General features: G+C 70.7%; 55 protein-coding genes and 3 pseudogenes (2 of these 58 only partly in view). 34 read left to right on the forward strand and 24 right to left on the reverse strand.

The annotated features are described in order from the left end of the window. Positions 1-294, forward strand: the 3' portion of a protein-coding gene (locus tag NLX86_RS12465; RefSeq protein ID WP_254371719.1) for a glutathionylspermidine synthase family protein. It extends 888 nt beyond the left edge of the window; 294 of the gene's 1,182 nt are visible here — the last part of the coding sequence; its start codon lies off the left edge, out of view; its stop codon occupies positions 292-294. Between the two features lie 45 nt (positions 295-339). Here the strand turns inward: NLX86_RS12465 and rocD are convergent, their stop codons facing one another. Beyond that, entirely contained in the window at positions 340-1,542 is a 1,203-nt protein-coding gene (rocD, locus tag NLX86_RS12470; RefSeq protein ID WP_254371720.1) for an ornithine--oxo-acid transaminase, read from the reverse strand. A gap of 277 nt (positions 1,543-1,819) precedes the next feature. Here rocD and glyA point away from each other — a divergent pair, with 277 nt between their 5' ends. Continuing rightward, positions 1,820-3,088: a serine hydroxymethyltransferase gene (glyA, locus tag NLX86_RS12475; protein WP_254371721.1), complete on the forward strand. Its 1,269-nt coding sequence runs from the start codon at positions 1,820-1,822 to the stop codon at positions 3,086-3,088. 40 nt (positions 3,089-3,128) lie between these two features. Here glyA and NLX86_RS12480 read toward each other — a convergent pair whose 3' ends face one another. Together NLX86_RS12480 and NLX86_RS12485 are read right to left on the reverse strand one after the other, a co-directional pair. After that, positions 3,129-3,299 carry a hypothetical protein gene (locus tag NLX86_RS12480; RefSeq protein ID WP_254371722.1) on the reverse strand — a complete coding sequence of 57 codons (171 nt, stop codon included), beginning with the start codon at positions 3,297-3,299 and terminating at the stop codon, positions 3,129-3,131. 41 nt (positions 3,300-3,340) lie between these two features. Further along, positions 3,341-3,754, reverse strand: a pseudogene (locus NLX86_RS12485) (RNA polymerase sigma factor); the annotation flags it as partial. Between the two features lie 45 nt (positions 3,755-3,799). Here NLX86_RS12485 and trpS point away from each other — a divergent pair. After that, entirely contained in the window at positions 3,800-4,813 is a 1,014-nt protein-coding gene (gene trpS / locus NLX86_RS12490; RefSeq protein WP_254371723.1) for a tryptophan--tRNA ligase, read from the forward strand. A 153-nt stretch (positions 4,814-4,966) separates the two neighbouring features. Further along, complete coding sequence (locus NLX86_RS12495) at positions 4,967-5,548, forward strand: 2'-5' RNA ligase family protein (protein ID WP_254371724.1); 582 nt, start codon at positions 4,967-4,969, stop codon at positions 5,546-5,548. Between the two features lie 42 nt (positions 5,549-5,590). On the opposite strand, the gene NLX86_RS12500 is transcribed toward NLX86_RS12495, so the two are convergent. Next, positions 5,591-6,346: a decaprenylphospho-beta-D-erythro-pentofuranosid-2-ulose 2-reductase gene (locus NLX86_RS12500; RefSeq protein WP_254371725.1), complete on the reverse strand. Its 756-nt coding sequence runs from the start codon at positions 6,344-6,346 to the stop codon at positions 5,591-5,593. 39 nt (positions 6,347-6,385) lie between these two features. Continuing rightward, positions 6,386-7,774, reverse strand: coding sequence for an FAD-binding protein (locus NLX86_RS12505; protein ID WP_254371726.1), 1,389 nt, complete (start codon positions 7,772-7,774; stop codon positions 6,386-6,388). A 102-nt stretch (positions 7,775-7,876) separates the two neighbouring features. On the opposite strand from NLX86_RS12505, the gene NLX86_RS12510 reads away from it, so the two are divergent. From NLX86_RS12510 to NLX86_RS12520, 3 genes are all read left to right on the forward strand, one after another. Continuing rightward, a complete protein-coding gene (locus NLX86_RS12510) occupies positions 7,877-8,422 on the forward strand; it encodes a phosphatase PAP2 family protein (RefSeq protein WP_254371727.1) in 546 nt (181 codons plus the stop codon). Beyond that, entirely contained in the window at positions 8,415-9,416 is a 1,002-nt protein-coding gene (locus tag NLX86_RS12515; RefSeq protein WP_254371728.1) for a decaprenyl-phosphate phosphoribosyltransferase, read from the forward strand. Before NLX86_RS12510 ends, NLX86_RS12515 begins: the two co-directional genes overlap by 8 nt. A 436-nt stretch (positions 9,417-9,852) precedes the next feature. Continuing rightward, complete coding sequence (locus NLX86_RS12520; RefSeq protein ID WP_254371729.1) at positions 9,853-10,827, forward strand: YihY/virulence factor BrkB family protein; 975 nt, start codon at positions 9,853-9,855, stop codon at positions 10,825-10,827. On the opposite strand, the gene NLX86_RS12525 is transcribed toward NLX86_RS12520, so the two are convergent. Next, on the reverse strand, positions 10,745-11,980 hold the full coding sequence (locus NLX86_RS12525) for a D-alanyl-D-alanine carboxypeptidase (protein WP_254371730.1): 1,236 nt from the start codon (positions 11,978-11,980) through the stop codon (positions 10,745-10,747). The two genes, NLX86_RS12520 and NLX86_RS12525, sit on opposite strands and share 83 nt — an antisense overlap. Before the next feature lie 121 nt (positions 11,981-12,101). Between NLX86_RS12525 and NLX86_RS12530 the strand changes: the two genes are divergently transcribed. The 3 genes from NLX86_RS12530 (at position 12,102) to NLX86_RS12540 (ending at position 15,518) form a co-directional block, all read left to right on the forward strand. Then, positions 12,102-12,353, forward strand: a complete 252-nt coding sequence (locus NLX86_RS12530; protein WP_254371731.1) for an SCO4848 family membrane protein — start codon at positions 12,102-12,104, stop codon at positions 12,351-12,353. Further along, positions 12,353-13,786, forward strand: coding sequence for a metallophosphoesterase (locus NLX86_RS12535; RefSeq protein ID WP_254371732.1), 1,434 nt, complete (start codon positions 12,353-12,355; stop codon positions 13,784-13,786). The genes NLX86_RS12530 and NLX86_RS12535 overlap by 1 nt, the downstream gene beginning before the upstream one ends. Positions 13,787-13,961: 175 nt before the next feature. Continuing rightward, positions 13,962-15,518, forward strand: a complete 1,557-nt coding sequence (locus NLX86_RS12540; RefSeq protein WP_254371733.1) for an ABC transporter substrate-binding protein — start codon at positions 13,962-13,964, stop codon at positions 15,516-15,518. 21 nt (positions 15,519-15,539) lie between these two features. On the opposite strand, the gene NLX86_RS12545 is transcribed toward NLX86_RS12540, so the two are convergent. From NLX86_RS12545 to NLX86_RS12560, 4 genes are read right to left on the reverse strand one after another with little or no spacing between them, the layout of a single operon-like run. Beyond that, the gene (locus tag NLX86_RS12545; protein ID WP_254371734.1) at positions 15,540-16,244 is read right to left on the reverse strand and encodes a TetR family transcriptional regulator; all 705 of its coding nucleotides are present in this window, start codon (positions 16,242-16,244) and stop codon (positions 15,540-15,542) included. Positions 16,245-16,255: 11 nt separating this feature from the next. After that, a complete protein-coding gene (locus NLX86_RS12550) occupies positions 16,256-16,663 on the reverse strand; it encodes a thiol-disulfide oxidoreductase DCC family protein (protein ID WP_254371735.1) in 408 nt (135 codons plus the stop codon). Between the two features lie 5 nt (positions 16,664-16,668). Beyond that, on the reverse strand, positions 16,669-17,112 hold the full coding sequence (locus tag NLX86_RS12555) for a hypothetical protein (protein ID WP_254371736.1): 444 nt from the start codon (positions 17,110-17,112) through the stop codon (positions 16,669-16,671). Between the two features lie 46 nt (positions 17,113-17,158). Further along, positions 17,159-18,397 carry an MFS transporter gene (locus NLX86_RS12560; RefSeq protein ID WP_254371737.1) on the reverse strand — a complete coding sequence of 413 codons (1,239 nt, stop codon included), beginning with the start codon at positions 18,395-18,397 and terminating at the stop codon, positions 17,159-17,161. An 88-nt stretch (positions 18,398-18,485) separates the two neighbouring features. Here NLX86_RS12560 and NLX86_RS12565 point away from each other — a divergent pair, with 88 nt between their 5' ends. After that, positions 18,486-18,992: a MarR family winged helix-turn-helix transcriptional regulator gene (locus NLX86_RS12565; protein ID WP_254371738.1), complete on the forward strand. Its 507-nt coding sequence runs from the start codon at positions 18,486-18,488 to the stop codon at positions 18,990-18,992. 26 nt (positions 18,993-19,018) lie between these two features. Here NLX86_RS12565 and NLX86_RS12570 read toward each other — a convergent pair whose 3' ends face one another. After that, complete coding sequence (locus NLX86_RS12570; RefSeq protein ID WP_254371739.1) at positions 19,019-19,951, reverse strand: SMP-30/gluconolactonase/LRE family protein; 933 nt, start codon at positions 19,949-19,951, stop codon at positions 19,019-19,021. A gap of 77 nt (positions 19,952-20,028) precedes the next feature. Here NLX86_RS12570 and NLX86_RS12575 point away from each other — a divergent pair, with 77 nt between their 5' ends. Further along, the gene (locus NLX86_RS12575; RefSeq protein ID WP_254371740.1) at positions 20,029-20,514 is read left to right on the forward strand and encodes an Lrp/AsnC family transcriptional regulator; all 486 of its coding nucleotides are present in this window, start codon (positions 20,029-20,031) and stop codon (positions 20,512-20,514) included. On the opposite strand, the gene NLX86_RS12580 is transcribed toward NLX86_RS12575, so the two are convergent. Together NLX86_RS12580 and NLX86_RS12585 are read right to left on the reverse strand one after the other, a co-directional pair. Next, positions 20,486-20,986 carry a hypothetical protein gene (locus tag NLX86_RS12580; RefSeq protein ID WP_254371741.1) on the reverse strand — a complete coding sequence of 167 codons (501 nt, stop codon included), beginning with the start codon at positions 20,984-20,986 and terminating at the stop codon, positions 20,486-20,488. The two genes, NLX86_RS12575 and NLX86_RS12580, sit on opposite strands and share 29 nt — an antisense overlap. 55 nt (positions 20,987-21,041) lie before the next feature. After that, complete coding sequence (locus NLX86_RS12585; RefSeq protein ID WP_254371742.1) at positions 21,042-21,455, reverse strand: hypothetical protein; 414 nt, start codon at positions 21,453-21,455, stop codon at positions 21,042-21,044. A 103-nt stretch (positions 21,456-21,558) separates the two neighbouring features. On the opposite strand from NLX86_RS12585, the gene NLX86_RS12590 reads away from it, so the two are divergent. Then, positions 21,559-22,386 (forward strand): helix-turn-helix transcriptional regulator, encoded by an 828-nt coding sequence (locus NLX86_RS12590; RefSeq protein ID WP_302061276.1) that lies wholly within the window; start codon positions 21,559-21,561, stop codon positions 22,384-22,386. Then, on the forward strand, positions 22,383-22,640 hold the full coding sequence (locus NLX86_RS12595) for a DUF397 domain-containing protein (RefSeq protein WP_254371744.1): 258 nt from the start codon (positions 22,383-22,385) through the stop codon (positions 22,638-22,640). The genes NLX86_RS12590 and NLX86_RS12595 overlap by 4 nt, the downstream gene beginning before the upstream one ends. Before the next feature lie 362 nt (positions 22,641-23,002). Here the strand turns inward: NLX86_RS12595 and NLX86_RS35020 are convergent, their stop codons facing one another. Together NLX86_RS35020 and NLX86_RS35025 are read right to left on the reverse strand one after the other, a co-directional pair. Next, positions 23,003-23,359 carry a transposase family protein gene (locus NLX86_RS35020; protein ID WP_374213876.1) on the reverse strand — a complete coding sequence of 119 codons (357 nt, stop codon included), beginning with the start codon at positions 23,357-23,359 and terminating at the stop codon, positions 23,003-23,005. A gap of 53 nt (positions 23,360-23,412) precedes the next feature. Beyond that, a pseudogene (locus tag NLX86_RS35025) lies at positions 23,413-23,529 on the reverse strand (transposase family protein); the annotation flags it as partial. Positions 23,530-23,891: 362 nt separating this feature from the next. Between NLX86_RS35025 and NLX86_RS12605 the strand changes: the two are divergent. Both NLX86_RS12605 and NLX86_RS12610 read left to right on the forward strand, forming a co-directional pair. Then, the gene (locus NLX86_RS12605) at positions 23,892-25,541 is read left to right on the forward strand and encodes a helix-turn-helix transcriptional regulator (protein ID WP_308409584.1); all 1,650 of its coding nucleotides are present in this window, start codon (positions 23,892-23,894) and stop codon (positions 25,539-25,541) included. Between the two features lie 134 nt (positions 25,542-25,675). Next, positions 25,676-27,076, forward strand: coding sequence for an FAD-binding oxidoreductase (locus NLX86_RS12610; protein WP_254371746.1), 1,401 nt, complete (start codon positions 25,676-25,678; stop codon positions 27,074-27,076). An 83-nt stretch (positions 27,077-27,159) separates the two neighbouring features. On the opposite strand, the gene NLX86_RS12615 is transcribed toward NLX86_RS12610, so the two are convergent. The 5 genes from NLX86_RS12615 to NLX86_RS12635 form a co-directional block, all read right to left on the reverse strand. After that, entirely contained in the window at positions 27,160-27,918 is a 759-nt protein-coding gene (locus NLX86_RS12615) for a succinate dehydrogenase iron-sulfur subunit (protein WP_254371747.1), read from the reverse strand. Further along, positions 27,918-29,672 (reverse strand): succinate dehydrogenase flavoprotein subunit, encoded by a 1,755-nt coding sequence (sdhA, locus tag NLX86_RS12620; protein ID WP_254371748.1) that lies wholly within the window; start codon positions 29,670-29,672, stop codon positions 27,918-27,920. Before sdhA ends, NLX86_RS12615 begins: the two co-directional genes overlap by 1 nt. 23 nt (positions 29,673-29,695) lie before the next feature. Beyond that, a complete protein-coding gene (locus NLX86_RS12625; RefSeq protein ID WP_254371749.1) occupies positions 29,696-30,178 on the reverse strand; it encodes a succinate dehydrogenase hydrophobic membrane anchor subunit in 483 nt (160 codons plus the stop codon). A gap of 5 nt (positions 30,179-30,183) precedes the next feature. Next, positions 30,184-30,564, reverse strand: a complete 381-nt coding sequence (gene sdhC, locus NLX86_RS12630; protein WP_308409585.1) for a succinate dehydrogenase, cytochrome b556 subunit — start codon at positions 30,562-30,564, stop codon at positions 30,184-30,186. A gap of 193 nt (positions 30,565-30,757) precedes the next feature. Continuing rightward, the gene (locus tag NLX86_RS12635; protein WP_302061292.1) at positions 30,758-31,282 is read right to left on the reverse strand and encodes a 2-oxo-4-hydroxy-4-carboxy-5-ureidoimidazoline decarboxylase; all 525 of its coding nucleotides are present in this window, start codon (positions 31,280-31,282) and stop codon (positions 30,758-30,760) included. Between the two features lie 170 nt (positions 31,283-31,452). Here NLX86_RS12635 and NLX86_RS12640 point away from each other — a divergent pair, with 170 nt between their 5' ends. The 5 genes from NLX86_RS12640 (at position 31,453) to NLX86_RS12660 (ending at position 36,342) form a co-directional block, all read left to right on the forward strand. Beyond that, on the forward strand, positions 31,453-33,075 hold the full coding sequence (locus tag NLX86_RS12640) for a glycoside hydrolase family 20 protein (protein ID WP_254371750.1): 1,623 nt from the start codon (positions 31,453-31,455) through the stop codon (positions 33,073-33,075). A gap of 115 nt (positions 33,076-33,190) precedes the next feature. Next, positions 33,191-33,691: a hypothetical protein gene (locus NLX86_RS12645; protein WP_254371751.1), complete on the forward strand. Its 501-nt coding sequence runs from the start codon at positions 33,191-33,193 to the stop codon at positions 33,689-33,691. A gap of 73 nt (positions 33,692-33,764) precedes the next feature. Further along, positions 33,765-34,328 carry a hypothetical protein gene (locus NLX86_RS12650; protein WP_254371752.1) on the forward strand — a complete coding sequence of 188 codons (564 nt, stop codon included), beginning with the start codon at positions 33,765-33,767 and terminating at the stop codon, positions 34,326-34,328. A gap of 311 nt (positions 34,329-34,639) precedes the next feature. Beyond that, on the forward strand, positions 34,640-35,326 hold the full coding sequence (locus tag NLX86_RS12655; protein WP_254371753.1) for an RNA polymerase sigma factor: 687 nt from the start codon (positions 34,640-34,642) through the stop codon (positions 35,324-35,326). Continuing rightward, entirely contained in the window at positions 35,326-36,342 is a 1,017-nt protein-coding gene (locus tag NLX86_RS12660; protein WP_254371754.1) for a hypothetical protein, read from the forward strand. The genes NLX86_RS12655 and NLX86_RS12660 overlap by 1 nt, the downstream gene beginning before the upstream one ends. Before the next feature lie 141 nt (positions 36,343-36,483). Here NLX86_RS12660 and NLX86_RS12665 read toward each other — a convergent pair whose 3' ends face one another. Next, positions 36,484-37,332: a L,D-transpeptidase family protein gene (locus NLX86_RS12665; protein WP_254371755.1), complete on the reverse strand. Its 849-nt coding sequence runs from the start codon at positions 37,330-37,332 to the stop codon at positions 36,484-36,486. 199 nt (positions 37,333-37,531) lie between these two features. Here NLX86_RS12665 and NLX86_RS12670 point away from each other — a divergent pair, with 199 nt between their 5' ends. Together NLX86_RS12670 and leuE are read left to right on the forward strand one after the other, a co-directional pair. Beyond that, positions 37,532-39,127 (forward strand): methylmalonyl-CoA mutase, encoded by a 1,596-nt coding sequence (locus tag NLX86_RS12670; protein ID WP_254371881.1) that lies wholly within the window; start codon positions 37,532-37,534, stop codon positions 39,125-39,127. A 92-nt stretch (positions 39,128-39,219) separates the two neighbouring features. Then, positions 39,220-39,876 (forward strand): leucine efflux protein LeuE, encoded by a 657-nt coding sequence (gene leuE / locus NLX86_RS12675; protein WP_254371756.1) that lies wholly within the window; start codon positions 39,220-39,222, stop codon positions 39,874-39,876. Here leuE and NLX86_RS12680 read toward each other — a convergent pair. The 3 genes from NLX86_RS12680 to NLX86_RS12690 are packed head-to-tail and all read right to left on the reverse strand — an operon-like array spanning position 39,863 to position 43,346. Then, on the reverse strand, positions 39,863-40,999 hold the full coding sequence (locus tag NLX86_RS12680; protein WP_254371757.1) for an acyltransferase: 1,137 nt from the start codon (positions 40,997-40,999) through the stop codon (positions 39,863-39,865). The two genes, leuE and NLX86_RS12680, sit on opposite strands and share 14 nt — an antisense overlap. Further along, on the reverse strand, positions 40,996-42,369 hold the full coding sequence (locus tag NLX86_RS12685) for an alpha-2,8-polysialyltransferase family protein (RefSeq protein ID WP_254371758.1): 1,374 nt from the start codon (positions 42,367-42,369) through the stop codon (positions 40,996-40,998). Before NLX86_RS12685 ends, NLX86_RS12680 begins: the two co-directional genes overlap by 4 nt. Further along, positions 42,369-43,346, reverse strand: a complete 978-nt coding sequence (locus tag NLX86_RS12690; protein WP_254371759.1) for a glycosyltransferase family 2 protein — start codon at positions 43,344-43,346, stop codon at positions 42,369-42,371. Before NLX86_RS12690 ends, NLX86_RS12685 begins: the two co-directional genes overlap by 1 nt. Positions 43,347-43,533: 187 nt before the next feature. On the opposite strand from NLX86_RS12690, the gene NLX86_RS12695 reads away from it, so the two are divergent. From NLX86_RS12695 to NLX86_RS12745, 11 genes and pseudogenes are all read left to right on the forward strand, one after another. Next, a complete protein-coding gene (locus tag NLX86_RS12695) occupies positions 43,534-44,865 on the forward strand; it encodes a DUF6716 putative glycosyltransferase (RefSeq protein ID WP_254371760.1) in 1,332 nt (443 codons plus the stop codon). Positions 44,866-44,900: 35 nt separating this feature from the next. Further along, positions 44,901-45,281 (forward strand): annotated as a pseudogene (locus NLX86_RS12700) (cytidylyltransferase domain-containing protein); the annotation flags it as partial. A gap of 633 nt (positions 45,282-45,914) precedes the next feature. Beyond that, positions 45,915-46,841 (forward strand): N-acetylneuraminate synthase family protein, encoded by a 927-nt coding sequence (locus NLX86_RS12705; RefSeq protein WP_254371882.1) that lies wholly within the window; start codon positions 45,915-45,917, stop codon positions 46,839-46,841. A gap of 598 nt (positions 46,842-47,439) precedes the next feature. After that, positions 47,440-48,369 carry a hypothetical protein gene (locus tag NLX86_RS12710; protein ID WP_254371883.1) on the forward strand — a complete coding sequence of 310 codons (930 nt, stop codon included), beginning with the start codon at positions 47,440-47,442 and terminating at the stop codon, positions 48,367-48,369. A gap of 168 nt (positions 48,370-48,537) precedes the next feature. Continuing rightward, positions 48,538-49,761, forward strand: a complete 1,224-nt coding sequence (locus NLX86_RS12715; protein ID WP_254371884.1) for an amidohydrolase — start codon at positions 48,538-48,540, stop codon at positions 49,759-49,761. A 150-nt stretch (positions 49,762-49,911) separates the two neighbouring features. Then, entirely contained in the window at positions 49,912-50,955 is a 1,044-nt protein-coding gene (locus tag NLX86_RS12720; protein WP_254371761.1) for a BMP family ABC transporter substrate-binding protein, read from the forward strand. Positions 50,956-51,063: 108 nt separating this feature from the next. Beyond that, positions 51,064-52,725: an ABC transporter ATP-binding protein gene (locus tag NLX86_RS12725; RefSeq protein ID WP_254371762.1), complete on the forward strand. Its 1,662-nt coding sequence runs from the start codon at positions 51,064-51,066 to the stop codon at positions 52,723-52,725. After that, complete coding sequence (locus tag NLX86_RS12730) at positions 52,722-53,834, forward strand: ABC transporter permease (RefSeq protein WP_254371763.1); 1,113 nt, start codon at positions 52,722-52,724, stop codon at positions 53,832-53,834. Before NLX86_RS12725 ends, NLX86_RS12730 begins: the two co-directional genes overlap by 4 nt. Continuing rightward, positions 53,831-55,120 (forward strand): ABC transporter permease, encoded by a 1,290-nt coding sequence (locus NLX86_RS12735; RefSeq protein WP_254371764.1) that lies wholly within the window; start codon positions 53,831-53,833, stop codon positions 55,118-55,120. The genes NLX86_RS12730 and NLX86_RS12735 overlap by 4 nt, the downstream gene beginning before the upstream one ends. Beyond that, positions 55,117-55,515 (forward strand): cytidine deaminase, encoded by a 399-nt coding sequence (locus NLX86_RS12740; RefSeq protein ID WP_308409586.1) that lies wholly within the window; start codon positions 55,117-55,119, stop codon positions 55,513-55,515. Before NLX86_RS12735 ends, NLX86_RS12740 begins: the two co-directional genes overlap by 4 nt. A gap of 80 nt (positions 55,516-55,595) precedes the next feature. Further along, positions 55,596-55,694: the beginning of a thymidine phosphorylase gene (locus tag NLX86_RS12745; RefSeq protein WP_254371765.1), read on the forward strand. 1,179 nt of this gene lie beyond the right edge of the window; the window shows 99 of its 1,278 coding nt (coding positions 1-99); its start codon is at positions 55,596-55,598; its stop codon lies beyond the right edge, outside the window.

Here is a 55,694-nt window from a genome sequence, read left to right on the forward strand (position 1 = left end):
CCCGCGTATCTGGACGGCCCGCGCGAACTCGCCCGCTCCCGGGGCTATGTGGCCAAGCCGCTGCTGGGCCGCGAGGGCGCGGGCGTCACCGTGCACGAGCCGGGCGCCGAGCCGGTGCTGCGTGACGAGCCGTGCTGCTACCAGGAGCTGGCCCCGCTGCCCGACTTCGACGGCAACCGCGTGGTGCTCGGTGCGTGGGTCGTCGAGGACGAGGCGGCGGGGCTGGGCATCCGGGAGTCGTCGGGCCTGATCACGGACGAGTACGCGCGCTTCCTCCCGCACGTGATCCTTTAGCCGCCCATCCAACTACTCGTCCACTACTCGTCCACTACTCGTCCACTACTCGTCCAGCACCGCCCGGAGCTGGTCGAGGCCCCAGTCCAGGTCCTCCTTGCTGATCACCAGCGGCGGGGCGATCCGGATCGTGGCTCCGTGGGTGTCCTTCACCAGCACCCCCCGGTCCATCAGCTTCTCGGAGATCTCCCGGCCCGTGCCGTGGCCGGGCGCGATGTCCACCCCGGCCCACAGCCCGCGCCCGCGTACCGCCTCCACCGGGCCGCCCACCAGCAGGCCCAGCTCGCGGTGGAGGTGGTCGCCGAGCTCCGCGGCGCGCCGCTGGTACTCGCCGGTGCGCAGCATCGCGATGACCTCCAGCGCGACGGCGCAGGCGAGCGGGTTGCCGCCGAACGTCGAGCCGTGTTCGCCGGGCCGGAACACGCCCAGGATGTCGGCCGAGGACACCACGGCCGACACCGGAACGACCCCGCCGCCGAGCGCCTTGCCCAGCACATACATGTCGGGTACGACCGCCTCGTGCTCGCACGCGAACGTCTTCCCGGTCCGGCCCAGACCGGACTGGACCTCGTCCGCGATGAACAGCACATTCCGCCTGCGGGTCAACTCCCGTACCCGCTCCAGGTATCCGGCGGGCGGCACCAGCACGCCGGCCTCGCCCTGGATCGGTTCCAGCAGCACGGCGACCGTGTTCTCGGTCATCGCCGCTTCGAGCGCGGTCAGGTCGCCGTACGGAACGATCTCGAAGCCCGGGGTGTACGGACCGTAGTCCGCCCGCGCCTCGTGATCCGTGGAGAAGCTGACGATGGTGGTCGTGCGGCCGTGGAAGTTGTTCCCGGCGACAATGATCTTCGCCCGCCCGTCCATCACGCCCTTGACCCGGTACCCCCACTTGCGGGCCGTCTTCACCGCGGTCTCCACCGCCTCCGCCCCGGTGTTCATCGGCAGCACCATCTCCATGCCGCACAACTCGGCGAGCTGCGTGCAGAAGTCCGCGAACCGGTCGTGGTGGAAGGCACGCGAGGTGAGCGTGACCCGCTCCAGCTGGGCCTTGGCCGCGTCGATGAGACGCCGGTTGCAGTGGCCGAAATTGAGTGCCGAGTAGCCGGCGAGCATGTCGAGAAAGCGCCGTCCCTCGACATCGGTCATCCAGACACCCTCCGCCGACGCGACGACGACGGGCAGCGGGTGGTAGTTGTGCGCGCTGTGCGCCTCGGCGGAGGCGATGGCAGATGCCGTAGTCGACACGGGTTCTCCGATCGTCGGGACAGACCATCCGGTGTGGGGGCGGGGATCGCGCCCCTTTCTATCGTCGCTCTTCCGACCTGGAAAGAAACCTTCGGTGTACGGCGCGCCCGGTAAGGTGAACAGTGCACACGGCGACTGGCGCACGGGGAAACGACCCCGAGGAAGCCGTGTGCGGCAACCATCACGAGGTGCCGCCCTCCCCCGTAGCCTTCGGCACGGGAGGGACCCCCAGGCACCCCGGGACCCGACCGGAATCCCGATCGCCCCGGAGGACGCCATGACCAAGAACAGCCACCCCTCTCTCGCTGCCACGGACCCGGAACTCGCCGCTCTCGTCGGCGCCGAGGAACGACTTCAGGCCGAAACCCTGCGGCTCATCCCCAGTGAGAACTACGTCTCCCAGGCCGTGCTGGAGGCCGCCGGTACCGTCCTGCAGAACAAGTACAGCGAGGGCTACCCGGGCCGCCGCTACTACGAGGGCCAGCAGAACATCGACCAGGTGGAACTCCTCGCCATCGCCCGCGCGAAGGCGCTCTTCGGCGTCGAGCACGCCAATGTCCAGCCGTACTCGGGCTCGCCCGCGAACCTCGCCGTCTATCTCGCCTTCGCCGAGCCCGGCGACACCGTCATGGGCATGGCCCTCCCCATGGGCGGCCACCTCACCCACGGCTGGGGCGTCTCCGCGACCGGCAAGTGGTTCCGCGGCGTCCAGTACGGCGTACGCCAGGACACCGGCCTGATCGACTTCGACGAGGTACGCGAACTCGCCCTCAAGGAACGCCCGAAGCTGATCTTCTGCGGTGGCACCGCCCTCCCGCGCACCATCGACTTCGCCGCCTTCGCGGAGATCGCCCGCGAGGCCGGTGCCGTCCTGGTCGCCGATGTCGCCCATATCGCCGGACTGATCGCGGGCGGCGCCCACCCGTCCCCGGTCCCGCACGCGGACGTCATCTCGACCACCACGCACAAGACCCTGCGCGGCCCGCGCGGCGCGATGCTCATGTGCCGCGAGGAGCACGCCAAGGCGATCGACAAGGCCGTCTTCCCCGGACTCCAGGGCGGTCCGCACAACCAGACCACGGCCGCCATGGCGGTGGCCCTCCTCGAGGCCTCCCAGCCCTCCTTCCGTACCTATGCGCACGCGGTGGTCGCCAACGCCCAGGCGCTCGCCGAAGCACTGCTGGCGCGCGGCTTCGACCTGGTCTCGGGCGGTACCGACAACCATTTGATCCTGATGGACCTGACTCCCAAGGACGTCCCGGGCAAGATCGCGGCCAAGGCGCTCGACCGGGCAGGGATCGTCGTCAACTACAACACCGTCCCCTACGACCCCAGGAAGCCGTTCGACCCGTCCGGCATCCGCATCGGCACCCCCTCCCTGACCTCGCGCGGGCTCGGCGTGGAACACATGCCGGCCGTCGCCGACTGGATCGACCGGGGCGTCACCGCCGCCGGCACCGGCGACGAGGACGCCCTGGCCAGGATCCGCGCCGAGGTCGCCGCGCTGATGGCCGACTTCCCGGCGCCGGGCCTGCCCACCGACTGACCGGGCAGAGCGCCCGGCAGTCATCCGGCGGTCGGCCGGCTCACGCGTCCAGCAGCTGCTGCCGCGGTCCCGACGGGAGAACATCCCGCCGGGCCGCCCAGCGGCGGACCAGTACGGAGCCGCCCCCGCCGATGGCGAGTCCGAGCGCGAGCCCCGGTATCCCCCACCACCTGTCGGCGGACTCGTCCCGAGAGGCCCGCACAGGTGCCACTGCCGCGGTCTCCACCTCGCGCACGGGCCCGCCCGCAGCACCCGTCGCTCCTCCTCCAGCGCCGCCACCGCCGGGTCCGACGACTCCGGTATCAGCGGCTCGGCCTCGGACAGCGCCGCCTCCCGTCCGACCGCCGTCCGCAGCCGCACCACCGAGCGCACTGTGTTCCTCGTCTCATTCACGACGATCCGCAGTAGCCAGGGGCGGAACGCCGCACCCTCCCTGAAGCGCCCCAGCGACTGGTACGCCTTGAAGAAGGCGGCCTGCACCACGTCCTCCGCTTCCGCACCGGCTCCGAACGCCACGGCCGCCCGGAGCGCTGTGCCCGTGTAGGCGCGCACCAATTCCGCATACGCCTCGGGCTCCCCCGAGCGCACGCGTGCGATCACCGCGGCGTCATCCGTACCGATGAGGCCCCCCTCCCGCGTCCCCTCCCGCGTCCTCACACCTTTCATACACCGGAGGCCGGAGATCGGTTCCGCACCTGAGAGAATGAGTTCATGGCCTCTGATCGTCCTCGCGCGCTCTCCGGTATCCAGCCCACCGCAGGTTCGTTCCACCTCGGGAACTACCTCGGTGCGATCCGCCAGTACGTGGCGTTGCAAGAGACCCACGACGCGTTCTACATGGTCGTCGACCTGCACGCGATCACCGTTCCGCAGGACCCGGCGGAGCTGCGCGCCAACACCCGGCTCGCCGTCGCCCAGCTGCTCGCGGCCGGCCTCGACCCCGAGCGCTGCACCCTCTTCATCCAGAGCCATGTCCCCGAGCACGCCCAGCTCGGCTGGATCATGAACTGCCTCACCGGTTTCGGCGAGGCCTCCCGTATGACCCAGTTCAAGGACAAGTCCGCCAAGCAGGGCGCCGACCGCGCCACCGTCGGCCTCTTCACGTATCCGATCCTCCAGGTCGCGGACATCCTGCTGTACCAGGCCGACTCCGTCCCGGTCGGCGAGGACCAGCGCCAGCACATCGAGCTCACCCGCGACCTCGCGGAGCGCTTCAACAGCCGCTTCGGCGACACCTTCACCATCCCGGCGCCGCACATCGTCAGGGAGGTGGCGAAGATCTACGACCTCCAGGACCCGGCGATCAAGATGAGCAAGTCGGCGTCCACCCCCAAGGGCCTGATCAACCTGCTCGACGAGCCGAAGGCGACCGCCAAGAAGGTCAAGAGCGCGGTCACGGACACCGGCACCGAGATCCGCTTCGACCCCGCGGAGAAGGCGGGCGTCAGCAACCTGCTCACCATCTACTCCACGCTCACCGGCACCACAATCGCGGATCTGGAGCAGAAGTACGAGGGCAAGGGCTACGGTGCGCTGAAGACCGACCTCGCCGAGGTGATGGTCGAGTTCGTCACACCGTTCAAGACCCGCACCCAGGAGTACCTGGACGACCCGGAGACGCTGGACTCGATCCTGGCCAAGGGAGCGGAGAAGGCCCGCGCGGTCGCCGCGGAAACCCTGGCCCAGGCATACGACCGGATCGGGTTCCTCCCCGCGAAGCACTGAACGGGACCGTCGGCAACGGCGCAGGAATCGAGACCTGAATCACGCCCCAAAACGTACCGAATCAAGCACTGACCGAGGACCCTGGCCGTACGGGCGGTGCAACCGCCACACTGGCGGCACTGCACCACACACCACACGACTGAGGAGAAGCAAGTGGGGACCGTAACGCTTGGCGTTTCGATCGCGGTCCCGGAGCCGTACGGCAGCCTGCTCCAGGAGCTGCGCGAGGGCTTCGGGGACCCTGCCGCGCACGGCATCCCCACCCACGTCACCCTTCTCCCGCCGACCGAGGTGGACGAGTCCGCGCTCCCGGAGATCCGCACGCACCTCGCGCAGGTCGCGGTCGTCGGCCGCGCCTTCCCGATGCGGCTCTCCGGGACGGGCACCTTCCGCCCGCTGTCGCCGGTGGTCTTCATCCAGGTCGTCGAGGGCACGTCGTCCTGCTCCTGGCTGCAGGAGCGGATCCGCGACACGTCCGGCCCGGTGCCGCGCGAGCTGCAGTTCCCGTACCACCCGCATGTGACCGTCGCGCACGGCATCGCCGAGGAGGCGATGGACCGGGCGTACGCGGAACTCGCGGACTACGAGGCGTCCTGGACGTCGATCGGTTTCGCGCTGTACGAGCAGGGCGCCGACGGGATCTGGCGCAAGCTGCGCGACTACCCCTTCGGAACCGGCCCGTCCGGGGTGCCGGCGCAGTTCGCGCACGTGGACGAGCCGACCCTCCAGCCGTAGCCGCCCCCAGCCGTAGCCGCCCCCAGCCGCAGCCCGGGCAACTCATACCGGCAGCCTCCGGAACACCTGCCGCGGCATATGCCGCAGCGCCGACATCACCAGCCGCATCGCGCCCGGTACCCACACCGTCTCCGAGCGCCACCGCAGCCCCTGCTCGATCGCCTCCGCCACCGCCTCCGGCGTCGTGGCGAGCGGCGCCTCGGCGAGGCCCGCCGTCATCTTCGACCGTACGAACCCGGGCCGTACGACCATCACCTGCACGCCCGTGCCGTGCAGCGCGTCCCCGAGTCCCTGCGCGAACGCGTCCAGGCCCGCCTTGCTCGACCCGTAGATGAAGTTCGCGCGCCGCGCCCGCTCACCGGCCACCGACGAGAGCACCACCAGCGAGCCGTGCCCCTGCCGGCGCAGGGCCGCGGCGCAGACCAGCCCCGCCGACACCGCGCCGGTGTAGTTCGTCTGCGCGACCGCGACGGCCGAGAGGGGCTCGTTCTCGTCCCGCGCCTGGTCGCCGAGGATACCGAAGGCCAGCAGCACCACGTCGATGTCGCCGTCGGCGAACACCTTGCCGAGCAGGGCCTCGTGCCCGGCGGGGTCCAGTGCGTCGAACGCGACGGTACGGACCTTCGCGCCCAGCTCGCGCAGTTCACCCGCGGCCGCCTCCAGGCCGGCGGAGGGGCGGCCGGCCAGCCACACGGTCCTGGTCCGGCGGGCCACCAGCCGGCGTGCGGTGGCGAGTCCGATGTCGGACGTGCCGCCGAGGACGAGCAGGGACTGCGGGGCGCCGAAGGCGTCCTTCATGGGAACTCTCCTGGAGATCGAGCCGTTCTGAGAATCGGGCTAGAGATCGAGCCGGCGGGCCAGATCCGACATGAAGACCCCGTGCGGGTCCAGCTCCGCCCGCAGGGCCCGGAATTCGTCCACCCGCGGGTACATCGCGGCGAGCAGGTCGGGCCGCAGCCGGGAGTCCTTCGCGAGGTACACCCGCCCGCCGGCGTCCGCCACCTCCTCGTCCAGTTCGTCGAGGAAGGGGCCGAGGGCGGGCAGGTTCGCCGGGATGTCCAGCGCGAGCGTCCAGCCGGGCAGCGGGAAGGACAGCCAGCCCGGATCGCCCGCGCCGAAGCGTTTGAGCACGGCCAGGAAGGAGGGGCAGCCCCGGTCGGAGATCCGCCGCACAATGCGGTGCAGGGCGTCCTCCTGTCCGTACCCGAGGACGAACTGGTACTGCACGAAGCCGCCGCGCCCGTAGACCCGGTTCCAGTGCGGGACGCCGTCCAGGGGGTGGAAGAAGGCCGGGATCCGCTGCAGTTCGCCGGTACGGGACTTCGGCGCGCGCCGGTACCAGAACTCGTTGAACAGGCCGACCGACGTGCGCCTCAGCAGCCTGTCGGGAACGAAGGAAGGCGCCGCCGGAAGCCGCCCCGGCCGGAAGGCGAGGGGCGCGCGGCGGGCGCCCTTCGGCAGAGCGGCCAGCGCTTCCGGCGGGGCGTGGTCTCCCCGCGTGAGCACTGAGCGCCCCATGGACGTACCGCGCGCCAGCAGGTCGATCCACGCGACCGAGTAGCGGTAGCGGTGGTCGGTCCCGGTCAGCCGGGCCAGCAAGTCGTCCAGCCCGGCGGCGCGTTCTGTGTCGACCGACATCAAGGAGGTCTCGACGGGGTGGAGTTGCACCGTCGCGCCCAGGATGACGCCCGTCAGGCCCATCCCGCCCGCAGTCGCGTCGAACAGCTCGGCGCCGCGCGGGACGGCCAGGACGTCGCCGTCGGCGGTGAGCAGGTCCAGCGAGAGGACGTGCCGGGCGAAGGAGCCGGACACATGGTGGTTCTTGCCGTGGATGTCGGCGCCGATCGCGCCGCCGACGGTGACATACCGGGTCCCCGGCGTCACCGGCACGAACCAGCCCAGCGGCAGCAGGACTTCCATCAGCTGGTGCAGGCTCACCCCGGCGTCGCAGACGACGACGCCCGCCTCGGCGTCGATCGTGCGGATCCGGTCCAGGCCCGTCATGTCGAGCACGTACCCGCCCGCGTTCTGCGCCGCGTCGCCGTACGCCCGGCCCAGCCCGCGCGCGATGCCGCCCCGCGAGCCTCCCGAGCTGCCCGCGCGTACCGCCCGTACCGCGCTCACCGCCTCGTCGTAGCTGCGGGGGCGGACCAGCCGGGCGGCGGCGGTCGGGGCGGTGCGGCCCCAGCCGGTGAGCAAGGCAGGGGCAGCGGTGTCGGCAGGCATGCGTGCGACCGTATCGCTCAAACCCGGCGATTTGTAACACCTCACAGCAAAAGGGGTGATTGAGTACATGGTGCCCGAATGGACGTGAGCAAGGGGTGGCGTATGCGAGACCTGGACCAGCGGTTGCTGTCGGCGATGCGCGACTGCGGTACGGATCCCCGCGTGGCGGCAGCGGCCCGCGCGCTCTCCCGGAGCGGTGAACACGGCGCGCTGTGGCTCGCCGCCGGACTCGCGGGCGCCGCCGCCGACCGCGACCGGCGCGGAGCGTGGCTCCGTGGCATGGCGCTGATCGGCGCCGCGCATCTGACCAGCATGGCGGTCAAGCGGGTGGTACGGCGACCGCGCCCCCAACTGCCCGCCCGCGCGCCCCTCGTACGTACCGTCGGCCGGCACTCCTTCCCCAGCTCGCACGCCACCTCGGCGGTCGCCGCGGCGGTCGCCTTCGGCGCGCTGCGGCCGGCCGGCCGGCATGCGGTGCCGCCGCTGGCCGCCGCGGTGTGCGTCTCCCGCCTGGTCGTCGGCGTGCACTACCCCTCCGACGTGGTGGCCGGCGCCCTGCTCGGCGGCGTGACCGCGTCGCTCGGCGCCGCGTGGATACACGGGCCCCCGGCCGGCGGTGGCGGCGAGGGGAGGCTCCGGGATGGCTGACCGCGGCGGGCTGTTGATCGAGGGCCGGGCGCGGCGCGCCGAGAGCCTGCTGAACGTGACGCGGACTCGGACTCGGACGCGGACTCGGACTCGGACGGTGACGGGGGCGGGGACGGAGACGGCCTGGGGGCTGCTGAAGACCGCGCGGCCGCGCCAGTGGGTGAAGAACATCCTCGTCGTCGCCGCGCCGGCCGCGGCCGGCCGGCTCGGCTCCTGGCACACCGCCGGCCAACTGCTCTTCGTCTTCCTGCTCTTCACAGCCGCCGCCTCCGCCGTCTACCTGGTCAACGACGCGCGCGACGCCGAGGCCGACCGGGCCCACCCCGTCAAGCGCCACCGCCCGGTGGCCGCCGGGCAGGTGCCCGTGCCCCTCGCCTACGGCGTCGGCGGGCTGCTGGCCGCGAGTGTGCCGGTCACGGCACTCGTCGTCTGCAACGCGATGACGTCCGCGCTGCTCACCGCGTATCTCGCCATGCAGTTCGCCTACTGCCTCCGGCTCAAGCACGTCCTCGTCGTCGACCTGGTCGTGGTCGCCACCGGATTCCTGATGCGCGCCATGATCGGCGGAGTGGCCCTCTCCATCCCGCTGTCCCGCTGGTTCCTGATCACCGCCGGCTTCGGCGCGCTCTTCATGGTGTCCGCCAAGCGGTACTCGGAGGCCGTACAGATGGCGGACCGCAAGGGCGCCACCCGCGCGCTGCTCACCGAGTACACCACCGGATATCTGCGCTTCGTCTGGCAGTTGGCTGCCGGGGTCGCCGTCCTGGGCTACTGCCTGTGGGCCCTGGAGAGCGGCGGCACGGCGAACGGCGGCCTGCTGCCGTGGCGTCAGCTGTCGATGATCGCGTTCATCCTCGCCGTACTGCGGTACGCGGTCTTCGCCGACCGGGGCACCGCCGGCGCCCCCGAGGACGTGGTCCTGCGCGACCGGGCGCTGGCTGTCATCGGACTCGTCTGGATGGCGATGTACGGCCTGGCAGTCGCGGACCTGTGACTCGCGGACCTGTGACTCGCGGACCTGTGACGCCGCGACCTGTGACCTTCACCGTACGGAGGGTCGTCAGCTGCTTGCCGGGGAGCGTGCACGAGGGCGGTTTAGCTCGATCGTGTGATGGTCGGCTTCCGGGCTTGCGGCGTCCTGGGCCGTCCGGGTTAACGTGATCGTGTGATCTGGGACGCCGGGTACGGCGCCGGCGTGCGGGGCCCCCGCTCCACCGGAGTGATGGTTCAGGGCCTCCCCGTCGCCTCTGGCCGTACCCATTTGGCCGGATCGCGCAGGGAACCGACCTCCCGGGCCCGGACCACGCACAGGATGCGTGTCGCCGCCCCGGGGTTGAGTACGCCGGGGACCAGTGCGCCCAAGACCGTTCGGGGCGTGCGGCTGAGCGGGCTCACTCCTGCTCAGTCAAGAGGAACGGTAGAGGCACCCCATGGATTGGCTGAAGAAACTGCCGGTAGTGGGTCCGCTCATCGAGAAACTGATGCGGACCCACGCCTGGCGCTCCTACGAGACACTCGACCGGGTCCACTGGACCCGGCTGGCCGCAGCGATCACCTTCATCAGCTTCCTGGCGGTCTTCCCGCTGATCACGGTGGCCGCGGCCATCGGCGCCGCCTTCCTCACCCCCGAACGGCTGAAGAAGCTGGAGGACGGGGTCGCCGAGCAGGTACCGGGCATCTCCGACCAGCTCGACATCGGGGGGCTCGTGGCGAACGCCGGAACGATCGGGGTCGTCGCCGGCGCTCTGCTGCTGTTCACCGGCATCGGCTGGGTCGGCTCGATGCGGGACTGTCTGCGGGCCGTCTGGGAGAAGGACGACGAGGACGAGGGAAATCCGGTCCTGCGCAAGGCGAAGGACGGCGTGGTGCTGGTCGGGCTCGGCGCGGCCGCGCTCGCCTCGCTCGTCGCATCCGGCGTCGGGTCCTCGGCCATCGGCTGGAGCGCGGACCAGCTGGGCATCTCGCGCGACGGCTGGGGCGGGATCCTGCTCCAGATCGTGGTCTTCGCGGTGGCGGTCCTCGCCGACTTCCTGGTCCTGCTGTACGTACTGACGCTGCTGCCGGGGGTGGAGCCGCCGCGCCAACGGCTGATCGTCGCCGCACTCATGGGCGCGGTCGGCTTCGAACTGCTGAAGCTGCTGATCGGCAGCTACATCAGGGACGTCGCGGCGAGGAGCATGTACGGCGCGTTCGGCGTCCCGATCGCGCTGTTGCTGTGGATCAACTTCACCGCGAAGCTGCTGCTGTACTGCGCCGCTTGGACGGCGACGCAGTCGCAGCACGCGGCCGAGGACATGGCCAAGGCCGAGGCGGAGGTCGAGGTCACCGGCGCGGAAGGCGCAGCGGCCAGCGGCGGTTCACCAGGAACACCCCCGCGGTCAGCACCACCAGAACCCCGCCCGTGATCGCGAGCGCGACACCGATCCCGCCCGAGCCGCCCTTCGTGGAGACCGTGGCCTGCGCCGGGGGAGCGGAGTTCCGCGGGCTCGGGGGCGCGCCCTTCGACGCGCCCGCGGCTTCCGCGGTCTTCGGCCCGACCAGCTCACCCACCGGGGTGACCTTGCCGGCCGCGGCGAAGCCCCAGTCCAGCAGTGCCGCGGTCTCCTTGTAGACCGCGTGCTGCTCCTCCGCCTCGGGGTTCATCACCGTCACCAGCAGCACCCGGTCGCCGCGCTGCGCCACACCGGTGAAGGTGGAGCCGGCGTTGGTGGTGTTGCCGTTCTTCACGCCGGCGATGCCCTTGTACGGGTCGAGGTCGTACGCCCCCGTCAGCAGCCGGTTGGTGTTCTGGATCTCGAACGTCTCCCGCTTCTTCCCCTCCTCCTGCTTGCCGGGGAAGGTGGCGGACGCCGTCGCGCAGTACTCGCGGAAGTCCTTCTTCTGCATGCCGGAGCGGGCGATCAGCGTCAGGTCGTACGCGCTGCTGACCTGGCCCGGCTCGTCGTAGCCGTCGGGCGAGACGACACGCGTGTCGAGGGCCTGGAGCTCCTCCGCGTGGCTCTGCATATCCTGGACGGTCTTGGCGATCCCGCCGTTCATCGCGGACAGCACATGCACGGCGTCGTTGCCGGAGCGCAGGAACACCCCGAGCCACAGGTCGTGCACCGAGTAGGTGTGGTCCTCCTTGATACCGACCAGGCTGCTGCCTTCGCCGACGTCCGCCAGCTCGTCTTCGGTCACCAGGTGGGTCTCGGTCTTGGGCATCCGCGGCAGCAGCGTGTCCGCGAAGAGCATCTTGATGGTTGAGGCGGGCGGCAGCCGCCAGTGCGCGTTGTGCGCCGCGAGCACCTCACCCGACTCGGCGTCCGCCACGATCCACGAACGGCCGCTCAGTTCCTTGGGCAGCAACGGGGCCTCCGGGCCCAGCTTCACCTGCGTACCCGGCTTCCCGAGCTGCTCACCGCCGACCGAGGACATCACGGCGGGCGGCTTCGGCTGACTGCGCCGCTTGGCGTCGGCCTTGCCGTCGGCGAGCGCGGGTGCGGCGAACAGGGCGGGCAACAGCACGGCGGAAAGGACCGTCGCCGCAGGGACGGTCAACTTCTTCGGGGCAGACACGGACGAGAACGTACCCGCTGTAATCGGTGAACGGGACACCGGCGCGTTGACCCGCCGGGACAGCCGCCGGGACGGCCCACCCCGGCGCGGCCGTTCCGGGGAAGGCGACGATACTGAGCGTATGAGACTGAGCCGCCCCCTCTCCTGGTTCCTGCTCGCGTTCGGGGTGTGGAGCTGGGTCATCTGGGTCACTTTCATCAAGAACCTGTGGGAGAACGCAAGTGGTCTGGCCTTCGACGACGCGGGTGACCCGACTGCGTACTTCTGGGTGCATCTGCTGCTTGCCATCACGTCCCTGCTTCTGGGGACGGGCGTAGGAGCCATCGGGTTGCGCGGTCTGCGCGCACTCCGTCGTGAATCCGGCCGCGTCTGATGGCCGTTGCGATGTTCGCGCTGGTCGCGGCCACCGTTCTGGCCCTGCTGGTGCTCGTCCACCGCTACCTGTGGCGCCGGCTCGTCCGGGACACCACCGCGCGGGGCGGCGCGGCCCGCCGCGCCGGCACGGCCGCGGCGTTCGTCCTGCCGCTGCTGACCGTGGGCGCGCTGGTGAGCGCCCGCGCCGGAGTCCCCTTCTGGCTCCAGCAGGTACTGGCCTGGCCGGGCTACCTCTGGCTGGCCGTACTGCTGTACCTGACCCTGGCGGTACTGGCGGGCGAGGCGGTACGGCCGCTGCTGCGGCATCTGCTGGTGCGCCGGGCTGCCCGGAAGAAACGGCCGGCCGCCGAAGGCGCAACCGGGCCCCGGCCCGGGGCCGCCCGCGGGGCCGACGACGAGGCCGCCCGCGAGGCCGCCCGCGAGGCCGCCCCCGAGGGCGAGCCGGTGCCGGCCGGGCGCGGCGGCTCGGCGACCGCCACCGCGAGCGCCACTGCCACTGCTGCCCAGGCCACCCCCGCCGAGCGGGACCGTGCCGGGCGGCGGCAGCCGTCGGAGGCGCCGCCGGCCGGAGGTCCGGCCGGCCCGCGGCCCGTGCCCCCTTCCGACGTGAGCCGCCGCCTCTTCGTGGCGCGGACCGTCGCCGGGGCAGCGGCCGCCGTCGCGGTCGGCACCGTCGGGTACGGGACGTACGGGGTGCTGCGCGGGCCGCGCGTCAAGCGGGTCACCGTGCCGCTGGCCAAGCTCCCGCGCGCCGCGCACGGCTTCCGTATCGCCGTCGTCAGCGACGTCCACCTCGGGCCCACCCTCGGCCGGGCGCACACCCAGCGGATCGTCGACACGATCAACTCCACCCAGCCCGATCTGGTCGCCGTCGTCGGCGACCTCGTCGACGGCAGCGTCGCCGACCTGGGGTCCGCCGCCGAGCCGCTCGCCCGGCTCTGGGCGCGCCACGGGACGTACTTCGTCACCGGCAACCACGAATACTTCTCCGGCGCCCAGGCGTGGGTCGACCACGTGCGCGAGCTCGGCATGCGCCCGCTGGAGAACGCCCGTACCGAACTGCCCGGCTTCGACCTCGCGGGCGTCAACGACCTCGCGGGCGAGAGCGAGGGCGACGGCCCCGACTTCGTACGCGCCCTCGGCGACCGGGACCGCACCCGGGCGGCCGTACTCCTCGCGCACCAGCCGGTCGTCATCCACGACGCGGTGAAGTACGGGGTGGACCTGCAGCTTTCCGGGCACACCCACGGCGGCCAGATGTGGCCCGGCAACCTCATCGCGGACCAGGCCAATCCGACGCTGGCCGGCCTGGAGCGGTACGGCGACACACAGCTGTACGTCTCGCGGGGCGCGGGCGCGTGGGGGCCGCCGGTGCGGGTCGGAGCGCCGTCCGACATCACGGTCGTACAGCTCGCCTCACGGCAGGCCTGACACCGGGCCCGGTACCCCGAAGACACCGGGCCAGATGCCCTGAAGGGGGTGTTCCGGCCCCACCCGAGAGGACCCTTCCGCGTGTGAAGATTCCGTGATTGAGTGCACGCCATTGGGGGTCGGCGGGGCTGAGGGGCGCGCGTCGGCAGGGGTAGGGCCATGAGGAGTGCTTGGCATGCGGTCTGTCCAATTTCGCGTTTTCACAGCCGGGGTCGTGCTGGCCGCCGTCGGAATCGGCGCCTGGCAACTGGTGCCGTCGGACGGGGTGAGGAACGACCCGATCACGGTGGGGACGACGGACACCGTCTCCTCGCTCGACCCGGCAGGCGCGTACGACGCCGGTTCCTGGGCGCTCTACAGCAATGTCTTCCAGACGCTGATGACCATGAGGCCGGGTTCCGACACGCCGGTGCCCGATGCCGCCGACTCCTGCGGGTTCGTCGGCCAGAAGCTGACGACGTACGAGTGCGAGCTGCGCGAGGGGCTGACCTTCTCCAACGGCCGCGAGGTTACCGCCGCCGACGTCAAGCACTCCTTCGACCGGGTCCTGGAGATCGACTCCGAGCAGGGACCGAAGCCGCTGTTCGCCACCCTGAAGTCGGTCAGGACCCGCGGCAGCACGATCACCTTCAACCTCTCCTCGCGCGACGCGACGTTCCCCTTCAAGGTCGCCACCGGGGCGGGATCGATCGTCGACCGCGAGAAGTACCCCGCGAAGGAGCTGCGCACCGGCGACGGCGTCGACGGCTCCGGCCCGTACGTCCTGACGTCGTTCGACGCCGACAGCCGGGCCGAGCTGAAGCCGAACACCTCCTACGAGGGCCAGGCGTCGGCGGCCCACGTGCCGGTGACCATCCGTTACTTCCAGGAGTCCGAAGAGCTCGAGCGGGCCTGGAAGAGCCACGGGGTCGACGTCACCCACCGGGAGATGCCGCCGAAGGTGCTCGCCGGACTCACTCCGGGCCTGCCGGACATCCGGATCCAGGAGTCCGAGGGCGCCGAGATCCGCACGCTGATCTTCAACGTGCGCAAGGGCTCGCAGATGGCCCGCAAGGGCGTACGGAAGGCCGTCGCCGCCGTACTCGACCGGCCGCGGCTGGCCAACTCGGTCTACCACGGCACCGTCGACCCGCTGTACTCGCTGATCCCGCAGGGCATCGGCGGGCACAGCACGCCGTTCTTCGACGCGTATCCGGAGCCCAGCAGGGACCGCGCCCGCACGCTGCTGCGCGAGGCGGGGGTGCGTACTCCGGTGCGGTTCAGCCTGGCGTTCTCGGTGCGGGGCGCGACCAAGGCCGAGGCCGAGGAGATGCGCCGCCAGCTGGAGGACACCGGGCTGTTCGAGGTGAAGCTCATCGCCGTGCCCGAGTGGACTACGTTCCAGAAGGGGTACGCCGCCGGCAAGTACGACGCGTACACCATCGGCTGGATCGCGGACTTCCCCGACCCGGACAACTTCAGTCAGCCGCTCGTCGGCACGAACACCAGCATGAACAACGGCTTCTCGGACAAGGAGATCGACGAGCTGATCGTCAAGACCCAGTCGTACGGGGAGCGCGGCCGGGCGAGCAAGGACTTCAAGACCTTGCAGCGGCTCGTCGCGGACGAGGTGCCGATGGTCCCGCTCTGGCAGAAGAAGGACTACGTCCTCAGCCGGGAGGCGGTCACCGGAGCGCAGTACCTGTCGGACGGCACGGGCGTCTGGCGCCTGTGGGAACTCAACTGGCTCTGACCCGGCCGGTCAGCCGGGGCCTCAGGACTTCTTCCGGCCGGCGACAGTCTCCGCCATCCCCGGCAGGAAGTCCGTGAACAGCTCGTGCACGTCGCGTACGAGCGGCCGCAGCACCCGGAAGCGGGCGAGCGCCACGCCGCGGGTGGTGAGGCGGGCGCCGCGCTCTGCGAGGCGGCGGCTGCGCTCGCGGCCCTCCGAGCGGTCGAAGACCCAGTACAGGACAAGTCCCATCTGGGAGAGCCACATCAACTCGGGGAGGGTGTCGCGGAGTTCCTCCGCCACCTTGGCCTTGGAGCCGGCCAGCACCTCCCGGTGGATCGCGATGGCCGCCTCGCGGGCGTGTTCCGACTCGGGGGAGAACGGGCTGAGCGGGCTCTCCGGATCGGCCGCGTTCTTGAAGAACTGGGCCGCGAACTCGTGGTACGGCGCCGCGATGTCCAGCCACGCCTTCAGCACTCCCGCGAGCCGGGTCTCCAGGTCCGTCTCCTGGCTGAGCACGGGCCGGACCGCCGCCTGGTGCTCGGCGGAGATCCGGTCGTAGAAGCCCTGGACGAGGTGTTCCTTGGAGCCGAAGTAGTAGTAGGCGTTCCCTACCGAGACCCCGGCCTCCTTGGCGATGGCCCGCATCGTCGTCTTGTCGTAACCGCGCTCCTGGAACAGCCGGAGCGCGGTTTCGAGGATGAGCGTCCGGGTCTGCTCGCTCTTGGGGGCCTTCGCTTCGTTCACGGTGCACGAGCCTAACGGGGTACGGCGCACTGGTCGTCGCAGGGCGGCCCGGTCGCAGTCCCGGACGCCATCGCCTCGCGGTACTTCGCCGCCGCGAGCATCGTGCCGCGTACGAAGGGCAGTCCGGTCGGGGTGGCGAGCCAGTGGGACTTCGGCCGGTGCTCGGCCAGCGCCCAGAGGCAGACGATCCAGGCCGCCGGCCCCGCGTAGATCTGGCCGCGGTCGCCGATGACGGTGATCTCCCGCAGGGTGCGGGCGTGGTTGAGGCGCGGATACCTGCGCCGCGCCTCGTCGGACCCGGCGGGCACCATGTCCAGCGGTACGAGCTGCCGCTGCCGCAGCAGCCAGTTCCGCAGATGGACGCAGAGGGAGCACTGCGCGTCGTACAGGACGGTGAGTGTCCGGACCGGGGTGCCCATCGCGCTCACGCTCCGGCGGGACCGGAGGCGGGAGCGGTCCACGGGCCGGGGCCGGCCTGGTTCGTCCAGCCCTGCGGGCCGACCGGCGGGACCTGCTCGCGGTCCATCACACCGCGTCGGCGGATCTTGTTGAGGACCCAGACGTTGCCGAGGTGCATGACGCCGAGGACGAGCAGGACTACACCGATCTTCACCGAGAGTGCCTCGAAGAGCCCGCGGGCGTTCTCCACCGCTTCGGCCGCCTTCAGGTACAGCGCGACGAAGCCGAGGTTGACCAGGTAGAAGCCGACCACCAGAAGGTGGTTGACGGCGTCGGCGAGCTTCTCGTCCCCGTGCAGCACATCGGCGATGAAGATGCGCCCGTTGCGGCTTAGCGTGCGCGCCACCCAGACGGTGAGCCCGACGCTGATCAGCAGGTAGACGGCGTACGCGACAACAGTGAGGTCCATGCCCCACCCCTCCTTGAACGTGTTCAAAAGGCTGGCAGGGATGAATCTAGACCTGTTTTTGAACATGTTCAAGCGAATGGGCGGAGGGCGTCGGCGCCGGACGTGTGAACTGGCGCACTCCGCGCACCGCGACCGTCCCGGCACAGGCCCCGCCGACCACCACCGCGGCGACGGCGAGCGGCACTTCGGGCCCCCACGCGGCGGCGGCGAGCGGAGCGAGCGTGTAGCCGAGCGGCATCGCGGCGAGCGAGAGGAGCCAGTCGTACGACGTGACGCGGGCCAGCGCGTGGGACGGGATCGCGGACTGGACGGAGGTCTCCCAGACCGGGCTCAGGAAGCCGAGACCCGCCTGCGCGATCCCGTACGCGGCGATCGTCAGCGGGGCCGGCGCGGCGACGGCCAGCATGGCGAGCGGCAGTGCGTAACTCGCCAGCCCGAGATTCGCGACCAGGACCGGCCGCCGCGGCCGGGCCCGGCCGGCCAGCAGCGAGCCCAGCAGCAGCCCGACCGCTCCGGTCTGCATCATCACCGCCCACGCGGCCTGGCCGCCCATGTCGTGCAGCGCGATGGCCGGCCCGAGGGTCATCAGGACGGCGGCCGCGCCGTTCCACGCGGAGTGGGCGATCAGGCTGGTCCAGTACCAGTCGCGGCTGCGCACTTCGCCCCAGCCCTCCCTGAGGTCGGCGAGCATCGAGCGCCGGGGGATGGGCGCATGTGCGACGCGGACCCCGACGAGCAGCGCCGCGCTCACGGCGAAGCTCAGCCCGTCGAGTACGAAAGCCCAGCCGGCTCCGGCGGTGAGCACGAGGGTCCCGCCGAGCGCGGGCCCGCCGAGCCGGGTGGCGCTGCGCACGACGCCCATCAGGGCGTTGGCCCGGTGCAGTTCGCCCGGCCGCACCGTCCCGGTGATCAGCGGCGAGACCGTCGGCATGGCGAACGCCCCGGCCGCCCCGCCGATCACTTCGGCAACGGCGATCTGCCACAGGAGGGGCTCTCCGCCGAGGAGTTCCATGCCGACGAAGAGCTGGCTCGCGGCCCGTACGAGATCGGTGGCCAGCGCGACCGTACGGGCGTTGAAGCGGTCGCCGACGACTCCGCCGACGGGAAGGAGCAGCAGCCTGGGCACCATCGCGCAGGCGAGGACGACGGCGAGTGCGGATGTCGAGCCGGTGGCGTCGAGTACGGCGAGGGTGAGGGCGACGGGGATGACGGCGTCGCCGAGCAGGGACAGGGTGCGGCCGGCGAAGAGCAGCCGGAAGGAGCGCGTACGCAGGGGATGCGGCATGGCTCCGAAATTATTTCGATGCCGAACTATTCGTCAAGGAAATATCTGACATCGAACCATTGTGACGGGTCCGCGTACCATCGCAGTCATGGAGCCCCGCGACTGGACCGACGGGCACGTGGCGCAGTGGAAGCCCGTGCTGCCCGACCTCGACCCCGAGGTCGAGGGCGCGGTCACCCGGATGAAGAAGCTCTCCACCCATCTGCGCCGGGTGCGGGAACAGTCCCTGGTCGACTTCGACCTGGAGCGCCACGAGTTCGACACCCTGCACAAGCTCGCCGGCCGCGGCGGCAAGGCCGCCCCCTCCGAACTCGCCGCCGACCTCGACCTGGCCCCCGCCTCGGTCACCGGCCGGCTGGACGCGCTGGAGAAGCGCGGGCTGGTGCGTCGTATGCCGTCGAAGACCGACCGGCGCCGGGTGGACGTGGAGCTGACCAAGTCCGGCCGGGCGACCTGGCTGGGCGCGATGGATGTGCTCGGCGACGAGGAGTACCGGTTGCTCGGCGTCCTCTCGAAGGACGAGCGGAAGCAGTTCAACGACATGCTGCGGCGCATCATGCTGGTCGCGGAGGCGGGATCGGACCAGCACGGGTAGCCGCCGGCACTGGTAGCTGCCCGGAATCACCCGGCGCGGCGGATCCGTGGCGCCCCCGTCACCGACATCACCAGCGAATACAGCGTCGTCGTCGCCGTGAGGAACATGCGGTTGTTCTTCGGGCCACCGAACGCGATGTTCGAGACCGCCTCCGGCACCCGCAGCCGGCCGATCAGCGTGCCGTCCGGGTCGTAGCAGTGCACACCGCCGAACATGGCGGCCGCCCACAGCCGGCCCTCGTCGTCGAAGCGGATGTTGTCGAAGCGGCTCTCCTCGTCGGGTGCTTCGGCGAAGACCTTGCCGTCCGAGAGCGTGCCGTCCTCGCGCACGTCGAAGACGCGGATATGCCCGGCGCGGGTGTCGGACACGTACAACTGCCGCTCGTCGAGGGAGAAGACGAGGCCGTTCGGCCCGCCGAAGCCGTCCGCCACCAGGGTGACCGCACCCGTCGACGGGTCGATCCGGTAGACGTTGCGGGCGCCGATCTCGCTCTCCGCGCGGTACCCCTCGTAGTCGCTGGTGATGCCGAAGTCCGGGTCGGAGAACCAGATCGACCCGTCCGACTTCACCGCCGCGTCGTTCGGGCTGTTGAGCCGCTTGCCCGCGAACCGGTCGGCGAGCACGGTGAGGGAGCCGTCGTGTTCGGTACGGGTGACCCGGCGGTTGCCCTGCTCGCAGCTGATCAGCCGGCCTTCGAGGTCGAGGGTGTTGCCGTTGCTGTGGCCGGCGGGGGAGCGGAAGACGCCGACGGTTCCGGTCGGCTCGTCCCAGCGCAGCATGCGGTCGTTGGGGATGTCGCTCCAGATCAGCTGACGCCAGGCGGGCAGATAGACGGGCCCCTCGGCCCAGCGGCAGTCCTCGTAGAGCCGTTCCAGCCGCTCGTCGCCGTTGGTGCACCGTCCGGTGCGGAAGCGCTCGTCCAGGATCTCGTAGATCGAAGTACGGCTGTCAGAAGACATGAGGGCAACCTCCGGGTCGATGACCGAACTTGGTTCAGCAGAACATGACTATCGTAAGACCCTGTATGGTGACAACCGTGGATGACATTGACCGGGAACTCGTCGCGCTGCTCCAGCAGGACGCCACCCAGGCGTACGCCGCCCTCGGCAAGGCGGTCGGCCTCTCGGCCGGCGCCGCGCATGAGCGTGTACGCAAACTCCGCGACCGCGGGGTCATCCGCCGCACGACGGTGGACGTGGACCCGGCGGCCCTCGGACGCGGCGTGCTGGCCTTCGTGATGGTCGAGTCGTCGGCGTGGATGGGTGATTCGGCCGGTGCCTTCGCCGCGATCCCGGAGATCCAGGAGGCACACGTCATCGCGGGCAGCGCGTCCGTCCTGGTGAAGGTGAGGACCGCGACCACGGAAGGACTTCAGGACGTCCTGCGCCGGCTGTACGCGATCGACGGCGTCAGCGGCACCCGGGCGACGGTCTCACTGGAGACCTTCTTCGAACGCCCGGTCTCCCCGCACGTCCGGCTGACGGGCACACTGCTCAGAAGCTCATCGAACGCGCGTAGTTGACCTGACCCATCACCATCGGGAAGGTCTGCGGGTGGTGTGCCGGGACCAGGGTCGAGTGGTGGCGCCCGCCACTCGTCACCGTGACCTGGATAAAGCCGGTCGTCGTCCTCTCCTTCATCAGCAGGAACAGCAGCCCCAGCAGACAGAAGACGAAGAAGATGACCGCCATCACGATCGCGGCCGGCGGAATCCGCTCCTCGGTCCGGGACATGTCGGTGGCCGTCCATACCGCGCCCTTGAGGGGAAGCGTCCCGGCCGGGGTGACGATGGAGTCGCTCATTACGGTGATGTCGCCGATGGCCAGCAGCGGAATCCCGCCCGGACTGGGGAGAGCGGGAAGCGTGGGCTGCTGCGGATAGCCGTACGCCGGGTCGGGATACCCGTACACCGGCGCGGCACCCGGCGGATGGGCCGGCCCCCACTTGTAACTGTCGTCCGCGTACGGATTCTGATGCGGATTCGGATCGCTCATGGTCCCCGCCCTCACTAGGTGCGTCTGCGACTACCCGATCCTGCCAGGTATCCGGTCACCCGGTGAGGGTGACGACTCGGGCCAGCAGGTCCGTATCGACGTACGGGCGGCCGGCCGTCGGCAGTGAACGCCATGCCAGCGGCCAGGTGGTCCCCTGGAGGGCGGGTACGCCGACGTACGCGACGGCGGGCCGGGTTCGGGAGGTGTAGCGCTGGGCGAACGGTGGCCAGGCGTGGGCGCGGGCCGTGCCGGGCGGAACGAGGAAGTACATCCAGCGGAAGCCGTTCAGCTCGTACACGATCGGCCCGGGGGCATGCTCGGTCTCCTTGTCGAGCAGCTTGGCGACTTCCTCGCCTCGCTGCCCCTGGATCCGGACCGCGTCGAAGTGGACCCCCGCGAGGCGCAGTTGAAAACCGGAGGCGGGTACCCAGTCCGGGGCCCACGGGGTGGTGCGGATTTCGTCGTTCATGTCCTGGAGGCTGGCCTGCCGGCCATACGCTGACCAGTAGTCGAGCCATCACAGAAGTCAATCTGTGAACCGGTCCGCGCACGTGTGAAGGGCTGTGACGCCGATGTCCGAGCCTGGGAACCCCAGTGACCCGCTGCCGTCTGCACTGCTGCGCGGACTCGGCGCGCAGTTAAGGATGTTGCGCGAACAGCGCGACCTGACCCGTGAGGCGCTCGGCGGCCAGACCAATTTCTCCAAGTCCACGATCGGCGCGTTCGAGCGCGGCGAGCGGATCATGGACGCGAACACGGTCGTCGAGATGGACAAGGTGCTGGCGGCGGCGGGCGTACTGGCCGTGGTGGCGCCGTTCCTGGAGGAGGAGCGGTACGCGCCGCAGTTCCGGGACTTCGCGCGGTTCGAGGCGCAGGCGGTGAGTCTGTGGGTGTACGACACGCACATGGTCAACGGGCTGCTGCAGACAGCGGATTACGCGCGTACCGTCTTTGCGGCGCACTGCCCGCCGGTGGACGAGGAGGAGGTTGAGCGCCGAGTCACGGCCCGGCTGGCCCGGCAGGCGCTCCTGGGGCGCAGGCCGCTGCCGCTGCTCTGCTTCGTCATCGAGGAGTCCGTACTGCTGCGGCGCACAGGAGGTGAGCGGGTCTGGCGCGAGCAGCTCCTCCAATTGGTGGAGATCGGCCGACTGCCGCATGTGCGGATTCAGGTCGTGCCACTGAACTGCGAGGAGCCGGTGGGCTCGGTCGGACCGATGACCCTGGTAGAGGCCCCTGAGCGGCGCATGCTCGGCTACGTCGAGGTGCAGGAATGGGGCACGTTGATCTCGAAGAGGGAATCGGTCAGCGCGATGGTGCAGCGGCATGCAAGCATCCGGGGAATGGCCCTGAACCCGAGCGCGTCCGCACGCCTCATCGAGCGGCTGGCAGGAGAGCAATGAGCACCGAACTGACCTGGTTCAAGAGCAGTTACAGCGGCGGCGACGGCGGCCAGTGCGTCGAGGTCGCCATCGCCTGGCACAAGAGCAGTTACAGCGACGGGTCTGGCGGCCAGTGCGTCGAGGTCGCCGCCTGCCCCGGCATCATCCACATCCGGGACTCCAAGAACACCGCCCGCCCGGGGCTGTCCGTCACTTCCGAAGCATGGTCGGCCTTCGCCGCCTTCGCGGCGTCACGCGAGGTCGCCCCTCGCTGACCGACCTTCACAGTGAACTCCCCCCCTTCACAAATCTGTTTTGTGAAGGGGGCGTTGTTTGTGCTCTCGGCTTGCGCGGTCGCACAGCGGGAGGCTCCATATGCCTCCGAGCCCCGGCCGGAAGCCGCTTAAAAGGGTTCTCCGACGGCCAGTACAAGATCACCTCTCGCTCCTCCCGGCAGGTGATGGCGCCGTACTACGGCACCGTGCTCAACGATGTCGTCGTCCTCGAGCCCGACAGCAACATCGCGAAGAACTGGTGGTCCATCACCCAGATCTGACCGGAACCACTGACCTCAGCCTCCCGGCCCGGGCGTATCGCGCCCGGGCCGGGACGGCCGCCGTGCTGCGCTGCTTCACCCTTACGGGGCGCTGACTTGGGTGGGGAACTCGTTCGCCAGGCCCCGGTAGCCCTCGTCGACCTCGGCTTTCGCGTCCGGGTGCCGGTGGAACTGTTCGGCAATGCCCTCGGTGTGCACGGCGGTCCGGTCGTGCATCCGGCCGGGCCGGATGACACCGGAGAAGCGGGTGCGTCCCTGCCGGTCGCTGAACGTGGTGGTCTTGATGGTGTTCTGCTTCTTCTTGCCGGAGATGAACGCCTTGCGACCCGGTCGGCCGGCCTGAGGGCGCCGCACTTGGACTTCGGTGCCGTCGATGCAGAGATCGACGCCTTCGTGCTGGGCGCAGGTGAACAGGTCCTCCAGGGTGCGGATGCGCAGGCCGGGCCGGTCCGGGACGGCGAAGCCGCGGGCTGCGAGAAGGGCCTCACCTGGCGGACGGCTCCGGAGACGGTGGAGCGGTCGACCCCGTACAGCTCGGCCGCAGCCTCGTGGGGTAGCCCCAGCCGCAGACAGACCAGGGTGACCAGCAGCCGGTCGGTGAAAACCAGTTTCGCCTTGCGTCCGGCTCCCGGGGCCGCCTACGGGCACCGCCGCGTTCCTCGGCGCGCGCGGACTCACCGGCCGACTCCCAGCGCGGCGCGAGTTCTTCGAGCAACTTGCCGAAGTGTTGGCGGGAGATGCCGGTGAGGGCAGGATGGGACAAGGCCAGGCGGAGTAGCTCGTGATTCACACCTTGAGAACCCGCGTGGCCGCCCTCATGTCACGGCCCCCTCCGGCCCCGACTATTCCTCCCAAGGTCGTTACAGAAAGGACGGCCATGACCGTCACACTCGAACGCCGGCCGACGGTTACCGCCGGCCGGCGCGTAGCCTGGTAGAGGAATGTGCCGGTCGCCGGGAAGGGGCTGCGCGTGACTGGGCAGATGCTGGCCGCTGCCGTCGAGCGGGCGCGGGGCGCGGTGGCGCAGGGCGCGTGGAACGAGGCGTACGCGCTGCTGCGCGGGCTGCCCGTGGCGGATCTGGCGCCCGAGGACTTGGAGGCGCTGGCGGATGCCGCCTGGTGGACCTGCCATCCGGAGGAGTCGTTGGCCGTCCGGCTCAAGGCGTACGCCGGATACGCGGCCGCGGGCGACGGCCGGCGGGCCGGATACACCGCGTGGATGGTGTTCTACGACTACCAGGACACCGGACGGACCGTTGCCGCTGCCGGATGGCTCCGGCGCGCCCGTCGCCATCTGGGACGCGAGCCCGAGTGCGTGGAGCAGTGCCTGCTCGCGTGGAGTGACAGTGACGCCGCGCTGGGTCGCGGCGCCTTCGACGAGGCGCTGGCCGAGGCCCGGCGGATGACGGCGCTGGGGCAGCGGTTCGGCAGCCCCGACATGGTCGCCATGGGTCTCCAGGTTCAGGCGGGCGTACTGGTGGCGGCCGGGCGCACGGCGGAGGGGCTGACGCTGCTCGACGACACCATGTGCTCGGTCATGGCGGGCGAGCTGAGCGAGCTGTTCACCGGTTGGGTCTACTGCCTGGCGCTGCAACAGTGCATGGCGGCCGCTCAGTTGGAGCGGGCGGCGCAGTGGACCGAGGCTGCCATGGACTGGTGCGCTTCGCTTCCTGCCGGGAACCCGTTCCGCGGGCAGTGCCGCGTGCACCGGGTGGAGGTGCTGGATCTGCGCGGTGCCTGGACACCGGCGGTCCACGAGGCCGAGGTGGCGCGCCGGGAACTGCTGGCGAGCGACCCGCAGATGGCCGGAGAGGCGTGGTACGTCAGCGGGGAGATCCACCGGCGACGCGGTGATCTGGCCGCGGCCGAGGCAGCGTTCGCCCGCGCGCATGAGCTGGGGTGGGACCCGCAGCCGGGTCTGGCGCTGATCGGCCTCGTCCGGGGCGAGACCGCATCGCCCACGGCGGCGCTACGGGTGGCGCTCGCCGGGGCGGGACGCGACCGGCTCGGCCGCTGCCGGCTGCTGGCGGCGCAGGTGGAGGTGGCCCTGGCGGCCGGGGACAACGTGCTTGCCCGCGAGGCGGCGGACGAGCTGGACGCGGTCGCGCAGGAGTGGCCGCCGGCCGATGCCGCATTGCTGTACGCGATGGCGGCCACGGCGGGCGGCGCGGTCGCGCTGGCGGAGCACGACATCGACGGCGCGCTGTCCCTCCTGCTGCGGGCCCGCTCGTTGTGGCTGGGGCTGGAAGTGCCGTACGAGGCGGCGCAGACGCGGATGCTGCTCGCGGCGGCGGACCGGGAAGCCGGTGACCACGACGACGCGCGGCTGGAGCTCGCAGCCGCCGGGGCGGCCTTCGAACGGCTCGGTGCGGTGCCCGACGCCCGCCGCGCCGCCGCGCTGATGGCTGACGGGCGGCACCGGCTGCCGGGCAGGCTCACCGGGCGGGAGGCGGAAGTCCTGCGGCTGGTCGCGGCCGGGCTGACGAACCGGGCCATCGCCGCCGAGCTGGTGATCAGTGAGCACACGGTGTCCCGGCATCTGAACAACATCTTCGCGAAGCTGGACGTACCGTCGCGGGCCGCTGCCACGGCGTACGCCTTCCGGCACGGACTGGCCTGATCATCCCGTCACCCCGCTGTGGGCTGTTCTGCCCATGGCCGTGCGCGCGGCATGGGCCGTTCCGGCGATGCCGGCCAACCGTTCCGGCGTCTAGACAGGATGCAGGGGTCCGAGGCGGAGAGGCGGTGGGGATCATGACGGCGACAGCGGCAGCGGCGGCCGTGACCACCCTGGACGGCCGGGCGCTCGCACAGCTGCGCGAGACGGTGCACGGCGAGATCATCCTGCCGGGTGACACCGAGTACGGCGAGGCTCGCAAGGTCTACAACGCGATGCACGACAGGCACCCGGCGATCGTCGTCAGGGCCGCGGGTGTGGCCGATGTGATCACCGCGGTGGACTTCGCCCGGGAACAGGAACTGCTGCTCGCGGTGCGCGGCGGCAGCCACAGCGTGCCCGGTTTCGGGACCTGTGACGGCGGGCTCGTACTCGACCTTGGCCGGCTGCGCGGCATCCGGGTCGATCCGGAGCGGCGTACCGTACGGGCCGAAGGCGGCTGCACCTGGCGCGATCTCAATCACGCGGCGCACGCCTTCGGGCTGGCCACCCCGGGCGGAGCCGTCTCCAGCACGGGGATCGCGGGCCTCACGCTGGGCGGCGGGCTGGGGTATCTGAACCGTCGCCACGGGCTGGCCTGCGACAACCTGCTGGCGGCCGATGTGGTCACCGCCGACGGAACGTTCGTGACGTGTGCGGAGGACCGCGACGCGGAGCTGCTGTGGGCCCTGCGCGGCGGCGGCGGGAACTTCGGGGTCGTCACGTCCTTCGAGTACCGGCTGCACCCGGTGGACACCATCCTCGGCGGCCCGACGTTCTATCCGCTCGACGCTGACGTGATGCGCGGCTACCGGCGGATGATCGCCGAGCGGGACGAGGACATGGGCGCCCTGCTCGCGGTACTGCTGGGCCCGCCGGCGCCCTTCCTGCCGGAGCGGTGGCACGGGCGGCCCCTGAGCGCGGTGATCACGTGCTGGACGGGGCCCGAGGAGGAGGACGAACGGGTGCGGGCGCGTCTGGCCGAACTGGGCCCCGTAGTGGGGCAATCCCTGGGGCGCATGCCGTATCCGGTGATCAACACGCTGTTCGACGACGATCTGCCACCGGGGCTCTACCACTACTGGAAGGGGCACTTCAGTCGCGAGCTGAGCGACGAGGCCATCGATGTGCACCTCACGTACGGCGAGACGATGCCCAGTCTGGAGAGCGAGACCGTGGTGTTCCCGATCGACGGTGCATGCCACCGGGTGGGGCAGCAGGACACCGCCTTCGCGTACCGGGACGCGAGCTTCGCGACCGCGATCGGCCCGAGCTTCACGGACGCGGCGGACCGCGAGGCCAACATCGCCTGGACGCGCGGCTACTCGGCGGCGTTGGAGCCGCACTCGGCGGAGGGCGGATACGTGAACTTCATGGATACGGACGACCAGCACCGGGTCCGGGCCAACTACCGGCAGAACTACGAGCGCCTGACCCGGATCAAGCGCCGCTACGACCCGGCGAACCTGTTCCGGCTGAACCACAACATCGCGCCCTGAGCATACGTGCGAGGGCCCCGCCTCCCGGACTCACTCCGGAAGGCGGGGCCCTCGCACACGTACGGCGGCGTACAGCAGGAAAGCTAGAAGCGGCGCGTGATCAGGGCGCGCTTTACTTCCTGGATCGCCTTCGTGACCTCGATGCCGCGCGGGCAGGCGTCCGTGCAGTTGAACGTCGTGCGGCAGCGCCACACGCCGTCCTTGTCGTTCAGGATCTCCAGCCGCTGCTCGCCGCCCTCGTCACGCGAGTCGAAGATGAAGCGGTGCGCGTTGACGATCGCCGCCGGGCCGAAGTACTGGCCGTCGTTCCAGAACACCGGGCACGAGGACGTGCACGCGGCGCACAGGATGCACTTGGTGGTGTCGTCGAAGCGCTCGCGGTCCTCGGCGGACTGCAGGCGCTCGCGGGTCGGCTCGTTGCCCGACGTGATGAGGAAGGGCATGACGTCGCGGTAGGCCTGGAAGAACGGGTCCATGTCCACCACGAGGTCCTTGAGGACCGTGAGGCCCTTTATGGCCTCGACCGTGATCGGCTTCTCCGGGTTGATGTCCTTGATCAGCGTCTTGCAGGCGAGCCTGTTCCTGCCGTTGATCCGCATCGCGTCGGAGCCGCAGATGCCGTGCGCGCACGAGCGGCGGAAGGTGAGCGTGCCGTCCAGGTCCCACTTGATCTTGTGGAGACCGTCGAGCACGCGCTCCTTCGGGTCGATCTCGATCTGGAAGTCCTGCCAGGTCGCCTCGTCCGAGATCTCGGGGTTGAAGCGGCGGATCCGGAAGGTGACCGTGATGTACGGGGAGGGGGCGGACGCGGCTTCCACCTTGTCCAGGGTCGGGGTAGCCATCAGTACTTACGCTCCATCGGCTGGTAGCGGGTCTGGACGACCGGCTTGTAGTCGAGACGGATGGACTCGATGCCGTCGTCGCCGACCTCGCGGTACGCCATGGTGTGGCGCATGAAGTTGACGTCGTCGCGGTTCGGGAAGTCCTCGCGGTAGTGACCGCCGCGGGACTCCTTGCGCGCCAGGGCGGACACGGCCATGACCTCGGCCAGGTCGAGCAGGTTGCCCAGCTCGACGGCCTCCAGCAGGTCCGTGTTGAACCGCTTGCCCTTGTCCTGGATGGACACGTTCAGGTAGCGCTCGCGCAGCTCGCCGATCTTCTCGACCGCGGTCTTGATCGTCTGCTCGGTGCGGAACACCATGACGTTGGCGTCCATGGTCTCCTGCAGCTCGCGGCGGAGCTCCGAGACCCGCTCGGTGCCCGTGGAGGAGCGCAGGCGCTCGACCTGGTCGACGACGAGCTGCGCCGGGTTCTCCGGCAGCTCCACGTAGTCGGCCTTGGCCGAGTACTCGGCGGCGGCGATACCGGCCCGCTTGCCGAACACGTTGATGTCCAGGAGCGAGTTGGTGCCCAGGCGGTTGGCGCCGTGGACCGAGACGCAGGCCACCTCGCCCGCCGCGTACAGGCCCGGGACCACCGTCGTGTTGTCGGCGAGGACCTCGCCCGCGACGTTGGTCGGGATGCCGCCCATGGCGTAGTGCGCCGTCGGCTGGATCGGGATCGGGTCCGTGTACGGCTCGATGCCCAGGTACGTACGCGCGAACTCGGTGATGTCCGGGAGCTTGGCGTCGAGCTGCTCCGGCGGCAGGTGCGTCAGGTCCAGGAAGACGTGGTCGCCCTCGGGACCGCAGCCGCGGCCTTCGCGGATCTCCGTGTAGATGGAGCGCGAGACGACGTCACGCGACGCGAGGTCCTTCATGACCGGCGCGTACTTCTCCATGAAGCGCTCGCCGTCCTTGTTGCGGAGGATGCCGCCCTCGCCACGGGCGCCCTCCGTCAGCAGGATGCCCATACGCCAGATGCCCGTCGGGTGGAACTGGAAGAACTCCATGTCCTCCAGCGGCAGTCCGCGGCGGTAGGCCGCGGCCTGGCCGTCACCGGTCAGGGTGTGCGCGTTGGAAGTCACCTTGAAGAACTTGCCGGTGCCGCCGGAGGCGAAGATGACGGCCTTCGCCTGGAAAACGTGGATCTCGCCGGTGGCCAGCTCGTACGCGACGACGCCCGCGGACTTCTTCACCCCGTCGACGTCCTGGAGCAGCAGGTCCAGGACGTAGAACTCGTTGAAGAACTCCACGCCCTCCTTGACGCAGTTCTGGTACAGCGTCTGGAGGATCATGTGGCCGGTGCGGTCCGACGCGTAGCAGGACCGGCGGACCGGGGCCTCGCCGTGGTTACGGGAGTGGCCGCCGAAGCGGCGCTGGTCGATGGTGCCGTCCGGGGTTCGGTTGAACGGCAGGCCCATCTTCTCGAGGTCGAGGACCGAGTCGATGGCCTCCTTCGCCAGGATCTCGGCCGCGTCCTGGTCGACCAGGTAGTCGCCGCCCTTGATCGTGTCGAAGGTGTGCCACTCCCAGTTGTCCTCCTCCACGTTGGCGAGCGCGGCGGCCATGCCGCCCTGCGCCGCGCCCGTGTGGGAGCGGGTCGGGTAGAGCTTCGTCAGCACGGCGGTGCGGCTGCGCTTGGTCGACTCGATGGCCGCGCGCATGCCGGCTCCGCCGGCGCCGACGATGACGGTGTCGTACTTGTGGATCTTCATGGGTTCAGCCTCAGCCCCGGGCTCTAGCGGATGTTCGGGTCGAAGGTGAAGATCACCAGCGTGCCCAGAAGGATGGTGAACACCGTGGCGGTGTAGAGCAGGCCCTTCAGCCAGAGGCGCGTGTTGGCACGCTCCGCGTAGTCGTTGATGACGGTACGGAGGCCGTTGGCGCCGTGCAGCATGGCGAGCCACAGCATCAGCAGGTCCCAGGTCTGCCAGAACGGCGAGGCCCAGCGGCCGGCCACGAAGGCGAAGCCGATCTTGGACACGCCGCCGTCGAGCACGAGCTGGATCAGCAGGTGGCCGATGACCAGGACGACCAGCACGATGCCGGACAGGCGCATGAAGAGCCATGCCGCCATCTCGAAGTTGCCGCGGGTCGACTTGGGGGTCTTCCGGGTGCGCTGCCGCGGCGGCTCGATGACGGGGGCCGGGTTGTCGACGTCGTACAGGCTTACGCCCTCGACGGACCCGATCGAAGAAGAAGATGAGGTGTCAGCGGACATGTGTGTCAGCTCCCGAATACTTCTTGTGCGGCGTGCCCGAGCACGGGGTAGAGCGCCCCGACCATGAGCACGGCCCAGATGCCCATCACGGTCCAGAGCATCTGCTTCTGGTAGCGGGGGCCCTTGGACCAGAAGTCCACGGCGATGACACGCAGGCCGTTCAGCGCGTGGAAGAGGATCGCGGCGACGAGGCCGTACTCCAGCAGCGCGACGAGCGGGTTTTTGTAGGTTGCCACGACATCGTCGTACGCCTCGGGGGAGACGCGGACGAGAGCGGTGTCGAGGACGTGTACGAACAGGAAGAAGAAGATGAGGACGCCGGTGACTCGATGAGCCACCCAGGACCACATACCTTCCCGGCCGCGGTACAGCGTTCCAGCCGGCACGGAAGAACCCTCCGGGAGCGGGGATCAGGGCCTGCCGGCTTCTGTTGTCGACCAGGCCCGGCCGGGTACGGTCCACCGGCCCTGGCCATCGTAGCGACGCTTTGTCGGTTCGCTCGCCCGGGGTCGACAGGTGTGATCAAACAAGCAATCAAACAGGCACCGATGGGCTATCGGGACAGCTTGAATCGCAAGATTACGGGCGATCCGCCACCAGGTGGGCGAGGCGCTCGCGAGCCAGGCGGCGCAGTTCGTCGGCTGTGACCGCCCTCTCCTCGTCCGCCTCGTTGGCCAGCCGGGAGCGAATCCCGGCCAGTACCTGGTCGAGCTGTTCGGTCGGCCGTACGGCGTCGAGGCAGATGACGAACGCGTGGCGGAAACGGCTCTCGTACGCGGCGTGGGCGGCCCGCAGCGCGGTCTGCGCCGCCTGCGGGGCGCTGTGGTGGAGGTCGGCGGAGGACTCGTCGGCCAGCGCCTCCGCGAGGTCGGCGGCGGAGAGGTCGTAGCTGGCCTCGTCGGCGGCCGCGAGCAGCGCGCCGATATCGGGGTAGGGGCGGTGGGCGGCCAGCCGGTGCGCCCAGCGGCGGCTGCCGCAGCAGGCGAGCAGGGCGGCCTCGGCGGCGCCACTCGGGGCGGTGTTGAAGCGGACGAGTCCGCCTGGGCTCTGGACCGGTATGGCGGGGTGGCCGAGGCTGTGCTGACCCTGAGAAGAGGGAGGCAGCGTGGGCTCCTGGGAAGGATGGGGTGGGTGCGCCTCAACGCTATCGAGTGGCCGTGGGAGCTGTCCGAGGGATGCGCGAGTTTCACCCGGAAGGGAGAGTTTGAGAACCTGGTGTGGACGCGTTATGTGATGCTTGGTCCTTTTCGCGCACAGTGGGAGGTAAGTGGCTGATGTGGAACTCGCGCGGTGCTCTGACCGCAGGCGGGCTCGTCGCAGGTGCGGCCGCCCTCTCGGCCGCTGTAGTCGTCTGGCCCGAGGGGGTGGGCGGCGGCGGTGCGAAGAGCCCCGCGGAAGGCAAACCGTCCGCGACCGTGGCCGCGCCACAAGCGCCCACGCCGACTCCCACCACGTATCCGCTGTCCACCACGCCCCGCACCATCCCCTTCGTGCGTACGCACGAACCGGCCCGGGGCCCGGGCTGGAAGCCGGCCCCCACCGCACGTGTCGTGGTCGCCAAGGGCAGCGAGGCCCTTGCCGACGAGGCCAAGCTCCTCTCCGGCGAGCTGAAGCTCCGCTACGCGAGCGGCGCGGCCGCCCGCGCCGGCGACATCGAACTCGCACTCACGCCGAAGCCGAAGGACGGGAAGGCCGCCGCGCCCGAGTCGTACACCCTCACCACGAGTGACCGGCGGGTGCGGATCACCGGGTCCGACCAGGCCGGAGTCTTCTACGGCACCCGCACGCTGAAGCAGTCGGTGCGCGCCGACGGGCAGATGCCCGAAGGTGTCGTACGGGACCAGCCGGACCGCCCGCAGCGCGGCCTGAATGTCGACATCGCACGCAAGCACTTCAGCGCGGGGTGGATCGAGGACCGGCTGCGCGAGATGGCCGACCTCAAGCTCAACCAGCTCGGCCTGCACTTCTCCGACGACCAGGGCTTCCGTATCGAGTCCTCCTCGCACCCCGAGATCGTCTCCGAGCAGCATCTGACCAAGGCCGAGGTACGCCGGATCCTGGCCCTCGCCGCGCGGCTGCACATCACCGTCGTCCCCGAGATCGACTCTCCGGGACACCTCGGCGCGGTCCTGCGCCAGCACCCCTCGCTCCAGCTGAAGGACGCGCGCGGCGTGCCCACGCGCGGCGCCGTCGACATCTCCCAGCCCGGTTCGGCGAAGATCGTGGACGAGCTGCTGCGCGAGTACGCCCAGCTCTTCCCCGGCGCGTACTTCCACCTCGGCGCCGACGAGTACCAGGCACTGGTCAGGGACAACCCCGAGGCGTCCTATCCGCAGCTCGCCGCGGCGGCCCGGCAGAAGTACGGCGCGAACGCGCGCGTCCAGGACCTGGCGGCGGGCTGGCTGAACGACCGGGCCGCGGTGGTGCGCCCGCTCCAGAAGCAGCCCAAGGCGTGGAACGACGGGTTCTTCCGCGGCGGGGTGGTGGCCGCGGACAAGGACATCGAGGTCGAGTACTGGACGGGCAAGGAGATCGGCGCGCGCGAGCCGGTGGAGTACCTCGAGGAGGGCCGCAAGGTGGTCAACCTCAACGACGAGTACCTGTACTACGTCCTCGGCGAGCCCAACGAGTTCAGCTACCCGGACGGCCGGCGGATCTACGAGCAGTGGACCCCGCTGGTGCTGCGCGGCTCCCAGCCGGTGCCGGAGCGCTACTCGGACCAGATCCTGGGCGGCCGGCTGGCCGTCTGGTGCGACCTGGCGGCCGCGCAGACCCCGGAGCAGGTGGCCCAGGGCATCAGGCTGCCGCTGCGCGCGGTGGCGCAGAAGCTGTGGGACCCGCGCGATCCGGCACCGGAGTGGGCGCAGTTCAGGGTGCTGGCGGACAAGCTGGGCTGAAGCGGGTCCGATTCGGGTCCGTTCGGGTCGGATGCGGGTCCGATTCGGGTCCGATCCGGGTCCGATCCGGGGTTCCGGTGGCGGACCGCCGTACTGATGTGGTGGATTCGAACCCATGGGGTTCTGGGGGTATTTCGTCGTGGGCCGTAGTGACGCTCCGCTCGCGGAGCTGGCCGCGCTGGCCGAGGTACGGGCGGGACTGGAGCTCCGCGAGGAGCGGGACGACGGATGGCAGGTGTGGGAGCACCCCAGTGAACCGGAGGTCGGGGACATGGGCGCGCTCGCCCGCGGAGTGGCCGGGGAAACCGGGACGCCCGCCCTCTTCGCGTTCGTCATGGGCAGCGACTGTGTCGTCGTGGAGGCAGCCGCGCCGGCCGGCGGCTCGTGGTTCGCCTGCCTGGGGCGGGCCGCGATGGCCCGCTATCTGAGCGCGGACGGGCTGGTGCTCGAGGATCTCTTCCTGGAGGCACCGGAGGCGGCCCGCAAGGCGGTCGAATGGGCGGCCGAGACCGGGCGGACCGTACCGTCCGGGCCACTGCTCGAGGTACTGACCGCCGAGGCGGATCCGCTCGCCGAGGAGCTGTTCGCCTGCTTCCTCGACCGGCTGGGACTGTGACGTAATCTCGCCCCCGCACGCAGACGGAGGCAGAGGGTTCGCAACACGTGCGGGCCGTGCCTCGGGAGGCCTCGTGAGCCTGGTGGAACTGCTCGGGCGAGCCGATGAAAGGGGCCTGGCCGCAAGTGCCGTGGCCTGTATTGATCGCTGTCTCGCGCTGCTGGACGACGGAGAGGCGGCCGATCCGGCGCTGCTGCGCCCGTTGTGGGCGGGCGCCGACAGCGGCGCCGATTGGGGGACCTTGGTGGCGGCGGCGAGAGCGGCGGTGGCGGACGGCACCTCGGCCGCGACTGCCGCGACCGCCGCAAGCGCGGGTGACGACGCGACCGCCGACGACGAGCTGACGCGGCTGCTGGCGGACATGGCCGTACGAGCCCCCTCGGCGTACTCCGAGGCGGAACTGCGCGCGTGGGCCGGGGCCTGCTCGGACGCGGCACTGGAGATCCACCGGCGCCTGGACGGCGGTGCGGAGGGGGTCAGCCCGCTCACGGCCGGCGAACTGCGCCGGCAGACGCAGATCCTGGAGGCACTGGCCGAGGGCAGGGGAGCCGGGCTGCGGAAAGCGCTCGACCTCTCGACGGAGGGCCGGCGGGTCCTGCGCGCGGCCGTCTCGCGGCGCGCCCGTGCCCAGCGCTGAGCGCCCGGCCCGGGGTGAATCCCGGGGCAGCGGCCCTGATCAGAGCCCGGGTCGCGGTCCGGAAGGACGACCGGGGCCGCCACCCCCCACAGGAGAGGCCCCGGCCGTCGTCCGTAACGGGCTCGTACGACGGGCCCGTACTCCTCACTGCGCCATGAGTGCGTTTTCTGTCACACCTCGCTGAGTGCTCATGTGGTTGCCTGTTGTACGACACGTGGACGTGGGCAGGTGAGAGGCCGTAGCGTGCAGGTTCGCGCAGTGTGGCGCGGCAGTGACCAGCTGCTAACAGGACAGTGGGACGGGTAGAGATTGTGCTGGGGGACGACGCGGAGCTGACCACCGCGGTGCTCGCGGCACAGGACGGCGACGAGAACGCGTTCCGGACTGTGTACCGCGCCGTGCATCCGCGGCTACTGGGTTACGTACGGACACTCGTCGGTGACGCGGAGGCCGAGGACATCGCCTCCGAGGCATGGCTTCAGATAGCGCGGGACCTCGACCGGTTCAGCGGCGACGCGGACCGCTTCCGGGGCTGGGCCGCGCGGATAGCGCGCAACCGGGCGCTCGACCACATACGGATGCGGGGCAGGCGCCCCGCGGTCGGCGGCGACGAGACGGAACTGACCGGCAAGCCGGCCGACGCGGACACCGCGGGCGAGGCGATGGAGTCCCTCGCCACCGGCGATACGCTCGCGTTGATCGCCCAGCTCCCCCAGGACCAGGCCGAGGCCGTCGTCCTGCGGGTCGTCGTCGGACTCGACGCGAAGAGCGCCGCCAAGGCCCTGGGCAAACGTCCCGGCGCGGTACGGACCGCCGCTCACCGCGGGCTGAAGCGGCTGGCCGAGCTGCTGGGCGCGGAGGGCGCAGACGACGTAACCGAGGGTAATGGCCGGTCGGGAGAGCTGAGAGGTCTGCCACCGCAGCGAGCACCGGGCCGGGGCACCGCCGCCTCTGCCGGTGTGACGCATTCGCGTCTGCGGACGCAGAAGGACATGTGATGGCCGACGAGCGCTACAAGTGGCTTGACCGGAGAGCGGCGGAGCGGTTGCTGCGCGGCGAGCCGGTCGAGAGCGCCGACGATCAGGTGCGCGAGGAGGCCGGGCGGCTCTCCGCCGCCCTCGACCGCGCCGCCCGCGTCCCGGACAGCGGGGCCGCCGGGCTCCCCGGCGAGGAAGCGGCGCTGGCGGCCTTCCGTACCGCGCAGGGCGCCCGCTCGCGCGCGCCGCTGGGCGAGGACACCCCATTGGCCGTACGCCTGACGTCCGCGCCCGGATCCCCGGCCCGCGCGGGACGCCCGGTGCGCTGGGGACGCCCGCTGAACTTCGGCCTCGCCGCCGCGCTGGCCGGCTGTGCGCTCGGCAGCGTGGCTGTCGCGGCCGGTACGGGAGTGCTGCCCACCCCGTTCGGTGACCGCGCCCGGCCGCAGCCGGCGGTTTCCGTGTCCATCGCCGGCACACCGGATGCGCTGACGTCGCCCGCCCCCGGGACGGGCGCTCCCAGCGACCCGCCGCCCTCGTCGGGCGACCCCAGTATCGCGGGCGGTGCCACGGAGGGCCCCGGTACTTCCTCGGGTTCCCCCGAACCTTCGGACGGCGCCGGCAACAGCAGCCGGCACCCCGGCGACGGCACTGCGCGCGAGGATGCCAGGGAGCGGAACCGAACGTGGCTGCTCCAGGCCTGCCGCGACTACCGCAGCGGCCGGGGTCTGGCCGAGGACCGCAAGCAGCGCCTGGAGGAGGGGGCCGGCGGCGCCCACCGGGTGGAGCGGTTCTGCAAGCGCCTGCTCGGTGTCGGCGACGGCGGGAACGCCGGGGACGACGGTGAGAAGAACGGCGACCGGGGCAGCGGCGGCGCTGACGACGGCGGCGACGACGACGGTGACGACGCGGGCACGACGAGCGGCAACCGGGACACCGGCATGCCGCCGGCGGCACCGGTCCCGATGCCTCCGCTCGACTTCGTCCCGGTGACGCCGGCCGGTGTAACACTTTTTGAGCGAGTGACGCAGGACTAAGTGAGCCGACTGGTCATCGGCCGCGCATGAGCCGGGGGCTCCCCCCGTGCCTACGGCTCTGCGCATCGGCGCGGGCGGGACACGTTCCCCCGGTCCCGCCCGCGCCCTCTCAACCACGGGTAGTAGCCCACCAGTAGGCGACTACCAGTAGACGACGACCTTGTCGCCGACCTTCACCTCTTCGAAGAGCGCTGCGAGCTTGGTCTTGTCCCGGACGTTCACGCAGCCGTGCGAGGCGCCGTTGTAGCCGCGGGCCGCGAAGTCGGACGAGTAGTGCACCGCCTGGCCGCCGCTGAAGAACATCGCGTACGGCATGGGCGTGTGATAGAGCGTCGACTCCCACTCCCTGGCCTTCCAGCCGACGTTGAACGTCCCCTCGCGCGTCGGCGTGTTCTCCGAGCCGAAGCGCACGTCCATCGCCGAGACGACCTTGCCGTCGACCATCCAGGCCAGGGTCCGGCTCTCCTTGCTGATGCACATCACCCGCCCGGTCATGCACCGCTGGTCGGGGGTGTCGAGCTCGTACGTGGTCGGCGGGCGCAGCTCACTGGCCGTCGGCTTCCGGGTCATGCCGACCAGCCGCTGCCAGGTGCTCTCGTCGACGGTGCCGGTCGTCGTGAGGCCCTGCTTCCCCTGGAACTTCTTGACCGCGGTCGCGGTCATCGAGCCGTAGAAGGCGGTGGGGCTGCGCTTGAAGTGGTCGAGCTGCTTCAGTCGTGCCTGCAACTCGCGGACCTGCTCGTTCTCCGTGCCCTCGGCCATCAGCACCTTCCCCGGCGTCGCCTCGGACGCGGATGCCGACGGTGAGGAGGAGGGCGTGGCGGAGCCGGACGGCTTGCTGTCCGCGGAGGGCGACCCCGAGGCGCCGGACTGCGGCGAGGACGGGGTGGCGGCGCCGGTGGAACTCGCGGCCTGGGCCGTACACCCGGCCGCGCATGCCACGGCCACGGCCGCCATGAGTGCTCTTCTTATGACAGTCGTGCGGTACATGTATGCCCCCCGGGTTCGGTGTGTGCACCTAATGGATGCTTCCCGGGGGTGCTTGGTTGCGAACTGCGGCGCATTCTGTGAGCAAGGTCCCAGCGCGGGGCTCTCCACCCATCGCACGGCCGCCACTACAGTCCGTCGCGAAGAGGTCGTACCAGTCAGTAGCTTCAGTAGCTTCAGCCGGCGGATGGAGGCACAGCAAATGGCGCGCGAGTCGGGCGTTCGATTCACTGAGAGCGGTCTTCCCATGGAGCCCGTGTACGGGCCGGACGTGCTCGGTGGCTGGGACCCGGCCGAGAAGCTGGGTGAGCCCGGTGCTTTTCCCTTCACGCGCGGTGTGTACCCGTCGATGTACACCGGGCGTCCCTGGACCATGCGCCAGTACGCCGGATTCGGTACGGCCGTTGAGTCGAATGCCCGCTACAAGCAGCTGATCGCCAACGGCACCATGGGCCTGTCCGTCGCGTTCGACCTGCCCACGCAGATGGGCCACGACAGCGACGCGCCGATCGCGAGCGGCGAGGTCGGCAAGGTCGGGGTGGCCATCGACTCGATCGACGACATGCTGGTGCTGTTCGACGGGATCCCGCTGGACAAGGTCTCGACGTCGATGACGATCAACGCCCCGGCAGCGCTGCTGCTCCTGATGTACCAGCTGGTCGGCGAGGAGCAGGGCGTCCCGGCGGACAGGATCACGGGCACCATCCAGAACGATGTCCTCAAGGAGTACATCGCGCGGGGTACTTACATCTTCCCGCCGAAGCCCTCGCTGCGGCTGATCGCCGACATCTTCAAGTACTGCAAGGCCGAGATCCCGAAGTGGAACACCATCTCGATCTCCGGCTACCACATGGCGGAGGCCGGTGCCTCGCCCGCCCAGGAGATCGCCTTCACCCTCGCCGACGGCATCGAGTACGTCCGTACCGCCGTCGCGGCCGGCATGGACGTCGACGACTTCGCGCCCCGCCTGTCCTTCTTCTTCGTCTCGCGGACGACGATCCTCGAAGAGGTCGCCAAGTTCCGTGCCGCCCGGCGTATCTGGGCCCGTGTCATGCGGGACGAGTTCGGCGCGAAGAACCCCAAGTCGTGGATGCTGCGCTTCCACACCCAGACGGCCGGTGTGCAGCTGACCGCCCAGCAGCCCGAGGTCAACCTGGTACGGGTGGCGGTGCAGGGCCTGGCCGCGGTCCTCGGCGGCACCCAGTCGCTGCACACCAACTCCTTCGACGAGGCGATCGCGCTGCCGACCGACAAGTCGGCGCGCCTGGCGCTGCGTACCCAGCAGGTGCTGGCGTACGAGACGGACGTCACCGCGACCGTGGACCCGTTCGCCGGTTCGTACGTCGTGGAGAAGATGACGGACGACGTCGAGGCCGCCGCGGCCCTGCTGATGACCAAGGTCGAGGACATGGGCGGCGCCGTCAACGCCATCGAGCGCGGCTTCCAGAAGAGCGAGATCGAGCGCAGCGCCTACCGCATCGCGCAGGAGACCGACAGCGGCGAGCGGGTGGTCGTCGGCGTCAACCGCTTCCAGCTCGACGCCGAGGAGCCGTACGAGCCGCTGCGCGTCGACCCGGCCATCGAGGCCCAGCAGGCGGAGCGCCTGGCCAAGCTGCGCGCCGAGCGGGACCAGGCCGCGGTGGACGCGGCGCTCGCCGCCCTGAAGAAGGCGGCGGAGGGAACCGACAACGTGCTGTACCCGATGAAGGACGCGCTGCGGGCGCGGGCGACGGTCGGCGAGGTGTGCAACGCGCTGCGCGAGGTGTGGGGGACGTACGTCCCGTCCGACACGTTTTGACAGACGCAGCCTGACAGGTGCGTCCATGCCGAGTCGTCTTACATAGAGGACAGAAAAGCGGAGTGCCGTACCCGCGTGCGACACTCCGCGGCATGCTGGGTGTTACCGATCTTCCGACGTATCTCGCCGGCCTTGTGCTGATCATTCTGCTGCCGGGCCCGAACTCGCTGTACGTGCTCTCGGTCGCCGCCAGGCGCGGTGTGCGTACGGGCTACCGCGCGGCGGCCGGCGTCTGGTGCGGCGACGCGGTGCTGATGGTGCTCTCCGCCGCCGGAGTGGCCTCGCTGCTCCAGGCCAACGCCCTGCTGTTCGGGATCGTGAAGTACGCGGGCGCCGGCTATCTCACCTGGCTCGCCCTCGGCATGCTGCGCGCCGCCTGGTCGATGTGGCGCTCGCGGCACGAGCCGAGCGCCGAGGTCCGGGCCGAGGAACCGGCCGCGCCCACCGCCGAACGGCCGTTCCGCCGGGCCCTGGTGATCAGCCTGCTCAACCCGAAGGCGATCCTCTTCTTCATCTCCTTCTTCGTGCAGTTCGTGGACCCCGGCTACGCCCACCCGGCGCTGTCCTTCGTCGTCCTCGGCACCCTCGCCCAGGCGGCCAGCGTCCTGTACCTCTCAGCCCTGATCTTCGGCGGCACCCGCCTGTCGGCGGCCTTCCGCCGCCGCAAGCGCCTCTCGGCGGGCGCGACGACGGCGGCGGGCGCACTGTTCCTCGGCTTCGCGGCAAAGCTGTCGGTCAGCAGCGTGTAAGCACCCGTTTCAGCAGGGGGGTGAGGGGGCGCTCCACGCAGCGGTGGAGTAGCCAGGCCAGGAGCAGCATCAGTGCGATCGTGCCGGCCAGGGTGGCGTACGAGGGTAGGCCCAGGTGGCGGTGCAGGAGTTGGACCGCCACCCAGCCCAGGTGCTCGTGGACCAGGTAGAAGGGGTACGTCAGTGCGCCGGCCACCGTCAGCCACCGCCAGTTCGCCCAGGCGAGGCGGCCGATGCCGATCAGCGCCACGGCGACGAAGCCCGCGGTGACGACGGCGACGATCACGGACGCGCTGCGGTACGAGAAGAACCGCGGGTCGGGCGCGTGCCACAGCGTGGCGACCGCGTAGTGCTGGCCGAGCAGCCAGCCGGCGACGGCGACGCCCCAGGCGAGTACGTTGCGCCGGTCGCGGTGGACCAGATAGAGGCCGATGCCCCCGACGAAGAACGGCGCGTACTGCGGCATCAGGACGAGGTCGAGCAGTTGGCTGTCGGCCGCGTCGGCGACCGCCGCGGCGAGTGTCCACACCGCGCAGAAGAGCAGGATCCGCTGCCGGCCACCGCCCGGCAGGACGACGAAGAGGGCGAACAGGGCGTAGAAGCGCAGCTCCGCCCAGAGCGTCCAGCAGACGCCGAGCACCCGGTCGGCGCCCAGCGGCTGTTGGAGCATGGTGAGGTTGAGCAGGAAATCCGACGGCGACACCGTCCGGTACGCCACCCACGGCAGCGCGAAGACCAGCGTCACCAGCGCGATCGCCGCCCAGTAGGCCGGGAAAAGCCGGGAAACACGGGAGGCGAAGAAGGACCGCAGCGGCCGCCCCCAGGCGCTCATACAGATGACGAAGCCGCTGATCACGAAGAAGATCTGGACGCCGAGGCAGCCGTACGCGAACCACGGGGAGGCGGTCGGGAACTGCTCGGCGGGGGAGGTGCCCCAGGCCTTGCTGATCTCTCCGCCCCGGCCGCCGAGGTGGTACGCGGCGACCATCAGGGCGGCCAGCAGCCGCAGCCCGTCGAGGGCGCGCAACCGGGCCGGGGGACCTGCCTGCCCTACGCGCGCCGCGGGCTGGGGGAGCGAGTCCGCGAGGGGGGCGTCGGGCGTGGCTATGGGGGTCGAGGTCATCCGAGCGCGGCCCGCTTGAGGTGCCGGGCGCGGCGGACCACGCGCCGCACCGCCGGGCTGCGCGGGATGAACGCGAGCTGGGCCGGGACCGCGCCGGGCAGGCCGAGCGCGGTCAGCCGGCGCCGCTTGAAGTAACGCCAGGTGTGCGCGTCGAGGTGGCCGGCGAGATAGGCCTCGGCGGCCGGCCGCAGCCCCGCCAGGATCTGCGGCTGCATGGCGAAGCCGACCGCCGTGACCAGCCCGGTCAGCGACTCGCGCACCTGCTCCCCGGTGGGCGGCGCCCAGCCGGCGACGGCCTGTTCGTCGGCCAGATCGGGCAGCAGCGCATCCACGATGGTCAGCGGTACGCGGTTGCTGTTCTGGTACGGGGCGAGGCGGTCCAGCAGCGGTTCCGTGCCGGTCCGGGCGACCGGGATGCCGTACAGCATCGCGGCCGTGAACAGACCGGTGGAGAAGCAGCCGGCCACCAGGGCGGGGCGCAGCCGCTGGTAGAGCACCTCGGCGAGTACCGGGCTGTCCACCACGGTCAGTTCGGCACCGAGCCGCTCGGCCTCCTCCTCGACCAGGCGCGACCAGCGGGCGGGCGCGCTGGGGTGCGGCTTGAACACGAGGTGCCGGTGGCCGAGAGCGTGCGCGCCGCGGACCATGCGGACATGCAGCTCCTCCTCTTCCTGAGGGGTGAGGAGGGAGAGGGCGGAGAGGTACTGGCCGAGGAGCAGGGCGGGGGCTTCCGCCGGGACCGGCGCGCATTGCGTGTCGGACTCGGCGAGTTCGGCGAGTTCGGCGAGGACCTTGGTGAAGGCGTCGGTCGGCACCAGCCGGGGCTCGACGCCGAACTCACTCAGCAGCAGGGGCCTCAGCCCAGGCACCAGGTCCAGGTGGAGCAGCCCGCGGACCCGGGTGCCGATCAGCGGATCGAGCTTGTTGCGGGTCGGCCCGTAGCTCATCAGGCCGTCGGCGTACACCTCGATGGGCGCGCCCGGGAACAGCTGGACCACCGACAGTGCCGGGCTGACCTGCAAGGACTCGACGATCAGCTCGACCCGGTCGTCACCCAGCCCCCACAGCTGCCGCAACTGCCGCTCCCACAGCGGTGCGTCCTCCGGGCGTGGGGCCCAACTGCCCGGATGGAAGGGGGCGATGGTCTCGTTCCAGGACAGCGTGCCGTCGAAGCGGCCGCGCAGCAGCGCGAAGCCCGGCATCTCGTCGAGGCCGGGCGTCGTCTCCGGGGTGGCGGCGTTGTTGCTGACGAGCAGCAGCCGGCGGTCGGCGGGGCGGAAGCAGCCCGCGTCGATCGCCGCGGCGAGCGTGGCCGTCCCGTACAGCGTGGAGGCCAGGAAGATCTGCGTGGTACGGACGGGGCTGCTCATCAGGCGGCCACCCCCGCGGCCACCGGACGCCGCCTGAGCCTGCGCAGCCGGGCGGCCCGCCGGACATCCATGGAATCGAGCGCGTCGTCCAGGACATTCTGCGGCATTCGCTTGAGAGCGGCCGCGCTCATGGAGCGCAGTTTTCGGGCCACGGCTGGTTCGAACCTTTCAGCGGATCCCACGTGGTGGGAAATGATCGCGCAGTACGTGCGCACGGCTTTCGGCAGGAGAGTCTCCGCGTCCCGGTCCCGGGCGGTTTCCTCCAGTACCTGGTCGAATGCCCTGATGAAATCGAGCTGACGCACATCGCCGATCTGGGTGAGCGAGGTCGCGACCCCGCGCCGGTAGAAGATCCCCGGCAGACCGACGGCGGCGAAGGAATCGGCCTCCCGGTGCAGCCGCCAGATCCACGGCCGGTCCTCCGCGGTGCGCAGTCCGTCCGTGAAATGCAGCAGTCCGCGGTCGGCGAGCCGGCGGTGGTAGACCCCCGCCCAGGCGTACGGATAGTCGACCGACGTGGACCGGTCGGCCGGCAGGATCGCGTCGCGCGGCGAGGAGACCTCGCCCTGCAGGCCGTGCGGGACGCGGTGGACCGTACGGGCGCGCGCCATGCACTGGACATGGTCGGTACGGACGAAGTCGCAGCCCAGCGCCTCGATGGCGGCGAGCACCCGGGCGTAGTGGCCGGGCGCCAGCCAGTCGTCGCCGTCCAGGAAGGTGAGGTACTCGCCGCGCGCCGCGTCCAGCCCGGTGTTGCGCGCGGTGGCCAGCCCGCCGTTCTGCTCATGTCTGAGCACGACCGCCCCCGGCAGCTCGTGGGCCGCGCGTTCGAGCAGCTCCGGTGTCCCGTCGGACGAGCAGTCGTCGACGAGAATGAATTCGAAATCCTCCCGGGCATTCGAACGGAGGCTTCTGAGGGTGTCGGGGGCGTATGTCTGCACGTTGAAGAACGGCACGATGACGGAGAGCTTAACCACCCGCGTGACATTAGGACTTGTCCCGGCATTCATTCTGGCCCGCATGCGGACAGTGGATGAACGAAGAATGGCGAGACCGTTAACCTGCCTCATTCCACGCCACATTCGCATTTTATCGACAGGTTGTTAACCAGCTGTTGCGGGCTAGTTGGGCCGCCAAGCGGAACGCCTGCATACCGTCGGCGTCGTGCCAGTAAGTACCGAGAGGAACCTGCGGGTCGCCGTACTCGCGGATTCCGATACGCGATGGAAATGGGGCGCACTCACCGCGCACCGCCTCGCCCCCGAACTCCACCTCACCGGATTTCTGCTCCGCGGCCGGGCCACCCCCACCGCGCGCCAGCTCGGCGAAGTCGGCGTGAAGGCCGACCGGTTGAGCGAGGTGACCAGCACGGAGTTCCTTCAGGAGATACGGAACGAGCAGTACGACGTCGTCGTGCTGGCCCTCGTCGGCGGCGCCGCACAGGCGATGCTGCACGGCCTGCGCCGGCTGTGGCCGACCCCTGCGGCGCGGCCCGTACTCGTCACCGGATACGTCGGAGTCGTATACGAGAAGCTCGCCGACGGGCTGCTGCTCCGGCACGGGGCGGACCTCGTCCTCGCCAACTCGCGCCACGACGCGGAGCGCTTCCGCGCGGTGTACGAGGGGGTGGGCGCCGATGCCGGAAGCGTCGTCGAGACCGCCCTGCCGTTCCTCGGCGGCGCGCCGTACGAGGAGCGCCCCGGCGGTACGGAGACGGTGGTCTTCGCCGCCCAGCCGTCGGTGCCGGAGAGCCGCGCCGACCGTACGTATCTGCTGCGGCGCGCGGTCGAACACGCCCGGCTGCACCCGCTTCGCGAGGTCCTGATCAAGCTGCGCAGCAAGCCGGGCGAGCACACCACGCATCTGGAGGAGCTGCCGTACCAGCGGATCGCGGACCGGATCCCGGGTGGACTGCCCGCCAACTGCCGCCTCGTCTACGGGCACATGGGCGAGGTCCTCGATCGCACCGACCTGCTGGTGACGGTCAGCTCGACGGCGGCGCTGGAGTCCCTGCACCGGGGCATCCCCACGGCCCTACTGACCGACCTCGGGGTGCGCGAGGCGCTCGGCAACCACCACTTCCTCGGCTCCGGCTGCCTGGCGTCCTGGGACGAGCTCGACGAGGGCCACCGTCCGCAGGCCGACCCCGAGTGGCTGGCCCGGCAGGGCGTGGCGGCGGGCGGATCGTACGGAGACATCTACGCGAGCGCGTTCGACGCGGCCCGCAAGCGCATCGCGGAGCTGACCGAGCAGCGGGAGCTGCCGCCGCTCACCCCCTACTACACCCTCGCCACGGCGCCCGGATACCTCCCCGGCATCCTCGCCCGCCACCATCTCGGCCCCGACGGAGCCCCACTGCCGGGCGCCGCGCCGACCGCGCAGGCATCCGGCGTACGCCGCTGGGTCCGCTCCGCGCTGCGGGACGCGGCGCGTGGCGCGTACCGGCACGGCGTCCAGCGCGTGGCCCCAGTCATCCGCCGGATGGGAGAACTGTGAGCACCACCGACCCCGACGTACGCACGGTCCTCGCCGTGATCCCCGCCCGCGGCGGATCCAAGGGCGTACCGGCCAAGAACCTCGCCCCCGTGGGCGGGGTCCCACTGGTGGCGCGCGCGGTGCGGGCCTGCCTGGCGGCGCGGCTGGTCACCGCTGTCGTCGTCTCGACGGACGACGCGGCGATCGCGGCGGCCGCGCGGGACGCGGGCGCGGAAGTGGTCCCCCGCCCGCCGGTGATCGCGGGCGACACCGCGACGAGCGAGTCGGCCGTACTGCACGCGATGGACGCGTACGAGGCGCTGCACGGGACGCGGGTGGACGTCGTCCTGCTGGTGCAGTGCACGAGCCCGTTCCTGACCCGTGAGGACATCGACGGCGTCGCGTCGGCGGTAACGGAGTCGGGAGCGGACACGGCACTGACAGCAGCCCCGTTCCACGGCTTCATCTGGCGCGAGCCCGCCTCCGGCGAGGACGCGGGGGCCAGTTTCGCCCCGCCCGCCCCGGCCGAGGCGTTCACGGACGCCTCCGGCGAGGAGGCGCAGGACAGCGGCACCTTGTCAGGCCCTGCGCCCGGCGGTACGGCCGCCCCGGCGCCCGGCGGCAGCCCGGCCGGTCCGGCGCCCGCCTTGGCCCAGGCGGCCATGTACGCCTCCGGCGAGGAGGCGCGGGAGAGCGGCACCCCGGCACGCCCGGCGCCCGGCGCCCCGGCCGGTCCGGTGGCCGGCGGTGCCCCCGGCGCCGTAGGCGGCTACGGCGTCAATCATGACCAGGCCTTTCGGCCGCGCCGGCAGGACCGGCCGCAGGACTTTCTGGAGACCGGCGCCGCCTACGCCATGGACGCCGCCGGGTTCCGTGAGGCGGGTCACCGCTTCTTCGGCCGGACCGCCCTCGTTCCGGCCGATCCGGCCCGCGTGCTGGAGATCGACGACCCGCACGAACTGGCGCGCGCCCGAGCGCTCGCGCCCCTCCTCGACCCCCATCCCCTCACCACTCCCTCAGGTCCCCTGCACACGCACACCCCACGCCCCCAGCGAAGGACAGCACCCTCCATGAGCACCTCCTCCCGTCTGCGCACGCTCGGTTCCCGCACCGCCGGCCCCGGCAACCCCGTCTACATCACCGGCGAGATCGGCATCAACCACAACGGCGATCTGGAGAACGCCTTCGCGCTCATCGACGCCGCCGCCGAAGCCGGCTGCGACGCGGTCAAGTTCCAGAAGCGGACGCCCGAGATCTGCACCCCGCGCGACCAGTGGGACATCGAGCGCGACACCCCCTGGGGCCGCATGACGTACATCGACTACCGCCACCGCGTCGAGTTCGGCGAGGACGAGTACCGCGCCATCGACGAGCACTGCGCCAAGCGCGGCATCGACTGGTTCGCCTCTCCGTGGGACACGGAGGCTGTCGCCTTCCTCGAGAAGTTCGACGTGCCGGCCCACAAGGTCGCCTCTGCCTCGCTCACCGACGACGAGCTGCTGCGCGCCCTGCGCGCCACCGGCAAGACGGTCATCCTCTCCACCGGGATGTCCACCCCGAAGCAGATCCGGCACGCGGTGGAGGTGCTGGGCAGCGACAACATCCTGCTCTGCCACGCCACGTCCACGTACCCGGCGAAGGCCGAGGAACTCAACCTGCGGGTGATCAACACCCTGCGGGAGGAGTACCCCAACGTCCCGATCGGCTACAGCGGCCACGAGACGGGCCTGCAGACCACGCTCGCCGCCGTCGCCCTCGGCGCGGCCTTCGTCGAGCGCCACATCACGCTCGACCGCGCGATGTGGGGATCGGACCAGGCGGCGTCCGTCGAGCCCGGCGGTCTGCAGCGTCTGGTGCGTGACATCCGCACGATCGAGACCGCGCTCGGCGACGGCGTCAAGAAGGTGTACGAGAGCGAGCTCGGCCCGATGAAGAAGTTGCGCCGGGTCACCGGGACGGTCTCCGAGGGCGGCGACCGCATCCCGGCCGCGGTCTGACGGACGAACCCAGACAGGACCAGACCGGCCGGCCCCTGCGTACGACCCGGACGACGAGGAGAACGCGGTGACCTCACCTTCCCCCACCCTGGCCCTCGTGGAGAGCCCGGTTCAGCTCCTCAACGTCCTGGAGTGGGCGTACGCGGAGGCCGCCCGGCACCCGGGCCTGCTCACCGCGGTCCCACCCCAGCCCACCCGCGGAGCGGCCGGCCCCCCGGCCCCGCCCGCGGCGTTCCCCACGGGGGCCGGCCGCGACCCGGGGTCGCGAGCCCCCGGGCTCGCCGCCGGGGCGTCCCCCGCGACGACCGGCGGTCTTGTCCCCGAATCCGGCCGTGCCGGGGGCCCCCGGGCCCACGGGGAGGTGTCCGCCGCCGGGCTGGAGGCCCCATACGGGTCCGAGGCCCGCACCGCGCCTGGCGGCTCCGCCGCGCCCGGCGGCACGTCCCGGCCCGGGGACAGCCCGGCCGAAGCCGGTCGGCTTCCTGGCGGCGCGGTCGCCGGGCCCGGCCGGGGCGCCCGGCGACCCGCGCCTACCGGAGCCGGGGCGACCGCCACCGCGCCTCGGCTGCGGATCGTCGTGCTGCCGCCCGTCGATCCCATGTCGCGGGGGCAGCTGCGGCGGATGGCCGCGCTTGCCCTCGACGAGGGCTACGCCGTCGACTGGCAGGAGGCCCGCGGCGGCGCCGCCGCGCCGCTGAAGGCGCTGGGCGCGCTGGCCGGCGCGCTGCGCCGGGCTCCGCGCATCGTCATCGGCGACCCGTTCTCCCGCTATGTGCAGCTGCTGCTCACGCTCGCACGGGCCAAGGACGTCGTGGTCGTCGACGACGGCACGGCCACGATGGAGTTCGTCGCCCAGCTGGCCCGTGGCGACCGCCTCGTGCGCTGGCACCGCAGCGGCGGCCGCGGACTGCGAGGGGCGCGTGACCTCGCGTACGCGCCCGTCGCCGCCTCCGCCCGCCGCCGCCTCACCCCGAAGGCCCGCCGCCGGGTCGAGGTGTTCACCGCCATGCCGGTCGCCGCGCCGGACGGCATCACGATCCGGGTCAACGACTTCGCCTGGACCCGGTCCCGGTTCGGCCCGCCCCGCCTCACCAAGGGCACCGACCTGGTGGGAACCTCCCTGGTCGAGACGGGGGTGGTCGAGCCCGGCCGCTATCTGGAAGCGGTACGGACCCTGGCCCGCACCCACGCCGCCACCCGCTACTTCGCGCACCGCAGGGAGAGCGCCGAGAAGCTCCGCACGCTCAGCGCGGAGACCGGTCTGGAGATCGTCCGGCCCGATCTGCCGCTGGAGCTGATCGCCCGCCGCGGGCCGGTGGGGCGTACGATCCTGAGCTTTCCGTCCACCGTCGTCCACACCCTGCCGCACGCCCTCGTCGGCACCGGCGTGACCGTCGCCGTCTGCGACATCGACCCGGCGTGGCTCACGGACCACGCCTCCCCGCGCGCGCAGAGTTTCCTCGCGGGAGTCACCGATACGGCCCGGGACGTGCAGCGGCTGACCGCGGCTCCCGCTGGCACCGCCTGAAGCCGGAGGTAAGCGCGGGGTACGCTCAAAGGGCGGTGAAGCTTACCCACACGCCCAGTCGGTCATGCACCGCGCGGCCAGCTTTCTTCGCCTAACGGGTTGAAGTTTTGTTGATCGATGGCCAGTTGACCGCTTGATGGGCCTACCCTGCAACAGGTGAACCAGTTGATGTACCGCGAGTCCGAAGCCGACCTGCCCGGGGAAGCGGCACTGCCCGGCACGCTGCCGGAGAGCCTGCGTGCCGAGCTGATCGCCTTCCGCCGCGACCTGCACATGCACCCGGAGCTGGGCAACCAGGAGTTCCGTACCACCGCGGCGATCAAGGCCCGGCTCGAACAGGCCGGTCTGAAGCCCCGCGTCCTGGACGCCGGAACGGGCCTGATCTGCGACATCGGCACCTGGGACGGACTGCGCCCCATGCTGGCCATCCGCGCGGACATCGACGCACTGCCCATCCCCGACGCCAAGGTGGGCGTGCCCTACCGCTCCACCGTCCCGGACCGCGCCCACGCCTGCGGCCACGACGTGCACACCACCACCGTGCTCGGCGCCGGCCTGGTCCTGGCCAACCTGGACCGGCAGGGGCTGCTGCCGCGGCCGGTACGGCTGATCTTCCAGGCCGCCGAGGAGATCATGCCCGGCGGCGCCTCCGACGCCATCGCCTCCGGCGTCATGGAGGGTGTCGGCAAGATCATCGCGGTGCACTGCGACCCCAGGGTCGAGGTCGGCAAGGTCGGGCTGAAGCACGGTGCGATCACCTCCGCCTGCGACCGGCTCGAGGTCACCCTGACCGGCGCCGGCGGCCACACCGCGCGCCCCCACCTGACCACCGACCTGGTCACCGCCGCCGCCAAGGTGGTGTCCGAGGTCCCGGCGCTGCTGGGCCGCCGGGTGGACGCCCGCGCTGGCCTCTCGGTCACCTGGGGCCGGATCGAGGCCGGCCACGCGTGCAACGTCATCCCGATGCACGCCGAGCTGTCCGGCACGGTCCGCTGCCTGGACCTGCACGCCTGGCGCGACGCACCGGACCTGGTGCACGCGGCGATCGACGAGATCGCGACCCTCCACCGGGCCAAGTCGGAGATCAACTACGTCCGGGGCGTCCCGCCCGTCGTCAACGACCCCGCCGTGTCCGATCTGCTGGGCGACGCGATGATCGCGCGCCGCGGACCGTATGCGATCGAGGACACCGAACAGAGCCTGGGCGGCGAGGACTTCTCCTGGTATCTGGAGCTCGTTCCGGGCGCGATGGCCCGCCTCGGGGTGCGTACGCCGGGCGACCCGGTCCGACGGGACCTGCACCGCGGCGACTTCGACGCGGACGAGGGCGCGATCCAGGCGGGAGTGGAGCTGTTCACGGCGGCCGCACTGCTCGACGGTATGCGGGGATAACGGCGCTCCGGCCATTCCGGCCGCGTGGCCTGTTCGCGACGATCCGATAACGACTCATGAACGGGCCTTTAACTGACATCTACGCGCGTTACGATCGCGGCGAAACCAGCGCCGGAAGTGGCGCTTGGGTCAGGTTGAAGGAGCGTCCCAGTGCGCCGGGTATCCAAGATCAGCGCCGCGTGTGCCATCACCGCGGCTCTTGCGCTCACCGCCACCGCTTGCGGCGAGTCGTCCACCGAGTCCACCGGCTCGGATGGCGAGAAGAAGCTCAAGATCGGCATGGCCTACGACGTCGGCGGCCGTGGCGACAACTCATTCAACGACTCCGCGGCCCGCGGTCTGGACAAGGCCGAGGCCGAGTTCGACGCGGAGACCAAGGAGCTCACCGCCAAGACCGGTGAGACCCCGGCCGACCGCGAGACGCGCCTCGCCTCGCTCGCCGAGGGCGGCTTCAACCCCGTCATCGGCGTCGGCTTCGCGTACAAGGACGCGATCGACAAGGTCGCCGCGAAGTTCCCCGACACCACCTTCGGCCTGGTCGACTCGGTCTCCGAGGCGAAGAACGTCAACAGCATCGTCTTCACCGAGGAGCAGGGCTCCTACCTCGCCGGTGTCGCGGCCGCGCTGAAGTCGAAGGACGGCAAGGTCGGCTTCATCGGCGGCGTCGACCTCCCGCTGATCAAGAAGTTCGCCGCGGGCTTCGAGCAGGGCGTCCTGGAGACCAACCCGAAGGCCTCGGTCCAGATCCAGTACCTGACCACCGGATCGGACCTCTCCGGCTTCGGCAGCCCGGACAAGGGCAAGGCCGCCGCCAAGGGCATGCTCGACAAGGGCATCGACGTCATCTACGCGGCGGCGGGCGGCTCCGGTGCCGGCGCGATCGAGGCCGTGGCGGCCCAGCCGGGCGCCTGGGCGATCGGCGTCGACTCCGACCAGGCCAAGGACCCGGCGCTCGCCAAGTACGCCGACTCGATCCTGACCTCGGTCGTCAAGAACGTCGACACCGGTGTCTACAACCTGGCCAAGTCCGTCCATGACGGCAAGCCGCTGACCGGCGTGACCGCGTACTCCCTGGCCAAGGACGGCGTCAGCCTCACCACCACGGGTGACCACCTCAAGGACATCCAGGCCAAGATCGACGAGGCCAAGAAGAAGATCGTCGACGGCACCATCAAGGTGAAGACGACCACCTGACCGGCCTGTTGACCGGGGCCCGTGGGAGTGGCTTCTGCCGCTTCCCCGGGCCCCGCCTCACGTACGGCGTCGGACAGTTTCTTTTTCTCGCTGCGCTACGCGCGTAGCATGCCGCCGAACGCGGTAATTTTCGCCCCCACCGCCCCCGCTCCCTCCGCCTCCTGCCTAGGAGAGTGCGCCATCAAAGCGTCAAGCAGTCCCCATGCCGTAGAGCTCCGCGGCATCACCAAGCGATTCCCCGGAGTCGTGGCCAACCACGACATCGACATCACCGTGCGCAGAGGAACCGTCCATGCCCTCGTGGGCGAGAACGGCGCCGGCAAGTCCACTCTGATGAAGATCCTTTACGGCATGCAGAAGCCGGACGAGGGCACCATCGCGGTGGACGGCGAACAGGTCTCCTTCCACAACCCCGGTGACGCGATCGCCCGCGGCATCGGCATGGTGCACCAGCACTTCATGCTCGCGGACAACCTCACCGTCCTCGAGAACGTCGTGCTCGGCTCGGAGAAGCTGTACGGCATCGGGGACAAGGCCCGCGCGAAGATCAAGGAGATCTCCGGCGCGTACGGGCTGGGCGTACGGCCCGACGTCCTCGTCGAGGACCTGGGCGTCGCCGACCGCCAGCGCGTGGAGATCCTCAAGGTCCTCTACCGGGGCGCCCGCACGTTGATCCTCGACGAGCCGACCGCAGTCCTCGTCCCGCAGGAGGTCGACGCGCTCTTCGACAACCTCCGCGAACTCAAGGCCGAGGGCCTGACCGTCATCTTCATCTCCCACAAGCTGGGCGAGGTGCTGTCGGTCGCCGACGAGATCACCGTGATCCGCCGCGGCACGACCGTGGGCAACGCCGACCCGAAGACGGTCACCACCAAACAGCTCGCCGAACTCATGGTCGGCAGCGAGCTTCCCTCGCCCGAGACCCGCGAGTCGACCGTCACCGACGTACCGATGCTCCAGGTCCAGGACCTGCGGCTGACGGCCACCGACCCCGACGGTGTCGTCCGCGCGGTGCTCGACGGCATCAGCTTCACCATCCACAAGGGTGAGGTGCTGGGCATCGCCGGCGTCGAGGGCAACGGCCAGTCGGAACTGGTCGAGGCGATCATGGGCATGCGCACGCTGGACAGCGGCGCCCTCACCCTGGACACCGCCGACATCTCGCACACCCCGACGCGCAAGCGCCGCGAGGACGGGATGGGCGTGATCCCCGAGGACCGCCACCGGCACGGCCTGCTGCTCGAAGCCCCGCTGTGGGAGAACCGCATCCTCGGCCACGTCACCGAACGCCCCAACAGCAAGGGCGCGTTCCTCGACCTGAAGGCCGCGCGCGCCGACACCGAGCGGATCGTGCGCGAGTACGACGTCCGTACCCCCGGCATCGAGGTCACCGCGGCCTCGCTCTCCGGCGGCAACCAGCAGAAGCTGATCGTCGGCCGCGAGATGAGCCACCACCCCAAGCTGCTGATCGCCGCGCACCCCACCCGGGGCGTGGACGTCGGCGCGCAGGCGCAGATCTGGGACCAGATCCGCGAGGCGCGCCACGAGGGCCTGGCGGTGCTGCTGATCTCCGCCGACCTGGACGAACTGATCGGTCTCTCCGACAGCCTGCGTGTCATGTACCGCGGACGCCTGGTCGCCGACGCCGACCCCGCCACCATCACCCCGGAGGAGCTGGGTTCGGCCATGACCGGCGCGGCCACCGGCCATCTCGAGCACCCGCACGGCAACGGCGCCGGCGACCCCGCAGACGGGGGAGAGGACCGATGAAGAAGTTCGACAAGGAGCGGCTGCTCCTGGGGCTCGCGGCCCCTGTACTCGCGATCGTCGTCGCGTTCCTGGTGACGGCCCTGGTGCTGGCCGCAACGGGCAAGGAGCCGTTCAACGCCTTCGGCATCATGTTCGACTACGGCCTGAAGTCGGACAGCCAGGTCTACATCCTGAACAAGGGAACGACGTACTACCTGGCGGGTCTCGCGGTGGCCATCGGCTTCCGTATGAACCTGTTCAACATCGGCGTCGACGGCCAGTACCGCCTGGCGGCCTTCTTCGCCGCCGCGGTCGGCGGCGCGCTGACCCTCCCGGGCATCCTCCAGATCCCGCTGATCATCCTCACCGCGATGATCGTCGGCGCGATGTGGGCCGGTATCGCCGGTGTCCTGAAGGTCACCCGCGGCGTCAGCGAGGTCGTCTCGACCATCATGCTGAACGCGATCGCCACCGCGATCATCGGCTACCTGCTCCAGGTGGGCCGGCTCGGCCACCTGGACGAGGCCGGTACGAAGATCTCCACGGACCCGCTCCCGGAGTCCGCCCACTTCTTCGAGTTCCCGACCACGCCCACCCCGGTCTGGGGCTTCATCGTGATCGCGGTCATCGCGGGCGTGGCGTACTGGTTCACGCTCTCGCGCACCCGGTTCGGCTACGACCTGCGCACGGTCGGCCAGTCCGGCTCAGCGGCCGAGGCCAGCGGCGTCAACGTGAAGAAGATGGTCGTCACCTCCATGCTGATCTCCGGCGCCATGGCCGGTCTGATCGGCATGCCGACGCTGCTCAACGACTCGTTCGAGTACAGCGGCGACTTCCCGCTCGGCATCGGCTTCACCGGTATCGCCATCGCCCTGCTCGGCCGCAACCACCCGATCGGCATCGCGCTCGGCGCGCTGCTGTGGGCCTTCCTGGAGCGCGGCACCGGCAAGCTCGAATTCGAGGGCTACGACAAGGAGATCGTCGGCGTCATCCAGGGCGTGATCGTCCTGTGCGTCGTCATCGCGTACGAAGTGGTCCGCCGCTTCGGCCTCAAGCGCCAGCAGCGGCAGGTCGGCGAGAAGCTCGCCGCCCAGGCCCGTAACTCCGACCAGCAGGAGGTGTCGGCGTGACCGCCACGGCGACTTCCACCCCGCCGCCCGCCGCACCCAAGGTGTCCGGCGGCAAGGGCGGCCGCACCCGCCTGTCCTTCCCCGTCATCCTGCTGATCATCGCCGCCGGCCTGATCGCGCTGTCCGCGGTGCGTGCCATCACGGGCGCCGAGGACCTCACCGGCGCCGGCCAGATCAGCGCGGCCCTCTCCATGGCCGTACCGATCGGCCTCGCCGGTCTCGGCGGCCTGTGGGCGGAGCGGGCCGGTGTGGTCAACATCGGCCTCGAAGGCATGATGATCCTTGGCACCTTCTTCGGTGCCTGGGCCGGCTGGCAGACCAGCCCGTGGCTGGGTGTGCTCGCCGGTGTGCTCGGCGGCATGTTCGGCGGCCTGCTGCACGCGATCGCCACCGTCACCTTCGGTGTCGACCACATCATCTCGGGTATCGCGATCAACATCCTGGCGGTCGGTGTCACCACCTACTTCGCCAAGCTGTGGTTCAACACCGGTGAGGCGGCCGAGCGCGGCGGCAGCCCCAAGCAGTCCCCGCCGGCCGAGGACATCACCTCGATCACCGTGCCCGGACTCTCCGACTGGCTGGCCTCGATCGAGAAACACCACTGGTTCTTCGTCTCCGACCTGGCGGGCATCCTCGGCGGCCTCGTCACCAACCTGTCGCTGCTGACGATCGTGGCCGCGCTGCTCTTCGCCGCCACCTTCTGGGTGCTGTGGAAGACCGCGTTCGGCCTCCGGCTGCGGTCCTGCGGTGAGAACCCGATCGCCGCGGAGTCCCTCGGCGTCAACGTCTACACGTACAAGTACATCGCGGTGATCATCTCCGGCGGTATGGCCGGCCTCGGCGGCGCCTTCCTCTCCCTGGTCACCTCGCACATCTACAACGAGGGCCAGACCGGCGGCCGCGGCTACATCGGCCTCGCCGCGATGATCTTCGGCAACTGGCGTCCCGGCGGACTCGCCATGGGCGCGGGCCTGTTCGGCTTCGCCGACGCGCTCCAGCTGCGGGCCGGCGGCCAGTCCGTCCACGCCCTGCTCCTGCTGCTGGTCGTACTGCTCGTGGGTCTGGCGCTGTGGAAGCTCTACCGCAAGAGCTACCGGGTGGCCGCGATCAGCGGGGTCATCGCCGCGGGTGTCCTGGTCTGGTACCTCGGTACGGACACGGTGCCCACCGAGTTCGTGAGCGCCACGCCGTACGTCGTCACGCTGCTCGTCCTCTCGCTGTCCGCGCAGCGGCTGCGGATGCCGAAGGCGGACGGTATGCGGTACCGGAAGGGCCAGGGCAAGTGACGCGGGCCGCGACCGTCGACTGGAAAGCCCTGCGGGCGGCGGCCCGGGACGCCATGTCCCGTGCGTACGCCCCGTATTCGGGCTTCCCGGTCGGCGCCGCCGCCCTCGTCGACGACGGCCGCACGGTCGTCGGCTGCAATGTCGAGAACGCCTCGTACGGTCTCGGCCTGTGCGCCGAGTGCGGGCTGGTCTCCCAGCTCCAGGCGACCGGCGGCGGCCGGCTGACCCACTTCGTCTGCGTGGACGGCCAGGGCGAGATCCTGGTGCCGTGCGGGCGCTGCCGGCAGCTGCTGTTCGAATTCGGCGACGGTGAGCTGCTGTTGGAGACGCCGGAAGGCATCCGCACGCTCGCCGAAATGCTGCCGCAGGCCTTCGGCCCGCACCACCTCTCGTAGATCCTTCTCAGTAACGGATCCTCCTTAAGTAACGCGGCCCTTCCGCTCCGGCGGAGGGGCCGCCCGGAAGGAAGCCCACCATGGACGTCATCTCCGTCATCCGCACCAAGCGGGACCGCGGCGAGCTGAGCCCCGAGCAGATCGACTGGGTCGTCGACGCGTACACACGCGGCGAGGTC

Origin of the sequence: Streptomyces sp. A3M-1-3, assembly GCF_024213665.1 — a bacterium.
Taxonomy (GTDB): Bacteria; Actinomycetota; Actinomycetes; order Streptomycetales; family Streptomycetaceae; genus Streptomyces.

Excerpts from the sequence above, each read along its gene's own strand:
- glyA (WP_254371721.1), top strand. The coding sequence starts at position 1,820 with ATGACCAAGAACAGCCACCCCTCTCTCGCTGCCACGGACCCGGAACTC.
- trpS (WP_254371723.1), top strand. The coding sequence starts at position 3,800 with ATGGCCTCTGATCGTCCTCGCGCGCTCTCCGGTATCCAGCCCACCGCA.
- NLX86_RS12500 (WP_254371725.1), bottom strand. The coding sequence starts at position 6,346 with ATGAAGGACGCCTTCGGCGCCCCGCAGTCCCTGCTCGTCCTCGGCGGC.
- NLX86_RS12505 (WP_254371726.1), bottom strand. The coding sequence starts at position 7,774 with ATGCCTGCCGACACCGCTGCCCCTGCCTTGCTCACCGGCTGGGGCCGC.
- NLX86_RS12510 (WP_254371727.1), top strand. The coding sequence starts at position 7,877 with ATGCGAGACCTGGACCAGCGGTTGCTGTCGGCGATGCGCGACTGCGGT.
- NLX86_RS12515 (WP_254371728.1), top strand. The coding sequence starts at position 8,415 with ATGGCTGACCGCGGCGGGCTGTTGATCGAGGGCCGGGCGCGGCGCGCC.
- NLX86_RS12520 (WP_254371729.1), top strand. The coding sequence starts at position 9,853 with ATGGATTGGCTGAAGAAACTGCCGGTAGTGGGTCCGCTCATCGAGAAA.
- NLX86_RS12530 (WP_254371731.1), top strand. The coding sequence starts at position 12,102 with ATGAGACTGAGCCGCCCCCTCTCCTGGTTCCTGCTCGCGTTCGGGGTG.
- NLX86_RS12535 (WP_254371732.1), top strand. The coding sequence starts at position 12,353 with ATGGCCGTTGCGATGTTCGCGCTGGTCGCGGCCACCGTTCTGGCCCTG.
- NLX86_RS12540 (WP_254371733.1), top strand. The coding sequence starts at position 13,962 with ATGCGGTCTGTCCAATTTCGCGTTTTCACAGCCGGGGTCGTGCTGGCC.
- NLX86_RS12550 (WP_254371735.1), bottom strand. The coding sequence starts at position 16,663 with ATGGGCACCCCGGTCCGGACACTCACCGTCCTGTACGACGCGCAGTGC.
- NLX86_RS12555 (WP_254371736.1), bottom strand. The coding sequence starts at position 17,112 with ATGGACCTCACTGTTGTCGCGTACGCCGTCTACCTGCTGATCAGCGTC.
- NLX86_RS12560 (WP_254371737.1), bottom strand. The coding sequence starts at position 18,397 with ATGCCGCATCCCCTGCGTACGCGCTCCTTCCGGCTGCTCTTCGCCGGC.
- NLX86_RS12565 (WP_254371738.1), top strand. The coding sequence starts at position 18,486 with ATGGAGCCCCGCGACTGGACCGACGGGCACGTGGCGCAGTGGAAGCCC.
- NLX86_RS12570 (WP_254371739.1), bottom strand. The coding sequence starts at position 19,951 with ATGTCTTCTGACAGCCGTACTTCGATCTACGAGATCCTGGACGAGCGC.
- NLX86_RS12580 (WP_254371741.1), bottom strand. The coding sequence starts at position 20,986 with ATGAGCGATCCGAATCCGCATCAGAATCCGTACGCGGACGACAGTTAC.
- NLX86_RS12585 (WP_254371742.1), bottom strand. The coding sequence starts at position 21,455 with ATGAACGACGAAATCCGCACCACCCCGTGGGCCCCGGACTGGGTACCC.
- NLX86_RS12590 (WP_302061276.1), top strand. The coding sequence starts at position 21,559 with ATGTCCGAGCCTGGGAACCCCAGTGACCCGCTGCCGTCTGCACTGCTG.
- NLX86_RS12595 (WP_254371744.1), top strand. The coding sequence starts at position 22,383 with ATGAGCACCGAACTGACCTGGTTCAAGAGCAGTTACAGCGGCGGCGAC.
- NLX86_RS12610 (WP_254371746.1), top strand. The coding sequence starts at position 25,676 with ATGACGGCGACAGCGGCAGCGGCGGCCGTGACCACCCTGGACGGCCGG.
- NLX86_RS12615 (WP_254371747.1), bottom strand. The coding sequence starts at position 27,918 with ATGGCTACCCCGACCCTGGACAAGGTGGAAGCCGCGTCCGCCCCCTCC.
- sdhA (WP_254371748.1), bottom strand. The coding sequence starts at position 29,672 with ATGAAGATCCACAAGTACGACACCGTCATCGTCGGCGCCGGCGGAGCC.
- NLX86_RS12625 (WP_254371749.1), bottom strand. The coding sequence starts at position 30,178 with ATGTCCGCTGACACCTCATCTTCTTCTTCGATCGGGTCCGTCGAGGGC.
- NLX86_RS12640 (WP_254371750.1), top strand. The coding sequence starts at position 31,453 with ATGTGGAACTCGCGCGGTGCTCTGACCGCAGGCGGGCTCGTCGCAGGT.
- NLX86_RS12645 (WP_254371751.1), top strand. The coding sequence starts at position 33,191 with ATGGGGTTCTGGGGGTATTTCGTCGTGGGCCGTAGTGACGCTCCGCTC.
- NLX86_RS12660 (WP_254371754.1), top strand. The coding sequence starts at position 35,326 with ATGGCCGACGAGCGCTACAAGTGGCTTGACCGGAGAGCGGCGGAGCGG.
- NLX86_RS12665 (WP_254371755.1), bottom strand. The coding sequence starts at position 37,332 with ATGTACCGCACGACTGTCATAAGAAGAGCACTCATGGCGGCCGTGGCC.
- NLX86_RS12670 (WP_254371881.1), top strand. The coding sequence starts at position 37,532 with ATGGCGCGCGAGTCGGGCGTTCGATTCACTGAGAGCGGTCTTCCCATG.
- leuE (WP_254371756.1), top strand. The coding sequence starts at position 39,220 with ATGCTGGGTGTTACCGATCTTCCGACGTATCTCGCCGGCCTTGTGCTG.
- NLX86_RS12680 (WP_254371757.1), bottom strand. The coding sequence starts at position 40,999 with ATGACCTCGACCCCCATAGCCACGCCCGACGCCCCCCTCGCGGACTCG.
- NLX86_RS12685 (WP_254371758.1), bottom strand. The coding sequence starts at position 42,369 with ATGAGCAGCCCCGTCCGTACCACGCAGATCTTCCTGGCCTCCACGCTG.
- NLX86_RS12705 (WP_254371882.1), top strand. The coding sequence starts at position 45,915 with ATGAGCACCTCCTCCCGTCTGCGCACGCTCGGTTCCCGCACCGCCGGC.
- NLX86_RS12710 (WP_254371883.1), top strand. The coding sequence starts at position 47,440 with ATGTCGCGGGGGCAGCTGCGGCGGATGGCCGCGCTTGCCCTCGACGAG.
- NLX86_RS12715 (WP_254371884.1), top strand. The coding sequence starts at position 48,538 with ATGTACCGCGAGTCCGAAGCCGACCTGCCCGGGGAAGCGGCACTGCCC.
- NLX86_RS12725 (WP_254371762.1), top strand. The coding sequence starts at position 51,064 with ATGCCGCCGAACGCGGTAATTTTCGCCCCCACCGCCCCCGCTCCCTCC.
- NLX86_RS12730 (WP_254371763.1), top strand. The coding sequence starts at position 52,722 with ATGAAGAAGTTCGACAAGGAGCGGCTGCTCCTGGGGCTCGCGGCCCCT.